We start from the raw sequence: 56,543 nt of genomic DNA, 5'->3' as shown, positions 1-56,543 counted from the left end.
GTCGCGCCGTGCAGGTCACCTGATCGACAATTGTTACAGTTAGCCGGGAAGACGCAGTTAGAATGCGATATTTCCACGCTTACCCGGCTATGTCCCAGAAGAAATCGCCACACTTCGAGCTGCGTAGTGGCAATGTCGACGCCCTCCTTCTTGCGCTCCATACCGCGGATACCTCGGCGCTGCGAGACGATCTGCTGTCGCGCTTCGAAGCCACCCCCGATTTCTTCTCGAACGACGTCATCGCGCTGGACCTGCGCTCGCTGCAAGACGACCAGCGGCCGGAACTGGGCGCGGTGATCGACACGCTGTCCACGCTCAAGGCCCGCGCGATCGGCGTGGTGGCACGCCAGGAGCAGCACGACTGGGCCCAGGCCTGCGGACTGCCGATGCTCGACAGCCAGAGCCGCCGCGGCAACGGGCGCGCCGCAGCCGCCCGCGACGCGGAGCAGGCGGCGGCCAGCGAGTCTGCCGCTGCCGCGCCAGCCGCAGCCCCGGTCGCCACGCCGGAACCGCCGCGGGCCGCCACGACGCTGCTGATCGACAAGCCGCTGCGCTCGGGCCAGCAGATCTACGCGCACGGCGACGTCGTCATCATGGACGTGGTCAGCTTCGGCGCCGAGGTCATCGCCGAAGGCAATATCCATATTTATGCCCCGCTGCGCGGCCGTGCGCTGGCGGGGGTCAAGGGCAATCCGGACGCGCGCATCTTCTGCACCTGCCTGGAACCCGAACTGATTTCGATCGCCGGCATCTACCGGACCGCCGAACAGACCCTGCCGCCCGACGTGCTGGGCAAACCCGCGCAGGTCCGGCTCGCCGACGAAACCCTGATTCTCGAGCCGCTTCGCATGAAGTGAGTCCGGCCGAGTTCCGCAACATCGCAGCGCAAGCTTCAACCCTATTACTGGACCAAGAGCCATGGCAAAAATCATCGTTGTGACCTCCGGCAAGGGAGGCGTCGGCAAGACCACCACCAGCGCGAGCTTCGCCGCCGGGCTGGCCCTGCGCGGCCACAAGACCGCCGTGATCGACTTCGACGTCGGCCTGCGCAACCTCGACCTGATCATGGGTTGCGAGCGCCGGGTGGTCTATGACCTGATCAATGTGGTGCAGGGCGAAGCGAACCTGCATCAGGCGCTGATCAAGGACAAGAAGTGCGAGAACCTGTTCATCCTGCCGGCCTCGCAGACGCGCGACAAGGAAGCGCTGACGCACGAAGGCGTCGAGAAGGTGATCAAGAACCTGATCGACATGGACTTCGAATACATCGTCTGCGATTCGCCGGCGGGCATCGAAACCGGCGCGCTGATGGCGATGTACTTTGCCGACGAAGCACTGATCGTGACCAATCCGGAAGTCTCGTCGGTGCGCGACTCCGACCGGATTCTGGGCATCCTGTCGTCCAAGACCAAGCGCGCCAGCGAAGGCGAGCCGATCAAGGAACACCTGCTGATCACGCGCTACAACCCGAAGCGGGTGCACGGCGGCGAGATGCTGTCGCTGACCGATATCCAGGAAATCCTGCGCATCAAGCTGATCGGCGTGATCCCCGAATCCGAGGCAGTGCTGCACGCCTCGAACCAGGGCACGCCGGCCATCCATCTGGAGGGCACGGACGTGGCCGACGCCTATGGCGACGTCGTGGACCGCTTCCTCGGCAAGGAAAAGCCGATGCGCTTCGTCGATTATCAGAAGCCGGGCCTGCTGTCGCGCCTGTTCGGCAACAAGTAAGGAGGGCTCATCCCCATGTCGATCCTGTCCTTCCTGCTCGGGGAGAAAAAGAAATCCGCGTCGGTCGCCAAGGAGCGGCTGCAGATCATCCTCGCCCATGAACGCACCGGCCATTCCGCGCCGGCCGACTATCTGCCGGCACTGCAGCGCGAGCTGGTTGCCGTGATTTCGAAGTACGTGAAGATCGGCGACCAGGACCTGCGGGTCAGTCTCGAGCGCCAGGACAACCTCGAGGTGCTCGAGGTCAAGATCGAGATCCCGCAGAGCTGACCTTCCGCGGCGGGACCGCCCGGTCCTGCCGCCCCCCCTTTGGCGGGGTGTCCCGACGCGGATGCCCTGCCCTCCCCGCCTCCTTCCTTTCCGCTTCCCCTTCCGTTCGCCGACGCCCCGGCTGGCGCGACTTTGCACGCCGCAATGCACCATTGCGGGCAACTGTCGCGGCCGGACAACGAAATTGCACCAGCCGCGTCCATTCGGCGCCGCCCGAGCACGGATTGGTGTCGGAACGGGTTACGTTTTGATAAATTTTCGCGGCGTCTACCGACAACGTAGAGCTCATAAATGCCGCCGCGATCCGGCGACAGAACCACAAGACAGAAAAGGAGCACCATGAAGAAATCGGCCTTGACTCTCGCACTCGGCACCCTGTTCGCCGGCAGCGCCTACGCGCAAACCTCGGTCACGCTGTATGGGATCGTCGACCAAAGCATTCGTTACACCACCAACTCCAACGCCAACGACGACGGTCTGGTTCAACTGACCAACGGCGCCATCACCAACAGCCGCTGGGGCATCAAGGGCAGCGAAGCCCTGGGCAACAACCTGAAGGCGATCTTCCAGCTGGAAAACGGATTCGACCCGGATACCGGTCGCGCCAACCAAGGCGGCTCGCTGTTCGGTCGCCAAGCCTACGTGGGCCTGAGCGGTGATTTCGGTACCGTGAAGCTGGGCCGTCAGTACACGGAGGGCTTCAACTTCTTCGGCGATTTCGACCCGCTGACCATCGGCAACTACACGGCCAATGCGTGGCCGTTCTTCCTGACCCAGTTCCGCAACAATAACGTCGTCAGCTATGACGGCAAGTTCGGTGGCCTTAACGTCGGCGCGAGCTACGGCTTCGGCGAAACCCCGGGCAGCATGAGCTCCAATCAGTATTGGGGTGCCCGGGCCGCTTACACGTTTGGCCCGTTTGGCGTGGGTGGCGTGTATCAGCAAGTGCGGGACAGCGCCGGCAACAAGCAGCAAATGTGGGGTGCGGCAGGCAAGTACTCCTTCGGCGCAGCCAAGGTGTTCCTCGGCTATCTCGGCGGCAAGGACAGTACTCGTGTGAGCGTCAATGGCGCGCTTCAAGGCTATGGCATGGTGGATAGCCTGATGAACTGGGATACCAGCCAAGGTACGACGCGAAACGCTATCCCGGTCGGCGGCGATCCGACCGCCAATCCGCGGAAAGACACCATTGGCTACGCCGGCCTGACTTACCAACTGACCCCGGCCCTTGCGCTGACCGGCGCGTTCTACTACGACGATATCGAAAACAAGAACGGTATCGCCGGCAACGACGGCAAGCGCTACACCGGCGTGCTGCTGGCCGAATACGCGCTGTCCAAGCGTACCCAGGTCTACGGTACGGTCGACTACAACAAGGTCAAGGACGGTGCCCGCACCGAACTGCCGGGCAAGAGCAACCAGACCGGCGTGGCCGTGGGTATCCGCCACATCTTCTGATCGGCGTCGTTTCTTACCGATCAACAGGCAGGAAAGCACCTTCGGGTGCTTTCTTGCTTTGGGGCAGCACCAGGCGCCAGATCGCCGCGTCCCCCTCCTTGCGCAACGTCAGCTTGCCGCGGTGGCATCGCATCACGCGCCGCACGAACATTCCAGCCGGCGCACTGCGCGACAGCGCCGCGACGACCGGGCCTGCCGAGGCGACGGCTGTCGTCATCTCGACGCAGCAGACGCAGCCCGAGACGCCGACCCGCAGACGCACGGCCGCGTCGGGCGAGGCATCGAGAATCGCACGGGACAGCAGACGGCTCACGGCCATTTCGAGCATGCGGGCATCCCCATCCACCCATGCGGCGGCAGGCAAGCCCTCCCAATGCAGGGCCACGCCGGTCTCGGCGGCCGCGCTCCATGCCGCATCGACGCATCCCCCAACCAGCGCCGCCAGATCGACCGCTTCGCGGCGATACCGATGAACGGCCTCCTCGATCAGGCAGCCCAGTTCGTCGACCCGGGTCAACGCTTCGCGCGCGTGCGCAACGACCTGTGCGGCGAATGCAGGAGCGGTCAGTGCGCCCGCGCGATACAGGCCGGCGAGGGCCAGCATGTCGGTGGGCGGAACACGAAGATCGTGCGCCACCCCATGCGCGATCGCACGCCATACCGGATCGCCGCGACGCGCCGAACTGCGGGCCCAGCGTCGGCGCCATGCGGCCAAGCGAGCAAACCCATCACGCAAGTTCATGGCACGGACACCGCCTCTAGCCGATAGCCGTGGGTATAGACGGGAATCAGCCGAAAACCGCGATCGGCGCGCAGCCCGAGCTTGCTGCGCACACGGGACATATGGGTATCGATGGTGCGCGACAGTGGGGAGATCTCCCTGCCCCAGACCGCGGCGACGATATAGTTGCGCGCGACGATCCGACCCTCGTTGCGAAACAGCAGCAGGGCCAGGTCGAATTCCTTCGGCGTCAACTCGATCGCGCGGCCGTTCAGCGTGACGGTACGCGCGCCGCTGTCGAACACATAGCCGCCGAGGCTGACGCGGGCGTCCGGGCTGCCGCGGCGGCTGTCGGCACGGCGCAGCAGCGACTGAATGCGCGCGGTCAGCTCCCCGGGCCGGATCGGCTTGACCATGTAGTCGTCCGCCCCGGCACACAAGCCGCTGACCACATCCTCCTCGGCGCCGCGGCAGGTCAGGAACATCACGGGGACCCGCCGGTCCAGGTTGGTGCGGGTCCAATGCAGAACCTCCTTGCCGCTCATGTCGGGCATCTGCCAATCGAGCAGCAACAGATCGAAACTCTCGTCGCGCAAGCGCAGCAGCAATTGCCGGCTCAGACCGAAGCTGACGCAGCAGTGGCCGGCCTCGGTCACGATTTGCTGGATCCACGCGGCCTGCGCGGGTTCGTCTTCGAGCGATGCGATCTTCATGCGCAAACTCCGTTCACGGTGGTGAGCGATCGAAATCCGGCCTGCATGCGACCGGTCCCTTTCCATCGGGCATCGAACCACCCCGCATTAAAGACGGCACGCGGCCGTTTACAAATAGGAATTGCCTCAATTTGAGGTTTCAACAAAATCTCACTTTCGGCATTCCGATGTCTGAACGTACGATGCCTGCGCGGATCGACATTGCCGCGCCAATGCCGGCGGCGCCCGACGGCGCAGGCGAATCCATGCGCTCTCGCGATCCGCGCCATCGAACATCGACACGCGAGGAGAGCAGACGCCATGAGAATCGCCGCGCTGCAGGACGATCCCACGCAAGCCGTGGTGCTGGAGCAAACGCTCAGCCTGCAAGGTCATCGATGCATCCGCTTCCGCGAGGGACGGACCCTGATGATGGCATTGCGCCAGGAAGCGTTCGACATGCTGCTGTTGGACTGGGAGGTGCCGGGCATCGCTGCGCAGGACGTGCTGCTGTGGGTGCGGCGCACGCTCGGCAGCCGCCTGCCCGTGATGCTGCTCGGCCATGCCGCCGAAGAGTGCCAGTTGTGTCGCGGTCTGGTCGAGGGCGCCGACGCATTCATCACCAAGCCGGTGCGGCGTGCCGAACTGGCTGCGCGCGTTCAGGCGCTGGCGCGCCGCATGCTCGAAACCGGCGAAGGATGCTTTGATCTGTCGGTCGGCGCCTACCGCTTTTCGACCAGCGACCGGCGAGCCTATCTGGCCGGCACACCGGTCATGCTGTCGCCCAAGGAGTTCGATCTGGCGATCTTGCTGTTCCAGCATCTCGGCCAGCTGGTGTTGCGCCAGACCATGGTCGACGCGGTCTGGCGCCGCCCGCTGCCGGACGGTTCACGCACCCTCGACAGCCATCTGTCGCGCGTCCGAACCAAGCTGGCCCTGTGGCCGCACAACGGCGTGCGGCTGACCACGGTGTATTCGGCCGGCTGCCGCCTCGATGCGGTCGAGCCAGGTTAAGGAGCGAACCATGGCGTCTCTGGCCAGAAGGCTGCTCGCCGAAGCGGTCGGCACCTTCGGACTGATCTTTGCCGGATGCGGTGTGGTGGTGCTGGCGGGCTGCAAACCGGACACCGCCGCGGACCTGCTGTGCATCGCGCTCGCCTTCGGACTGGCGGCCTATGCCATGGCGCGGGCGGTGGGGCCGATCTCCGGCGCGCATCTGAATCCGGCGATCAGCCTCGGACTGGCGGCGGCGCGGCGCTTTCCGTGGCGCGACGTGATTCCCTACGGCATTGCGCAACTGGTTGGTGCGGTGGCCGCGGCGACCTTGCTGATGCTGGCCGCGCAAGGCCGCCCGGACTTCGCCTTGTCGGCCGACCGCTTCGCCGCGAATGGCTACGGCCTGCATTCGCCGGCGGGCTACGACATGCCGAGCGCGCTGGCGATCGAATTCGCCGCGACCGCGATGCTCGCGCTGGTGACCGCCAGCGTCACGCGCCGGCGCCGCCTGATCGCGGCGGGCCCGGTGGTACTGGGGCCAGCACTGGCGATGGCGCATCTGCTCGCCTTGCCGGTTACCCATGCCGCGCTGAATCCGGCCCGCGCCACCGGCCAGGCGCTGTTCGTGCAGGGCTGGGCCACGGCGCAGCTATGGCTGTTCTGGCTGGCGCCTGCGGCGGGCGGCCTGATGGGCGGGCTGATCGCGTTCTGCCTGCTCGACGAGGATGGCATGCTGACCGAACCGGACGAGCTGACGGCGTTGGCGCGCTGGGCCGCGGCGGAGGCGGCCGAGCCTGGCTGCGATCCGCAGCCGCCGGCCTGAACGCGTGAGCCACCGTGGCACGGCCTACGGCCGCGACGGCTCAGTCCGCCTTGATGCCGGCTTCCTTGACGATGCGGCCGTTGTCGTCGTACTCGGCGCGGATCGCCGCGGCAAATTGCGCGGCGCTGCCGCCCGTCGGTACCTCGCCGCCCTTGAGCAGGCGCTCACGGACTTCCGGCGCAGCCAGCGCCTTGTTCAGTTCGGCATTGAGACGGGCGACGATCGCGGCCGGCGTCTTGCCGGGGGCGAACACGCCGAACGTCGAAGTCAGGTTGGCCTTCGGATAGCCCAGTTCGGCGAAGGTCGGCACATCGGCGAGCGCGTCGATGCGCTTGGGCGCGCCGACCGCCAGCGCGCGCAGGCGGCCCGCCTGCATCTGCTGCGTCAGCGCAGGGCTGGCATTGGTGCTCATCACTTCGAACTGGCCACCGAGCGCATCGTTCATCTGCTGGCCGGCACCCTTGTATGGAATCAGCGTCAGATCGGCTTGCGATTTGGCCTTGATCTGCTCGAGCACGACATGGCCGACCGTGCCGAGGCCCGAGGTCGCCCAGCGAACCGAACCCGGCCTGGTCCTGGCCTGCGCGACCAGATCCTGGAAGGTCTTGCCGGTGAAGCTCGAGGTGGCGACCACGATCACCGGGGAATACATCACGCTCATCACCGGCGCGATATCGCGCTGCGGGTCGTAATGGACCTTGCCGACATGCGGATTCAACGTCAGCGGACTGGTCGACGAGAAGCCGATCGTGTATCCGTCGGGCGCCGCCTTCGCGACCGCGTCCATGCCGATGCTGCCGCCAGCGCCTGCCTTGTTCTCCACCACCACCGACGTTCCCATTTGGTCGGACATCCGCTCGGCGAGCGCGCGGGCCACCGTATCGCTGATGCCGCCGGTCGGATAGGCGACGATCAGGCGAATCGGCCGTGACGGGTAATTGTCGGCGGCGAAAGCTGGTGCGCTGCCGATGGCGGCAAACGACGTGACGGCGGCAAGGGCGGCGAGTCCGGGCAGGCGAAAAGCAAAAGGCATGGTGGCAGGCGACAGGGATTGGATAGAGAGGGATCGCCGGTGTTGACGGTCATAGCCGGCACTACGCCGCCATCCCGGTCATCCGGCGAGCCGGCGCAGGCCGGCGTCGGGCGCTATCTTAGCCCAAGGCACCCGGCCGCCACTGTGGCACCCAGGAGACGAACAACTCGTTGGCCCGATCGTACAGGCGCCAGGTGGTGCCGCACTCGCGGCACTCGAACGTCAGCATGCTGAACGGCACACCGGCCGCGCTCGCGCTGACCAGCGGCGCGGTGTGCTTCAGCGCCAGCCGTTCGTGCGGCTCGCGGCGACGCGCGTCGGCTGCCAGAGCGAGGCAATGGGCGCAGGCCATCGGTACGCCCGTGGCAGGCGATGCATCGCGGAAGCGGGAAGGGACTTCGTTGGCGGACACGGCAGCGGGCGGGACGGCAAGGCCCCGCGATGGAATCGGCAACGCCGCCATGATGCCGCAATTCCCTGGAGCGCTGGCGGCCGCCGCTGCTCAAGATATGTGCCGATGGTTGTGTGAACTCGGCACGAGCCTTGTGTCGGTGTGTCGCTTCACGCGGAATCTGGCAGATTACGAAAGTTCTTTTTGACGAGCTCGTCACACTTCCGCCATGCCTTCACTGCATGGCACTGGCACGACGGCCTCCACGGCGGTGCGCAGCCATGCCTCACTGCCAGACACCAGGCTGCAATCGATCATGCGCGCTCCCCTCACCATCCACCGATTCGCCGGCATCCATGACGTCCGGCAGGCCGTGCACCGCCATCCCGGCGAGCTTCTGCAAACCCTTCATCGCGACGCTTCCCACCACATCGTTCAACTTGGCCGCAACCGTTATCGCTTCGAGCTGTGCCGACACAAGACGGCGCGAATGGAAGGCGTCCTTGTCGAAGTGCCGTTCCGGCAGATGACATGGCGGCAGCAGTTGCTCGCCATCGTGCGGACCTTCTGCAGCGTGCTGCCGTGCGGCTCTGTCCGCTCCGCGCGCATCCGTTACTCGCTGGGCCATTTCAGGCAGCCTGAAGGTCAAGACGGGCTGGTTCCCGAACGGGGCTTTTTCCCTGGCGACAGCAGGCTGACCTGGCTGTACGAACTCTGTCGCGGATTCCGCGCGTCTCCCGACCCGAAACTCGACCTGCCAGCCAGCCTCGACTTCCGCGACGCGGTGGTGTGGAGCGGATATCTGAGTCTTCTGAACGAGCAGTTGTGTGCCTTGCCCGAGACGCTGCGGCTTGACCAGCTCGAGCTGATCCTCGAGCCGCTATGCTCGCTCGCGTTGGCACCCGGAACCGAAGAGCGGACGAAGCGGGACGAAATGGTGGCATCGCTCTGCGACCGATTCGCCAGGAGCCATGACTTCGACATGGCCAAAGCCAAGCGAATCGTTCGACTGATCGCCGGATTGCACGCCGGACCCGCATTCCAGCACTGGCTGGAAAACGGCGCAACCCGGCTGGCCGATGGCCTCATTGCCGCGGTCAATCCTGGCGGCATGGGGCGGCCGGTCACGCCGCTTCCGGATGTTGACCCGAAGACGGCCAGTGGTTTCACCCTGATCAGCCGGCACCTGAGCGATCTCGCCGCCGTCCTGCCCGGCCTGCCGCCGGCCGCAGCCGGGAAAATCTTGGGGGCTATGAGGCACATTGCCGTTCTTCCGGACGGTGACAGAGTGAACCAGATCGAGCTGCAAACGATTGTCGCGCGGGCGCAAGCCCGTGCCACGCGTCCGGAACCCGGAGGGCCCGATGCGCCCGCCCCGCCCCATCGCCCGGCACGCGTGTGGGGCAAAAGAAGCGACATGCCGGATAGCGCACATCACTAAGATTCTTCCCCGTCACCCTGTGACGCGTGGCGATCCTTTGCTAATCTGGAATGGCGTACCGCCGACCCAACTGGCGGACCGCCCGTGGCCGCGGATGCCGGCGCGGGCCGCAGTCCTTCCCGACTCGACCAGGAGTGGATGATGAAAACTGCACGACAGGTCCTTGCGTCCAAATCGACGCAAGCCATCTACAGCATCCAGCCGAGCGCGACCGTTTATGCCGCGCTCCAGTTGATGGCGGAAAAGAGCATCGGCGCACTGCTGGTGATGGAGCACGGCAAGATCGTCGGCATCCTCAGCGAACGCGACTATGCACGCAAGGTCATCCTGATGCAGCGGACGTCCCGCGAAACGCTGGTGCGGGACATCATGACCACCGCCGTGGTCTATGTACGCGCCGACCAGACCACGGACGAATGCATGGCCCTGATGACGCAGCACCGCCTGCGCCATCTGCCGGTCATGGAAGGCGACGAGCTGATTGGCATGCTGTCGATCGGGGACCTGGTCAAGGACATCATCTCCGAGCAACGTTTCATCATCGAGCAGCTGGAGCAATATATCGCGGGCAGCCGCTAGCGCCGGGGCCGTACCCGCGGGCGGCATATTTGGTAAACGCATATAATTCTGCGTTTACTGAATAACAGATGAAGCCGGTCCGTCAGGGCCCGCTTCGGCCGCGCCGTGCGGCCGCGTGCAGCGGCCCAGCAAGCGGCCGCCTGCCGCCGCTCCCCGATGTCTCGCCCCGCCGTTTCCGACCGCCCTACCCCCGCTTCCTCCACCCCTCTCTCCTCGATCCCTTCGTCCGGTACCGCGGTACCGGCATCGGCGCAGACCGTCGTCCCCGCCGTGGAACATCGCGCGATCATGCGCGTGATCGGGGGCATCGTGCTGTGCATTCTGCTCGCCGCGCTCGATCAGACCGTGGTGATTCCCGCCGTGCCGGCGATCGCCGAGGATCTCGACGGCTTCGGCCATCTGTCCTGGATCGTCACGGCCTATCTGATTACCTCGACCGTCACCACGCCGCTGTACGGCAAGCTGTCGGATTCGTTCGGCCGGCGCTGGCTGCTGCTGGTGGCGATCGCGCTGTTCGTGCTCGCCTCGCTGGCCTGCGCGATGGCGGGCTCGCTGCAGCAGCTGATCTTGTTTCGGGCGCTGCAGGGCATCGGCGGCGGCGGCCTGATGTCGCTGGCGCAGGCCGCCATCGCCGACGTCGTATCGCCCCGGCAGCGCGGCCGCTATCAGGGCTATCTGGCGGCGGTGTGGGCCGTGGCGTCGGTGGCCGGGCCGCTGGTCGGCGGCTGGGTGTCGGACCATCTGTCGTGGCGCTGGCTGTTCTGGATCAATCTGCCGCTCGGGCTGCTGGCGATGTGGTTGTGCCATCGCGGCTTGCGCGCCCTGCCCGCCCCGGCCGGCAAGGCGCGCGTCGACTGGGGCGGCGCGCTGCTGCTGACGATGGCCATCGTCTCCTTCCTGCTGGCAATGAGCTGGGGCGGCGAACGGTACGACTGGTTGTCCGCGCCGATGGCCGGCTTGGCGGCGCTGACCGGCCTGAGCGTGCTGGCCCTGATCTGGCAGGAACGGCGCGCCAGCGATCCGATGCTGCCGCCTCGCCTGTTCGCCAACCGCAGCTATGTCCTGGGCGTGGGCGCCTCGGCGCTGGCCGCTTCGGCTTTGTTTCTGTGCGTCTTCGCGCTGCCGCTGCATTTCCAGCTGGTGCGCGGCGCCGATGCGGCAATGTCGGGCATGCTGGTGGTGCCGTTCCTGCTGTCCACCGTGGCGGGCAACTTCGTGGTGGCGATGCTGGCGCCTCGGCTCGGCCGGCTGCGCGGGCTGCTGACGGCCGGTTTTGCCGCTGCCGCGCTCGGCCTGGCCGCGCTGACGACCGCGACGCCGGCCAGTTCGCTGACGCTGCTGCTGGCAGCAATGATCGTGACCGGCATTGGCCTCGGCATCTGCATGGTGGGCACCCTGATGAACGTGCAGAACGCGCTCGAGCGCCGCGACACCGGCGCCGGCACCGGCGCGCTGCTGGTGCTCCGTTCGCTGGGCAGCGCGCTCGGCGGCGCGTTGGCCGGCACGCTGCTGACACTGGCCTTCCGCGGCGCATTGCACGCGGCCGGGCACGACAGCATTGCGGCGCCGCTCGACCTGGGCGCGCTGCGTCATGGCAGCGAAGCGTTCGCCCAACTGGCGCCCGAACTCCAGCATCGGCTGGCCGGCGGCGTCGAGGCCGGCTTTCACTGGATCTTCGCCACCGGCGCCGCGGCGGCCCTGCTGGCGCTCGGCCTGGTCCGGCGTACGCCCGATGTCGAGCTGCGTGGTGCCGTGTCCGATCACGTCAAGCCGCTGGCGATGGAATAACCGGCCGTCGGCCAGCGGTGCGCCGTTGCCCTTGGCACCTTGGCACCTTGGCACCTTGGCACCTTGGCGGCATGGCCGGCGTAGACTACGGGTCACCGTTCGATGGAGTTCGACGCCATGACCCGCTTTGCTTCCGCCCCGAGCCACCCGCTGCAGCGGCGCCGCGCCGCCCTGCCCCTGGCCATCGTACTTGCGTTTTCCGCTCCAGTCGCCCATGCCGCCGGCGAACAAGGTGGGAGCCGCCCCGCCACCGCGGCATCGCCGGCCGCCGCAGCCAACTGTCCCGCCACGCTGAACTTCCGCTTCCCCAGGCTGCAGGACGAGGCCGAACAAAACCTGTGCCAGTACGCCGGCAAGGTCGTGCTGGTCGTCAATACCGCCAGCTATTGCGGCTTCACGCCGCAGTACGAGGGCCTGGAGGCGCTCTACGCCAAATACCGCGAGCGCGGGCTCGTGGTGCTGGGCTTTCCTTCCAACGATTTTTCGCAGGAGCCGGGCTCGGAAAAGGAGATCGCCGACTTCTGCTTCAACACCTACGGCGTCAAGTTTCCGATGCTGGCCAAGACGCATGTACGCGGCAACCAGGCCAATCCGATGTATGCGCTGCTGGCCAGGGAAAGCGGCACCGCGCCGAAATGGAATTTCCACAAGTACCTGATCGATCGCGACGGGCGCGTGGTGGCGAACTACCAAAGCTCGGTCAAGCCATCGGACCGCCAACTGGTCTCGCGCATCGAGCAATTGCTGGCCGCGCCGCGCCCGTCCAATCAGGCGGCGGCGAATTGACCGGCCGAAAGCCTGCCGAACATCAACAAGGACAACGAGGAGAACCATGAAGCTGGTAAGAATTGGCAGTGCGGGCGCCGAGCGGCCGGGGCTGATCGATGCGCAGGGTCGCGTGCGCGACTTGTCGGCAGTGATCCGCGATATCGACGCGCGCACCCTTTCGCCGAACATGCTGGCCGAGCTGGGCGCGCTGGACCCTGCGACGCTGCCGCTGGCCGAGGGGCAGCGCTTCGGCGTGCCATGGACCGGGATCGGCAAGATCGTCGCCATCGGCCTGAACTACGCCGACCATGCGGCCGAGGCCGGCATGCCGATTCCGACCGAGCCGATCGTGTTCATGAAGGCCACCAGCGCGCTCAATGGCCCGGACGATCCAGTGATGCTGCCGCGCGATTCGGTCAAGACCGATTGGGAGGTCGAGCTCGGCGTCGTGATCGGCACGCGCGCGCAGGACGTCTCGCCAGCTGCCGCGCTCGATTACGTGGCCGGCTACTGCGTGGTCAACGACGTCTCCGAGCGCGAATTCCAGATCGAGCGCGGCGGCACCTGGGACAAGGGCAAGGGCTGCGACACGTTTTGCCCGGTGGGCCCGTGGCTTGTCACGCGCGACGAGGTGCCCGATCCGCAGGCGTTGACGCTGTGGCTCGACGTCAATGGCGAACGGATGCAAAGCGGCACCACCGCGACGATGGTGTTCGATGTCGCGACGCTGGTCAGCTACGTCAGCCGATTCATGACGCTGCATCCCGGCGATCTGATCTGTACGGGCACGCCGCCGGGTGTCGGCATGGGCTTCAAGCCGCCGCGCTTCCTGCAGGCTGGCGACACGATGCGGCTCGGCATCGAGGGATTGGGCGAGCAGACGCAACGCGTGCTGCCCTACTCGCGCTCGACGTGATGGGGTTCGTCGTAACACAATGAAACATGAGGGGGGCTCTGATCCCGTCGAGGCAATCGAGTTCCCCCGACCCTGCGCGCATCAGGGTGGACCGTACCCCGTTAGCAACAGTTCTTAAAACAAATGCGGCGCAAAGGTCAAATCGCATAGGCACTCGTGATCCTAAGTGGAATACTGTCCTTCATGGACTAGCCAATACGAGTGCCTCATGTCAGAAGTTGATCCCCCCATTCTTGTGTCCCGCCTCGGAGCCGATCTCACCCCGGCTTATTGCGAGTTGTCCGATACCCTGGATAGCCGCTCCGAACTCGAGGCGATTCGCCGCACCATTCACCAACACCCCGAACTCGGATTCGAAGAGCACCGCACCGCCGAACTGGTGGCGCAGCGCCTCGAGCGTTGGGGCTATGCGGTGACGCGCGGTGTCGGCGGCACGGGCGTGGTCGGCACGCTGCGCAACGGCGACAGTGAGCGCAGCGTCGGCATCCGCGCCGACATGGACGCGCTGCCGATTCTGGAATCGACCGGCCTGCCGTATGCCAGCGTCCATTGCGGCAAGATGCACGCGTGCGGCCACGACGGCCATACCGCGATCCTGCTCGGCGCCGCCCGCCAGCTGGCGCGGACGCGCAATTTCGACGGCACCGTCAATCTGATCTTCCAGCCGGCCGAGGAGATCGGCGCCGGCGCCAGCGGCGCGCAGCGGATGCTGGCCGACGGGCTGTTCGAACGCTTTCCCTGCGATGCGATCTTCGGCCTGCACAACCATCCGGGCGTGCCGGTGGGCACCTTCATGTTCCGCGCCGGCCCGATGATGGCCGCCTGCGATACCGTCACGATCACCATTCACGGCAAGGGCGGTCACGCGGCGCGGCCGCACCAGTCGATCGATCCGATCCTGGTCGCCGGCAGCCTGGTGATGGCGCTGCAGACCATCGTGTCGCGCAATATCGATCCGAACGAAACCGCGGTGGTGACGATCGGCTCGCTGCATGCCGGCCATGCGCCCAACGTGATCCCCGAAAGCGCCAAGCTCGAACTGAGCGTCCGTTCGTTCAGCCCCGAGGTACGCGCCACGCTGGAAGCGCGCATCCGCCAGCTGGTGACCTCGCACGTCGAGGGCTATGGCGCCGCGGTCGATCTCGATTACCGGCCGGGCTATCCGGTGGTGGTCAACAGCGAAGCGGAAACGGAATTCGCGCGCCAGGTCGCCGAGGAGCTGGTCGGGCCGGACAAGGTCGTGGGCCAGATCCCGCTGATTTCCGGCAGCGAGGACTTCGCCTATTTCCTGCAACAGCGTCCCGGCTGCTTCGTGCGCCTGGGCAACGGCGCCGGCCGCCCGCTGCTGCATAACCCCGCCTACGATTTCAACGACGACAACCTGACGGTGGGCGCGGCGTACTGGACGCGGCTGGTCGAGCGCTATCTGGCCGCCTGAGCGGCGCCAGCCGGCGGCAATCGGACGACAGGCCCGCTCAGCGAAAGAACGCGCTGGGCGGCACGCCGAACTGGCGCCGGAACATCGTCGCAAACGCGCTGGGGCTCTGGTAGCCCAGTTCGAGCGCCACCTCGACCACCTTGACGCCCGCCGCCAGCCGCTCCAGCGCGGCCAGCAGCCGCGCCTGCTGACGCCACTGGCCGAAGGTCATGCCGGTCTCGCGCGCGAAGCGCCGCTGCACCGTCCTGCCGTCGATGCCGAGCTGCCGCGCCCAGCCGGCCAGCGTCATCGGCGTATCGGGCATTTCCAGAATCGCGGCGCAGATGCGCCGCAGCGCCGGGTCCGCCGGATGCGGCAGATGCAGCGGCAGCGCGGGCAGCAGCACCACCTCGTCGAGCAGCAGCTGCATCACGCGGCCATCACGGGAATCGGCGGAATAGGGCGGGACGATGTCGATCGCGGCGAGGATCAATTCGCGCAGCAGGGGCGAAACGCCCAGCACGGTGCAGCGCGTCGGCAATCCGGGGGCCGCATCCGGGCGGATATATGCGGTGCGCATCCGCACATGGCCGACCATGCGAATCCAGTGATCGGTGCCGCCCGGCACCCAGATCGCCCGCGTTGGCGGCACGATCCATTGGCCCTCGTCGGTACCGACGACCATCACGCCATGCACGGCATGCAGCAGTTGCGCGTGCGGATGCCGGTGGCGCGCGGTCAGATGGCCGGGCTGATAGTCGGCGGCCATCGCGGCCACCGGCATCGGGCCGCGGTCGTAGGCCATGTAGCGCGGCGGCGCGGGCAGGGCGTCCGGTTGGAGAACGGCGTCGGCCATTTCGATCGAGCTCCCGTATGTAGCAAAACGATGTGGCGAAAGGGTGGCGCAATGATCGCGGAATAGGGCGATTATCTGTCCGTTTCGAGATGGTTGTAGTCTCAATCTCGCAGGACAGGCGCCAATGCAAGGAATAGCATCACCGTGTTCGCGCACGCAGCCTTGCTGCCGTGGTGCTCCCGCGGTCTATCCCGGCCGCGCCCGCCCGCTCCGAACGCTCCCAAGAAAAAGTCCAACCAGAGACCTTTGCCATGGCTTCGCGAATCGATTCCCTGTCTGCCGATCTGGCCAATGTGCCCGATGCCGCCGTGACACCGGCCGCGCCCGCCGCTCCCGCGGCGTCGACCACGGCCGCTGCCGAGGCCGGCGAACGCACCGGCTTCCGCGTGCTGTCCGCCATCAGCTTCGCCCACATGCTCAACGACATGATCCAGTCGTTGATCCTGGCGATCTACCCGATGCTCAAGGGCGGCTTCAACCTGTCCTTCGTGCAGATCGGCCTGCTGACGCTGACCTACCAGATCACCGCCTCGCTGCTGCAGCCGCTGGTCGGCCTGTACACCGACAAGCATCCGAAGCCGCATTCGCTGGCGGTAGGCATGGGATTCACGCTGGCCGGCCTGTTGCTGTTGTCGGTGGCGCCCAGCTATGGCGTGCTGCTGGTGGCCGCGGCGCTGGTCGGCACCGGCTCGTCGATCTTCCACCCGGAATCGTCGCGCGTGGCGCGCATGGCCTCGGGCGGACGCCACGGGCTGGCGCAGTCGATCTTCCAGGTCGGTGGCAATGTCGGCAGCGCGGCCGGCCCGCTGCTGGCGGCCGTGGTCGTGCATACGCAGGGCAGCATCGCCTGGCTGTCGCTGGCGGCCCTGCTGGCGATTGCGGTGCTGTGGCGCGTGGGCGGCTGGTATGGCCAGCGGCTGGCCGAACATGCCCGCGCGGCACGCAAGGCGATGGCAAGCGCGCCGCGCCTGCCCGCCCGTACCGTGGCCCGCGCGATGGCGGTGCTGATGGTGCTGCTGTTCTCGAAGTACTTCTATATGGCTTCGCTGGGCACCTATTACACCTTCTATCTGATGGAGCGCTTTGGGGTGCCGCAGCGCTCGGCCCAGCTCTATCTGTTCGCCTTCCTGTTCGCGGTCGCGGTCGGCACCATCCTCGGCGGCCCGATCGGCGACCGCATCGGCCGCAAGCGCGTGATCTGGTTCTCGATCCTGGGCGTCGCGCCGTTCACGCTGATGCTGCCCCATGCCGACCTGTTCGGGACCGCCGCGCTGTCGCTGGTGATCGGCTTCATCCTGGCCTCGGCGTTCTCGGCGATCCTGGTGTTCGCGCAGGAGCTGATTCCGGGCAAGGTCGGCATGGTCTCCGGCCTGTTCTTCGGCCTGGCCTTCGGCATGGGGGGCATCGGCGCCGCGGTGCTCGGCGGAGTCGCCGATGCGCACGGCATCGAGACGGTCTATCGCTGGTGTGCCTACCTGCCGTTGCTCGGCGTGCTGGCGATCTTCCTGCCGGAAACCCGCACGCGCGCCTCGTAGTCCGGATCCAGACGCGACAGCAGCGCGGTCGCGGCGGCCGGCGCGCGCTCCTTCTCGCCATTGATGAAGAACACGAACACGTCGCGGCGGCGCGCCGGCACGTCGTTGTCCTCGACGCGCGGCAGCCCCTGCGGCGCCTCGCCGCGCGCCCACGCCTGCGCATGCTCGGCCCAGGCGTCGAGCGTTTTCGGCGCGTAGCCGTACTTCAGCCTGGCGTTGCTCCGCATCAGCCTGGCGTAGACGAAGTCCCCCGTCACATCGGCGAAAGAGGGGAATTTCTCGACGTCGGTGAACACCGTGGCCGCCTTGTACTGGCGGGCGAGCGCCAGGAATTCGGGGCAGGCAAAGCTGGCATGGCGCACTTCGACCACATGGCGCAGCCGGATGCCATCGGATTCCGGCGGCAGCAGGGCGAGGAAGGCCTCGAAATCCTCGCGGTCGAACGCCTTGGTCGGGGCGAACTGCCAGACGATCGGCCCGAGCTTGGCGCCCAGTTCGGTGATGCCGCTGTCGACGAAGCGCTCGATCGATTCGCCCGCCTCGGCCAGTACCCGGCGGTTGGTCGCATAGCGCGACGCCTTGACCGAGAAAACGAAATCGTCGGGCGTCTGCTCCTTCCACTTGATGAACGACGCGCGTTTCTGCGTGCCGTGGTAGGTGCTGTTGATCTCGATCGCGGTCAGCATGTGGCTGGCGTACTCCAGCTCGCGCGCCTGCGGCAGGCCCGCCGGGTAGAACGTGCCGCGCCACGGGGCATAGGTCCAGCCGCCGATACCGACGCGGATGGCGCCAGCCTGGGTCGATGCATTCGCTGCCATGACGATCCTCCTCCGATTAGCGATTGATTTCCGATGACGTGATCGCGGGGTACTTGGCGGCATTGAGCGCGATCTTGTCGCGCACCGCGGCGTCGAGATCGACCTCCAGCACGCTGGCCAGTTCGACCAGGTAGATCAGGATATCGGCCAGCTCCTGCCGCACATGCTCGCGCTCGTCCGTCGCCATCACGGTGTGGGACTCCTGTTCCGTCTTCCACTGAAAGATCTCCACCAGCTCCGCCACCTCGACGCTCAGCGCCATCGACAGGTTCTTCGGCGAGTGGTACCGCGCCCAGTCCCGGGCGCGGATGAAGTCGTTCAGCACCTGCTGCAAGCGCTCCATTTCGATCAGTTTCATCTGCGCGTCCTTGCCCACCGTAGGTTGTTCGGTTGTTCGGTGGGCTACTTTACCGCGCCTGTCTTCCCGTCGGTTTGATGCGCCGCCGGCTGGTCCGCCGGCCCGGGCGGCTCGTTGGCGAGCAAGTCGGCGGCCCAGCGCGCAAACGCCTCGCCGCGGGTCGAGCCCAGACGCACGCCAACCAGCAGCACCGCGTCGAGCGCGTAGCAGGTCGGGCCGGGCGCGATGCCATCGTCGCGCAACGCCTCCTTGCGGATCGAGGCCGAGCCGAGCCGGCGCCCGCAGAACACGGCCTTCAGTTGCCTCGCGACATCGTGCTCCGAGGTCCGATACAGCGCCGCCATATTGTCCAGCGTCATCCACAGCTTGCCGTCGAGCACGCGGCAGGCGACGCGCGTCAGCGAGTCCTCGGTCTGGTAGTAGCGCCGGTCGGCGCTGTCGGCATTGGCATTCTCTGTCACGGTCGATATCCCATGGTCTGCAACGTGGAAGAACGAAGTCGGACGCAAGGTATCGCTTTCCGAGGCCGGACAAGAACAGCTGGCGCCGATCGGGCGACGCTTTTTAGTGAATTCGGCGCGAAAACTAATGCTGCCGACGGCCGGCAACGAGGCGGACGAAATGGAATCGCAACGGCACGGCAGGGGAAGCGACAAGGAAAGCGGGACGGGGAAAGACGAGGGGAGGGAAGGGACGGCGAGGGATGAGCGGGGAAGAAAAAAAGCCAACTACCAGGAAGGATGACGTGCGACCCAACGAGGAGCTGGGGTTGGTAGCTGGCTCCCGCAAGCGTTGACGGGTGAACCGACAAACGCGATCGTAGGTGCATCGGCGGGCGGGTTCTGTCGAAAACCACCGTGGGCTTTAGCCGTTGGCGAGTCCATCAGGCCACACCTGACCTTTCATCCACGATTGAACTGGCAGCCGGTCCGGCCCTGCCACGACAAACGGCACTACGGTTGGCGAGCGTTATCGCCGGATTTGCCGCACGTATGACGTGGGCACGTCGATCGAAGGCCATCGATGTGCTCGTTCAGGTTCGGTGGAATGCGCTGCCACATGGGGTCGAGAATGAAGTCGATCCCTTCACGCCTCGCCTGCTTTGCCGCAGGCACGAAATCCGCGTCCCCAGCGATCAGCACGATCTGATCAACCTGCTTCTTGAACGCCAAAGAAGACACGTCGACGCCGATCCGCATATCGACACCCTTCTGCCGGATGTCGACCATCACATCGTCTGCCGTCAACTCCGGCATCTGGAGCTTCCCGGCCAACAGCTCCGCCACCTTGGGCGCCTTGATGGTCCATTGGCTGTAGGTGGAAAGGTGTCCGAGCCGGAGTGCGACCTTCCGCATGCCGCGCAAATGCTCATGCAGCTGAAGCCGGAAAGCAGCCTCGGCCGATTTGGCGAAGTCGACGATTCTTTTGCTGATCGGGTTGTGCATCTTCTTCGTCAACGGGGGGCAGTCGTAAAAAAAGATGCGATACAACTCGCGACGATCTTGCCGCCGTCGCTGCCGATCCTGGGGTGCATCGGCTCCGCTGCCGTTTGGACGTGGAGAAAGGTGGGCACAGGCCCATCTGTGCGCGCATTCCGCCGCCCGGCGTGCGTCATGGGCGTTCTGCGGCTCGATTGCCCGGAAGCGCTTGATGAAGAAAGCCCCGTCAATGAGGATGGCTGTCGGCATGCTGACTCCTGTCGCTTCCGTATCTGCGCAAAACGCAAAAAAGCCCAGGGGGTCGGCGCGCTGCAGGATGATTGCAACGGCTTACTGCCAAGGGCTGGATGCAGCGGAATCTAGCACCGCGCCGATACTGGTGCAACAGCAGTTCGGATGCATGTCGAAAAATAAGAAAGCGCCCGAAGGCGCTTCCTTGTGCTGCTGACCGCCGCGCCTTCAGCGCGCGGTGCCGTTCTGCGGCGTCGATGCCGACGCGACCGGTCCTGTCTCGGACAGGCCGCCGCCAAGGGCGCGGTACAGGTCGATCGCGTTGTTCAGCCGCAGCTGCCGCGCCTGGATCAGCGCCTGCTCGGCGGTGAACAGTTGACGCTGCGCGTCCAAGGCCTCGATCTGGCCGGTGATGCCGCTGCGGAAGCGCAGATTGGCCAGTTCGAAGCGGGCCGCCTCGGCGTTGCGCACCTGCTCCTGGCCGGTGACCTGCTCTTCCAGCGTGCCGCGTGCGACCAGCGCGTCAGCCACCTCGCGGAAGGCCACCTGGATGGTCTTCTCGTAGTTGGCCACCTGGATGTTCTTGCGCACGTTGGCCAGATCCAGGTTCGACATGTTGCGGCCGAAGTCGAAGATCGGCAGCACCAGCTGCGGCGCGAACGACCACGCCTTGGTGCCGGCCTCGAACAGGCCCGAGAAGTCGCGGCTCATGCTGCCGAGCTGGCCGGTCAGCGAGATTCGCGGGAAGAACGCGGCGCGGGCCGCGCCGATATTCGCGTTGGCCGACAGCAGCTGCTGTTCGGCCTGGCGGATATCGGGACGCTGCTCGAGCAGATCCGACGGCAGTCCCGGCGGGATGTCCGTGACGAAGCGCTCCTCCGACAGCGTGCGCGCCGGCGGCAGATTCGGGATCGAGGCGAGCGGCGTGCCGACCAGCACCTCGAGCGCGTTGCGCGCCTGCGCGCGCTGGCGCGCCAGTTCGGCGACCGACACGCGGGCCTGCGCGACCAGCGATTCGTTGTCGCGCAGGTCCAGCGCCGAGGTGGCGCCGGCCTCGAAACGCTGCTGCGCCAGGCGGAAGGTTTCCTCGCGGGTCTTCAGCGTGTTCTGCGCAATCGCGTACTGCTCGTCGTAGGCACGCTCGGCCAGGTAGGCCTTGGCCACTTCCGACACCAGCGAGATCTGCGCGGCGCGGCGCGCTTCCTCGGTGGCGAAGTACTGTGCGAGCGCGGCGTTCGACAGGCTGCGCACGCGGCCGAAGAAGTCCAGCTCGTACGAGGTGATCGCGCCGCCGGCCTGCCAGTACTCGGCCAGATAACCCTGGCCCAGCGGCGAAGCGGCGCCGGACACCTGCTGGCGCGTGTAGCCGCCGGTCGCATTGACCGTCGGGAGCAGGTCGGCGCGCTGCACCTGGTACAGCGCGCGCGCTTCCTCGATGCGCAGCGCGGCGGTGCGCAGATCGCGGTTGTTGTCCAGCGCGGTCCCGATCATCGCCTGCAGGCGCGGATCGCGGAAGAACTCGCGCCAGCCGATGTCGGTGGCCCGGCGGGTCTCGCCGGTCTTCACCTCGGACTGGCCAAAGCCTTCGGTAGCGGTCGGGAATTCGCTCGCCACCGGCGCAACCGGCCGTTCATAGCGCGGCGCCAGCGTGCAGCCGGACAGCACGCCGGCCACCAGCAGCAGCGCGGTCAGTGTCTTGGTCATGTCAGATTTCCTCCTTCGGGTCCAGCCACTTCTGGTCCAGCATGCGCTGACGCTCGCTGCCCTTGAAGCGTTTGCGGATCACCACGAAGAACACGGGCACCAGGAAGATCGCCAGCACGGTGGCGGTGATCATCCCGCCCATCACGCCGGTACCGATCGCGCGCTGGCTGCCCGAACCGGCGCCGGTCGAGATCGCCAGCGGCAGCACGCCCAGGATGAACGCGAACGACGTCATCAGAATCGGCCGGAAGCGCAGATGCACCGCCTCCAGCGTCGCGTCGATCAGGCTGCGTCCCTGCGCCTGCAGGTCCTTGGCGAATTCCACGATCAGAATCGCGTTCTTCGCCGACAGGCCGATGGTGGCGATCAGGCCCACCTTGAAGTAGACGTCGTTGGGCATGCCGCGCAGCGTCACGCCGAGCAGCGCGCCGAGCACGCCCAGCGGCACCACCAGCAGCACCGCGGCCGGGATCGACCAGCTTTCGTACAGCGCGGCCAGGCACAGGAACACGATGATCAGCGACAGCGTGTACAGCATCGGTTCCTGCGCGCCCGCCAGGCGCTCTTCGAACGACTGGCCCGACCACTCGAAGCCGAAGCCCGGCGGCAGCTTGGCGAAGATCTCTTCCATCGCCGCCATCGCCTCGCCGGTACTGCGGCCCGGTGCGGCCTGGCCGGCCAGCTTGACCGCCGGCAGGCCGTTGTAGCGCTCCAGACGCGGCGAGCCCATGATCCACTTCGACGTCGCGAACGCCGCGAAGGCCACCATGTCGCCGTTGCTGTTGCGCACGCGCAGCTTGGTCAGATCGTCCGGCAGGCGGCGGTCGGCGCCTTCGGCCTGGGCGATCACGCGGCGCACGCGGCCCTCGTAGATGAAGTCGTTGACGTACGAGGAGCCGAACGCGATCGACAGCGTCGAGTTGATGTCGGCGATCGACACGCCCAGCGCGCGCGCCTTCTCCCGGTCGATATCGATCTGCAGCTGCGGCGCGTCTTCCTGGCCTTCCGGACGCACGCCGGCCAGCACCGGATTCTGCGCGGCCATGCCGAGCATCATGTTGCGCGCTTCCATCAGCTTGGCGTGACCCTGGCCCGAGCGGTCCTGCAGGCGGAAGTCGAAGCCGGACGAGTTGCCCAGTTCCGGAATCGCCGGCGGGTTCAGCGGGAAGATGATCGCGTCCTTGATGAACGAGAGCGCGCCGAATGCCCGGCCCACCAGGGCCTGTGCGGTTTCGTCCGAGCCGGTGCGCTCCTTCCAGTCCTTCAGCCGCACGAACGCGATACCGCCGTTCTGGCCGCGGCCGAAGAACGAGAAGCCCGCCACCGTGATCATCTGGTCGACGATCTTGCTTTCCTTCTGCAGGTAGTAGTCCTCGATCTGCTTGAGCACGCCGAGGGTACGTTCCTGCGTGGCGCCGTTGGGCAGCTGCACCACGGTGATGGTGTAGCCCTGGTCCTCGTCGGGCAGGAACGACGACGGCAGGCGCTGGAACAGCAGCACGACCGCGGCGACGATCAGGCCGTACAGGATCAGATAGCGGCCGGTGCGGCCCAGGATCTTCGCCACCATGCTCTGGTAGCCGGTGGCGGCGCGGGCGAAGGTACGGTTGAACCAGCCGAAGAAGCCCTTCTTCTCGTGGTGATGGCCCGCCTCGACCGGCTTGAGCAGCGTCGCGCACAGTGCCGGGGTCAGCGTCAGCGCCATCAGGGCCGAGAACGCCATCGAGGCGATCAGCGACAGCGAGAACTGGCGATAGATGTTGCCGACCGAACCGGCGAAGAACGCCATCGGGATGAACACCGCGGTCAGCACCAGCGTGATGCCGACGATCGCGCCGGTGATCTGGCCCATCGCCTTGCGGGTCGCCTCGCGCGGGGACAGGCCTTCCTCGCTCATGATCCGCTCGACGTTCTCGACCACCACGATGGCGTCGTCCACCAGAATACCGATGGCCAGCACCATGCCGAACATCGTCAGCACGTTGATCGAGAAGCCGAACGCCAGCAGCATGCCGAACGTACCGAGCAGCGCGACCGGCACCACCAGCGTCGGGATGATGGTGGCGCGGAAGTTCTGCAGGAACAGGTACATCACCAGGAACACCAGCACGATCGCTTCGAGCAGGGTCTTGACCACTTCCTCGATCGAGATCTTGACGAAGGCCGAGGTGTCGTACGGGACGGTGTACTCGTAGTCCGCCGGGAAGAACTTCGACAGCTCCTCCATCTTCGCGCGCACCGCGGTGGCGGTGGCCAGCGCGTTGGCGGTCGGGGCCAGCTTGATGGCGATGGCGGCCGACTGCTTGCCGTTGGTGCGGGCGACCGTCGAATAGTCGGCGCCGCCCAGTTCGACGCGGCCGACGTCGCGGATGCGCACCTGCGAGCCGTCCGGATTCACGCGCAACAGGATGTTGGCGAATTCCTCGGGCGTCGACAGCCGGCTCTGCGTGGTGACGGTCGCGTTCAGCTCGGTGCCGCGCGGCGACGGCGTGCCGCCCAGTTCGCCGACGGCGACCTGGATGTTCTGCTCCGAGATCGCCGCGGTGACGTCCAGCGGAGTCAGGTTGTAGCCGGTCAGCTTGGCCGGATCCAGCCAGACCCGCATCGCGTACTCGGTACCGAACAGGTCGGCCTGGCCGACGCCCGGCACGCGGCGGATCGAGTCGAGCACGCTGGCCGACACGTAGTTGCCCAGCTCGATCGCGCTGGCGCTACCGGACTTGGACGTCACGGTCAGGAACATCATGTAGTTGTTCCCGGCCTTCTCGACGCGCACGCCCTGCTGGCGCACTTCGGCCGGCAGGCGCGCCTCGACGCGCTTGAGCCGGTTCTGCACCTCGACCGAGTTCAGGTCGACGTTGGTACCCGGCTGGAAGGCGATGGTGATCGTCGCCAGACCGGTCGACTCGCTGGTCGACTGGTAGTACATCAGCCCGGGCGCGCCGTTGAGCTCCTGCTCGATCACCGAGGTAACCGAGTCTTCGAGCGTCTTGGCGGAGGCGCCGGGGTAGGTCGCCGTGACCGAGATGGTCGGCGGCGCGATATTGGGATACTGGGCGATCGGTAGCTGCGTGATCGACAATATCCCGCCCAGCACGATGATCAGCGCGATCACCCACGCGAACACCGGCCGGTCGATGAAAAACTTGGCCATGAGGCTGGCTCCCTGTTTATTCCGCTATCTGCTTGCGCTTACCGCTTGGCGCGGTGCTCAGCCCTGCTTGGCCTCGGCCGCCGAGGCGGCCGCCGGTGCCGAGGCGCCGCCCTGGCCGCCGGCCGCGGCCGCGCCGCTGGCGGCACCGGCCGGAGCCTGCGCCTGGAACGGCACGGCCTTGGCCGGCGCACCCGGCTTGACCTTCTGCAGTCCCTCGACGATCACCTTCTCGCCGCCCTTCAGGCCCTCGGTGACGATCCAGCGGTCGCCGATCGCCGCGCCGGCCTTGACGGGCACCGCCGCGACGTTGCCGTCGGCGCCGACCACCATCACCGCGGCGCCCTGGGCGCTACGGATCAGCGCGCGTTGCGGCACGGTCAGCGCGTTCTCGTCCACACCCTGCTCGACCCGCACGCGCACATAGGTGCCCGACAGCAGATCGCGCCGCGGATTCGGGAACTGCGCGCGCAGCGTGATCGCGCCGGTGCTCGGATCGACCGTCATGTCGGAGAACAGCAGCTTGCCGGTCTCGCTGTATTCCGTGCCGTCCTCGAGGAACAGGCGCACCTTGGCCCCGCCGTCGACGCCCTTGATGGCGCCAGACTCGATGCCGCGGCGCAGCCGCATCACCTCGGTGGCGGGCTGGGTGAACGTCACCCAGATGGGATCGACCTGCTCGACCAGCGCCAGACGGGTCGCCTCGCCGTTGCCGACCAGCGCGCCCTCGGTCACCAGCGCACGGCCGGCGCGCCCGGAGATCGGCGCGGTGACGGTGGTATAGCCCAGATTGATCTGCGCCGTGGTGACCGCGGCCTTGGCCGAGGCGATCTCGGCGCTGGCCTGGCCTGCGGCCGCGACGGCCTCGTCATATTCCTGCTTGCTGACCGCGTTGACCGCCACCAGCGGCTTGTAGCGCTCGGCCTTCTGCCGTGCCGCGACCGCATTGGCCTCGGCCCGGGCCAGACTGGCCTTGGCCGACGCCAATTGGGCCTGGTACGGCGCCGGGTCGATCTTGAACATGACCTGGCCGGCCTTGACCTCGCCGCCTTCCCGGTAGTTGCGCGACAGCACGATACCTTCGACACGCGCCCGCACTTCGGCGGTGCGCACGCCTTCGAGACGGCCCGGCAGCTCGTTGACGACCGGCACCGCCGTCGGCGTCACCGTTACCACGCCCACCTCGGGCGGCGGCATCGCGCCGCCCTGCGGGGCGTCGTTGCCGCAGGCGGACAGCGTCAGTACCGTCAGCGCAGCGGTAACGGCAAGCAAACTCGAACGTTGGGACTTCCTCATCGATAACCCCGTGATGGCAATTGAGATCGGCCGGATACGCCAAACGCCGGCCCATGGCTGGGGGCCGGCGTTGACGTCTGTGCGGCAGAACCCCACGACGGACCGTCGTGGAGAAAAAAGAACAATACTAGCCACAAACCGCAATGGTGCCGACTGGATTGCGACAAATGGTCGCGTATGCGTCACAACATGCAGCCCGCAGGACCCGAATGGTCAGGGTCTGTTGATGGAAACATGCGCGGGGCTGGTCCAAATTGTGGCTAGCGCGTAGTATATATACATTCAAGCATGTATGTAAAAGAAATATTGCACCGCAAGGACGCGCTGACTTTGCCTTGTTTCCTTTTGCAATCGGGCAGCGACCGCATAGGCGGCCCGGGCCCGGATCGGTTAGCATGCCGGCCGTCGCACCGCAGCAAAGCAAAGGCAGGAAGTCCAGTGGTACCGCAATTTCGTGACGGATTCGTTTCTTTCGAGGCTGGCTGGCGACATCGGGCAGCCGGCCCGCTCGCTGGCGCCGCCGTCGCGTCCGTTCCCACCGCCCACTGAAGACACCGCTTATGGCCAGACGTACCAAGGAAGAAGCCCTCGAGACGCGACATCGCATCCTCGACGCGGCCGAGGCCGTATTCCATGCGCGTGGGGTGGCGCGGCCGTCGCTTGCCGATATCGCCGAGGCCGCCGGCGTGACCCGCGGCGCCATCTACTGGCATTTCAAGAACAAGAGCGATCTGTTCGCCGCGATGTGCGACCGCGTGCATCTGCCGGTCGAGGCACTGTGCGAACCGGAGCGGATCGCCAGCCAGGAAGACCCGCTCGGCGGCATCCGCGACATCGTCGCGCTGGTGTTCCGCGAGACGGTGGTCAATCCGCAATGGCGGCGCGTGTTCGAGATCGTGTTCCACAAGTGCGAGATGGTCGACGACAACGGCGCCATCCTCGAGCGCCAGCGGCAATCGCACGAGCAGGGGCTGCTGAAGATGCGCGAGCACCTGCGGCTGGCGGTCGAGCGCGGCCAGCTGTCCGCCGACCTCGATCTGGACCTCGCGGTCAATGCGTTCCATGCGGCGATCGGCGGCGTGCTGGCCCACTGGCTGTTCGCGCCGGGCGACTTCGACCTGGATGCGGACGCGGAACGGCTCGCCGACGTCTTCGTCGACACGCTGCGCTTCGCGCCTTCCTTGCGCAAGGGCTATGTGCCGCGGCCGATGGCCAGGCTGGACGAGGAAATGGCCGCCTTGCGGCTCAAGGTCCAGCAGCAGCAATGTCCGGGCGGCTGACGCGTCGCGCGGCCCCCGTCTCGCCAAACGCTCCACCACGCCTCCCGGATTCACGTCATCCGCCGTCTCATCCTTTCATCGCCTCGCGCCAGCGCGCGAGAAACGCCTGCTTGCGCAGCGCATCCTGCGCGGCCAGCAGGCCCGGGCCCACGCTGATCGGCTTGAAGGCGTAGCCGAGCCGCTCCGCCAGCGCCGCCGCGGTATGGCCGCTCCTGGTATCGGTGCGGATCGTATAGAGCCGCGAGGCCGAGCGCGCCAGCAGCGCCTGGCCCTCGCGCGACAGCAGAAAATCGAGCCACAGCCGCGCCGCCCACGGGTGCGGGGCGCGCCGCGCGATGAAGGCCACGCGCGACATCACCAGCGTGTAGTCGCTCGGTGCGACCACGCCGATCGCCGCGCCGCGCTCCATCAGCGACAGCGCATACGAACCGAGCAGGTTGTAGGCGAGCACCAGTTCGCCGCTGGCGACCGATTCGACCATGTCGGCGGTCGAGGCCGACAGCTTTACGCCGGCCCGCCCCAGCGCCTGCGCCAGATACCAGAACTCGCCGCCCATGCGCGCATCCTGCTGCGCCAGCAGATAGCCCACGCCGGAGCGCTCGATATCGTAGGTGACCACGCGTCCGCGCCAGCGCGCGGCGTTGTCCTGCAGCAGCCGCGCCAGCGCGGTGCGGCTGCGCGGCACCGGCATGCCGTCGAAATGGCGGCGGTTGTAGACGATCACCGCCGGCTCGAAGGTGGTGCCCCAGGCTTCCTCGCGCCAGCTGGCCCAGCCGGGCAGGCCGGCGCGCTCGGGCGAGGCGTAGTGCAGCGCGTGGCCGTCGTTGACCAGCTTGATCTGCAGGTCCATCGCGGTGCTCCACAGCACGTCGGCGTGATCGGCACGGACGGGCTGGGCGGACTCGGCGAGAAAGCGCTGGTTCAGCTCGATCGTGTTCAGGTCGCGATAGCTGACCTTGACGCCGGGAAAGCGTGCCTCGAAGGCATTGAGCAGCGGCCGCGCGACATCCTCGTCGGTCGACGCATAGACGGTGACCATGCCTTCGCGCTGCGCGCGCGCGATGATCTGCGGATAGTCGGCCGGATAGCCGGTTGGCGGCGGTGGCGAGCTGCCCGGCGGATTGGCCGCATTGGCGGCATTGGCCGGCGCCGCGAAGGCGCCTTGCCACGCCAGCGCGCCGGCGCCCGCCAGCAGGCGGCGTCGCAGCGCGGAGGGCGGGTCGCCGCGCTCGGCTGACGCGGTCGGATCGGCGGGCATGGAAGGCGGCAGGGCAGGCAAGCGGGCAGGGCGCGGAAGCGAGGCGCGGAACAGGGCGCGGAACGGAGTGCGGAACGGAGCGCCAATGGGGTCGGTGCAGCGCATGCGGCAGCGGCAAACCGGCGCGACGGTGGAGCGGTATTATAGGCGCCCGAATCGGGCCGCGAGTCCACGTCTGCACGGTGACAACAGCTGGCGGCGGGTGACAGCGGGCGGCGAGAGCGCGGCGGCCTTCGTCGCCGTTCCGCGCCGATCTCGCATCCTTTCCGCGTTCCAACTCCGGCAGGAGGCCGGCATGCGCATTCTGCTGGTCGAAGACGAAACCGAACTGGCGCACTGGGTGGCGCGCGCGCTCGAGCAGGGCGGCTTGGTGGTCGAGCACGTGGCCGACGGCCTGCTCGCCGACACGCGCCTGCAGGCCGAGGAATACGACGCCGTGGTGCTGGACCTGCGCCTGCCGGGCAAGGACGGCCTGTCGGTGCTCAAGTCCATGCGCGGCCGCGACGACCGCACCCCGGTGCTGATCCTGACCGCGCAGGACACGCTGGACGAACGCGTGCGCGGCCTGAACCTCGGCGCCGACGACTATCTGCCCAAGCCGTTCGCGCTGGCCGAACTCGAGGCGCGCATCCTGGCGCTGATCCGCCGCAGCCGCGGCCGCGCCCATCCGCGCCTGCAGTGCGGCTCGCTGGTATTCGACGGCGAGACGCGCAGCTTCACGCTGGACGGCGCGCCGCTGGCGCTGACCCCGCGCGAATCGACGCTGCTCGGCGCGCTGCTGGCGCGCAGCGGCCAGCCGCTGACCAAGGCGCAGCTGCTCGACAAGGTGTTCTCGCTCGATGCCGACGTGAATCCCGATGCCATCGAGGTGCTGATCTACCGGCTGCGCAAGAAGCTGTCCGGCCACGGCGTGACCATCGTCACGCTGCGCGGCTTCGGCTATCTGCTCGAACCGGAGGCCGCGGCTTGACCGCGTCGGGCGGTCCCCGGGGGGGTCCACTGCGCCGCTGGCTGCGCGGCAGCCTGCGCCGGCAGTTGCTGGTGCTGCTGTTGCCCGCGCTGGCGGCGATGATGGCGCTCGACAGCTGGATGACCTACGGCACGCTGCGCGACGCCGCCAATACCGCCTACGACCGCTCGCTGTTCGGCTCGGTGCGCGCGATCGACAACGCGATCGGCATGGCCGGCGAGACCGTGCAGCTGACGCTGCCCGACGCCGCCATGGAAATGTTCGAGACGGCGGCGCAGACGCGGGTCTTCTATCGCGTCGCGCTGGAGCGCGACGGCGCCATCGAGACCGTGACCGGCTACGACGATCTGCCACTGCCGCGCGGCACGCTGGCCAACAACGTGCCGCGCTACTACGACGCCGTCTATCGCGATGCCCCGGTGCGCATTGCCGCGATGGCGCGGCCGGTCTACCGGCCCGATGCCCACATGCGCGTGATCATCCAGGTCGCGGAATCGGCCGAGCCGCGCGCGGCGCTGGTCGGCGCCGTGTGGCGCAACACGCTGGCGCGCGACGCGCTGCTGATCGTGGCGAGCGCGCTGATCCTGGTGGGCGGCATCACCTTCGTGCTGCGGCCGCTCAAGCGCGTGCGCGACGACGTCGAGGCGCGCCCGCCCGACGACCTGACGCCCCTCGCGCTCGGCCATGTACCCGCCGAGGTCAGGCCGCTGGTCGACGCGGTCAACCGGCACGTGTCGCGCTCGGCGGCGATGGCGCAGGCCCAGGCGCAGTTCATCGCCGATGCCGCGCATCAGCTGCGCACGCCGCTGGCGATCCTGAAGACGCAGGCCGAGTTTGCGCGACGGCAGCTCGACGGCGGAGCCGAGCGGCATGGCGAAGGGCCGGCCAAACCCGGTCGCGACCTGCGGCCGGCGCGCGAAGCGGTCGACGGCATCGTGACCCAGCTCGAACAGGCTTCCCGCCTGGCCAACCAGTTGCTGGCGCTGGCGCGGGTACGCCAGCACGAGGCGCAGGCCACCGAGGCGGGCGGTGAAGCGGCGGTGGCCGACACCGTGATCGACGCCGCCGCCGTGGCCGGCCAGGTTGCGCTCGACTATCTGCCGCTGGCGCGGGCCAAGCAGCAGGACTTCGGCTGGGAGGACGGCGGCGGCCGGCCGCTGCCGGTACGCGCCGACGCGGCGCTGCTGCGCGAGGCGCTCGCCAATCTGGTCCACAACGCGATCCAGTATTCGCCGCGCGGCAGCCGTATCACGCTGTCGGCCGCGCGCGAGCGCGACAGCGCCTGCCTGGCGGTGGAGGACGATGGGCCGGGCATTCCGGCCGAGGAACGCGAGCAGGTCTTCGCGCGCTTCTATCGCCGCGTCGGCCACGACGAGCCCGGTTCGGGCCTGGGCCTGGCCATCTCGCGCGAGATGGCGGCGCGCTTCGGCGGCAGCGTGACGCTGCACGAGGCGCGCCAGGGGCAAGGACTCAGGGCCGAACTGCGGCTGCCGCTGGCCGGCGACGTGCCGGCGTAAATGATCACTGCGGATGGCCACCGCGGATGACCACGGCGGAACCACTGCGGAACCACTGCACCCGGTCACGACGTCAACCCGATCAGCGTAAACCCCAGTCATAAAGCTGACGATTTGACAGCTTATTGACAGTTTCCGGCTCCTAGAATCGCCGCCATGGCCGTACTTGCGGCCGTCGGATCGTAGAACGACAACATTGCAAGCAGGAGACCCCATGCGCCCCGCCTTCGATCGGCTTCCCCGTCTGTTCCCGCAATTCCTTCGCGTCGCGCTGGTCGGCGCCACCTTCGGCGCCGCCATGGCAGCCGGCCCCGCCTTCGCGGTCGACACCGCCAAATTCATGATCGGCGCCAACCCCGGCGGCGGCTGGGACCAGGCCGGCCGCACGCTCGGCGCCGCCATGGTGTCGGCGGGCGTGGCCAAGTCGGCCTCGTACGACAACCGCGGCGGCGCCGGCGGCACCATCGGCCTGACCCAGTTCGTCAACAGCGACAAGGGCAACCCGAACGCGCTGCTCGTCACCGGTGCCGTGATGGTCGGCGCGATCGAGACCAACAAGCCGCCGGTCACGCTGAAGAACGCCACGCCGATCGCCCGGCTGTTCACCGACACGATGGTGATCACGGTGCCGGCCAGCTCGCCGATCAAGTCGATCAAGGACCTGACCGCGCAGCTGAAGGCCAACCCGGGCAGCGTCAGCTGGGGCGGCGGCTCCAAGGGTTCGATCGACCATATCCTGGCCGGCCTGATCGCCAAGGACATCGGCGTCGATCCGAAGCGCATCAACTACGTGCCGTTCCAGGGCGGCGGCGAGGCGTCCGCTTCGGTGCTGGGCGGCCATGTGACGGCCGGCATCGCGGGCGTGTCCGAATTCCTGCCCTTCATCAAGAGCGGCAAGATGCGCGCGCTGGCGGTGACCTCGAAGGACCGCGTCGCCGATATCCCGACGCTGAAGGAGCAGGGCGTCAACGTCGAGATCTACAACTGGCGCGGCGTCTATGGCGCGCCGGGCATTACCCCCGAGCAGCGCAAGGCGCTGATCGACGCGGTGGTCAAGGCGACCGAATCGCCGTCGTGGAAGCAGGCGCTGACCAAGAACGATTGGACCCCGTTCCTGCTGACCGGCGACGAGTTCGGCAAGTTCGTCGATGCCGAATCGGCGCGCCTGGGCGCGATGCTGCGCGAACTGGGCGTCGCCAAGTAAAGCGCTCCGGCCCACTTTCGGCCCACTTTCGGCCCATCGAGACCTGACAGCTGTACCGGCGCCGCGGCCTCCCGGACCGCGGCCCGTTCGTTTTCGCACTGCCGGACGCCTCGCGTCCGGCCTCCATCCGGAGTCCATCGTGAAACCTTCCCACACTGCCATCGGCATCGTCGTGCTGTTGCTGTCGGCCTGCTTCTTCGCCGGCCTTGGCGGCATCTCGGGCGAGTCCGGCTACGCCGGCCTGTCGCCGCGTTTCGTTCCGACGCTGGTCGGCGTCGGCCTTGCCATCTGCGGCGCGCTGCTGACCTGGCAGGGCGTGCGCGGCGGCTTTCGCGCGATGCCCGAGGAGGACGCCGAGCTGCCCTCGCAGCCGCACAGCCTGCGCGGCCTGCTGTGGGTCGCGGCCGGCCTGCTGCTGAACATGGCGCTGATCGGCACTCTGGGCTTCGTGCTGGCGTCCACGCTGCTGATGGTCTGCGTCGCGCGCGGCTACGGCAGCCGCCGCCTCGTGCGCGACGCGCTGATCGGGCTGGGGATCACAGTGCCGATGTGGCTGCTGTTCGATTTCCTGCTCGGCATCAACCTGCCGCTGCTGCCGATCGCGGGTCTGTGAGGCCGGGAGACAAGCAAGATGGATACGCTCAATCAACTGATGAACGGCTTTGCCGTCGCAATCACGCCGCTGAATCTGATGTGGGCGCTGGTCGGCTGCTTCCTGGGCACCGCGATCGGCGTGCTGCCCGGCATCGGCCCGGCGCTGACGGTGGCGATGCTGCTGCCGCTGACCGCCAAGGTCGAACCGACCGCGGCGCTGATCATGTTCGCCGGCATCTACTACGGGGCGATGTACGGCGGCTCGACCACCTCGATCCTGATGAATACGCCGGGCGAATCGTCGACGATGATCACCGCGATGGAAGGCAACCTGATGGCCAAGCGGGGCCTGGCCGGCCCGGCGCTGGCCACCGCCGCGATCGGCTCGTTCGTCGCCGGCACCATCGCCACCGTGCTGCTGTCGCTGTTCGCGCCGGTCGCGGCCGACGTCGCGCTGCAGTTCGGGCCCGGCGAGTACTTCATGATCATGCTGCTGGCCTTCACCACGGTGTCGGCGGTGCTGGGCTCCTCGCTGCTGCGCGGCATGACGAGCCTGTTCCTGGGCCTGGGCATCGGCCTGATCGGCATGGATTCGCTGTCGGGCCAGACCCGCTACACGCTCGGCATCCAGGAGCTGTACGACGGCATCGACATCGTGGTGGTCGCGGTCGGCCTGTTCGCGGTGGGCGAGGCGCTGTTCAACGCCTTCTTCCCGCAGCGGGAGGGCACCTTCAACAAGGTGGGCCGCGTGATGATGTCGCGCTCGGACTGGAAGCGCTCGATCCCCGCCTGGCTGCGCGGCACCTTCATCGGCTTTCCGTTCGGCCTGATTCCGGCCGGCGGCGCCGAGATTCCGACCTTCCTGTCGTATGCCAGCGAGAAGAAGCTGAGCAAGCATCCCGAGGAATTCGGCAAGGGCGCGATCGAGGGCGTGGCCGGTCCCGAGGCCGCCAACAACGCCGCGGTGACCGCCACGCTTGCGCCGCTGCTGACGCTGGGCATTCCGACCTCGAACACCACGGCAATCATGCTGGCGGCGTTCCAGAACTACAACCTGCAGCCCGGCCCGATGCTGTTCCAGACCTCGGGCGACCTGGTCTGGGGGCTGCTGGCCTCGCTCTATATCGGCAACGTGATGCTGCTGGTGCTGAACCTGCCGGCGATCGGCCTGTGGGTCCGCATGCTGCGCATCCCGACGCCGCTGCTCTACGGCGGCATCCTGATCTTCGCGGGCCTGGGCGCCTATGGCATCCGCCAGTCGGCCTTCGACCTGCTGCTGCTGTTCCTGATCGGCCTGCTCGGCATGGCGATGCGCCGCTTCGATTTTCCGACCGCGCCGGTGATCGTCGGCATGATCCTCGGGCCGATGGCCGAGAAGCAGCTGCGCAACGCGCTGTCGATCAGCCAGGGCGACTGGACGATGTTCCTGCGCCATCCGATCTCGGCCTCGATCCTGGCGCTGACGGTGGCCGTGGTGGTGGTGCCGCGCCTGCTGCGCTGGCTGTCGCGGCGCTCGGCGATGCGGGGCGTGGCCGACGCGGCCAATTGACCGGCGGCGCGGGTCCCGCCGTCCGGCGCGATATCCAGCACGATATCCGCCGCGATATCCGCACCGACATCGATCGCCACAATGCGCGACAATGCGCGTGATGCCACAAGGCCCGGGGCTCCCGGGCCTTGTCGTTTGCTGTCCCTCCTCCGACCACAAGAAAGCGGCGGCGCGCTGCGCCAGCCTGCCACCGTCATGCGATCCGTACTTTCCCGTTGGCGTCCGACACTGCTGACGCTGCTGCTTGGACTGGCCGCCGCCCTGCTGTGCGAGTGGCTGCGCACGCCGCTGCCCTGGATGATCGGCCCGCTGCTGGCCGTGGCCGCGGCCCGCATGATGGGCGCCGATCTGCGCGCGCCATCGCAGGCGCGCAACGCCGGCCAATGGGCGATCGGCACCTCGCTGGGGCTGTACTTCACGCCCGACGTGGTCGCCAAGCTGATCGAGTTCTCCCCTTACGTGATCGCCGGCTCGCTGTTCGCGCTGGTGCTTGGCACTGCAGGCGCGCTGATGCTGCGCCGGACCACCGGCGTCGCCTTCAAGACCGCGTTCTTCTCCACCGCGATCGGCGGGGCCTCCGAGATGGCCAATCTCGCCGAGCGCAACGGCGCGCGTATCGACCAGGTCGCGGCCGCGCATTCGCTGCGGGTGCTATTGGTGGTAGTAATCGTGCCGGCGCTTTTTCAATATGGCGGTATTCATGGGCTCGATACCTATATCCCAGGGCCGCGTACCGTCGATGCGCTGGGGCTGGCGGCGCTGATCGCCATCACGGTTGCCTTCGCGCTGGTGATGAACCGGCTGAACCTGCCCAACCCCTTCGTCATCGGCACGCTGATCGCCGCCGCTGCATTGACTGCCTCCGGCATCGAGCTGTCCGCGATCCCGACCTCGATGAGCCATGCCGGCCAGCTGCTGATCGGCATCTCGCTGGGCGTGCGCTTCTCGCGCGAATTCCTGCATACCGCGCCGCGCTTCCTCGCCGGCGTGGCGCTGTACACGCTGGTGGCGCTGGTGATATCGGCGCTGTTCGGCTGGGCGCTGGCCGCGCTGTCCGGCGCGCATCCGGCCACGGTGATCCTGGGCACCACGCCTGGCGGCATCGCCGAGATGTGCATCACCGCCAAGGTGCTCGAGCTCGGCGTGCCGCTGGTCACCGCCTTCCACGTGATCCGGATGGCCTTCGTGGTGCTGTGTACCGGCCCCCTGTATCATTGGCTGAAACATCGCGCCGCCCCGGAGGAGATCGAGTAGCCGGGCGGCCAGGCACAACCGAGGACCACCGACGGGCCGCCATGCCAGAGACGACGCTTGCCATTGCCGACATCGACGCCATCCTGGAGCGCGTGCTGGCGCCCTGGGTCCGCCAGCTGAATCTGCGCGCCGAGCGCGTCGACGCCGACAGCGTCACGCTGCGCCTGCCCTTCGATCCTTCCCTTCGCCACGCAGGCGGCGTGGTCTGCGGACAGGTGCTGATGTCCGCCGCCGACACCGCGATGATCGTCGCGATCTCCAGCGCGCTGGGCGGTTTCCGCCCGATGACCACCGTCAGCCTGACCACCAACTTCATGCGCCCCGTGATCGAGGGCGACATGCTGGTGCAGGCCACCGTGCTGCGGCTGGGCAAGACCGTGGTGTTCGGCGAGATCGATCTGCGCGGCCCCGACGGCAAGCTGGCCGTGCACGCCACCACCACCTACGCGCTGCTATGACGGGGTTCGCCGCCCGCCCGGAGATGGCCACCGGCACGGCTGCCGGCACGACTGCCGACGCGCGCCCCGCGCCGTCGCGCGCGCCGCAATACGGCGGCCCCTTCGAGCAGGTGGTGTTCGCCGGCGGCGGCAACCGCTGCTGGTGGCAGGCGGGCTGGTGGGATACCGTCGCGCCCGAGCTCGGGCTGCGCCCGCGCGTGATCGCCGGCATCTCTGCCGGTGCTGCCACCGCCTGCATGATTTACACGCACGAGTCGCGGCAGGTGATGGACTACTACCGCGGCGTGCTGGCCAACAACAAGCGCAACGTCTACTGGCGCAATCTGCTCGGCGACCAGCGCGTGTTTCCGCATTACGGCATCTACCGGGCGGCCCTGCTGTCGATCCTCGGTGACGGCCGCATGGATCGGCTGCAGGCCGCGCCCGAAATCCGCGTCGGCGTGGCGCATATCCCGCGCTGGTGCGGACCCCGGCTGGCGGTGATGGCAGGGCTGCTGGCCTACAACATCGACAAGCATCTGCTCAAGACGCTGCACCCGCGGCTGGGCCGCACGCTGGGCTTTCATCCGGAGTTCGTGCGGGCTCAGGACTGCGCCACGGCCGAGCAGCTGGCAGACCTTTTGCTGCAGTCGTCATGCACGCCGCCGTTCACGCCCGTGTTGCGGCGCGATGGGCGTGCGGTGCTCGACGGCGGCCTGGTCGACAACGTGCCGGTCGACGCGCTCGACCCCACGCCAGGCGACGTGCTGGTGCTGATGACCCGGCTGTATCCGCGCCCGCGCCGTTTCGTGGTCGAGTGGAACGGCCAGCGGCGTCTGTATCTGCAACCGTCGCGGCGGGTGCCGGTCTCCAGTTGGGATTACACGCGCCCGGAAGGCATGACGCTGGCCTACGATCTCGGCCGGCGCGATGGCGAGGCCTTCCTGCGCGATTGGACGGCCGAGGCGTCCGCGGACCTGGCCCCGGCCTCGTAGCGCGGGAGCGGCGACAGCGGCTGCTCCCTCCGATTCTTGCGGCATTCTCGCGGCCAGCGCGCCGCGGCAGGAGGCATCGATGACGAAGCGGCAAGCTGGCACCGACAACGAACGCAAGCGCGCAAGCAAGGTATCCGCCGAACCCCGGATGGAGCGCGTACCGCGCGGCAAGAGCACCGGCGGCACCGGCCGCGCGCGCCAGGCCGACTTCGTCGTGATCGGCGGGGGCTCGGCCGGGGTCGCCGCGGCGATGCGGGCCGCCTCGCACGGCGCCAGCGTGATCCTGGTCGAGCGCCAGCAGATCGGCGGCACCTGCGTGAACCGCGGCTGCATTCCCAAGAAGATGCTCAGCTATGGCGCGACCTGGGCCGCGATCCTGTCGGGCTGCCTGGCGCATACCGGCGGACGCGAGGACTGGAGCGATGCCATCGTGCGCGTGAAGGCCGAGATGGCGCGGCTGCATGCCAGCTATACGCAGCGGCTGCAGGAGGCCGGCGTGCAGGTGTTGCGCGGCGAGGCAACCGTCAGTGCGCCGGGCGAGGTGCGCGTCGGCGGCGAAACGCTGCAGGCGCGCCGCATCCTGATCGCGACCGGTTCGCGGCCCACCGCACTGCCGGTGCCGGGCGCCGAACTGGCCAGCACCTCCGACGACGTGTTCGAGTGGAACGGCGTGCCGGCCTCGCTGGTGGTGATCGGCGGCGGCTATATCGCGGTCGAGATGGCGTCGATCCTGTCGCGCTACGGCGTCAAGGTCGACATGCTGGTGCGCGAGTCGCGCTTGCTGGAGAACTTCGACGAGGACATCGCCCATGCACTGGCCGAGGCGCTGACCGCCAAGGGCGTGCGGCTGCATCTGAATACCGACGTGACGCTGCTCGACCAGGCCAATGGCGCCATCGAGGTCTGCTACAGGCAGGTGGCGCAAGGCGAAAACGGCGGCAAGGGCAAGGAACGGACCCACAGCGTGCGCGCCCAGGCGGCGCTCGCGGCGATCGGACGCGAGCCCAATCTCGACGGCCTGGGCCTCGAGGCGCTGGGCGTGGCACGCGGTCAGCGCGGCCTGCGCGTCGACCGCCAGTTCCGCACCAGCGTGCGCGGCATCCATGCGATCGGCGACGTCACCGAAGGACCGCAGCTGACCCCGGTGGCCATCGCTCAGGGACGGTGGCTGGCCGACCGCTTGTTCGGCCGGCGCGGCGAGCGCGCCGACTTCGACGTGATCCCCACCGCGGTGTTCTGCGAGCCCGCGATCGGCAGCGTCGGCCTGACCGAGGCGGCGGCGATCGAGGCGGCCGGCAAGCCCGAGCGCATCGGCACGCGCATCAAGCGCTTCGTCTCGCTGGAGAACCGCTTTGCCGACAATACGATGCCGTCGGTGATGAAGATCGTCTACAACGCGCGCAGCGGCCGCGTGCTGGGCGTGCACATGCTGGACAACGCGGCGCCCGAGATCGCGCAGTCGATCGCGGTGGCACTGCGGCTCGGCGTGCGGCTGTCGCATCTGGAGACCACGATGCAGCTGCACCCGACGGTGGCCGAGGAACTGTTCGGCTGAAGCCGCCGCGCGGTGGTCCTCGCCTAGCGCGACACCACCGCGGTCGCCTCGATCTCGAACAGCATGCCGTCGAGCGCCAGCCGCGGCACCGGAATCAGCGTGCAGGCCGGCGGCGGCAGCGTGCCCCACATGCGGCGCAGCTCCGCGCCGAACTCCTGCAGGCGTTCCTGCGAATGGCCGACGATCAGCACCGTCAGCTTGGCCACGTCGCGCAACTCCGCGCCGCCGGCATGCAGCGCGATCTCCAGATTTTCCAACGCGCGCCGGACCTGGCCGGGGAAGTCGGGAGCGAGCCGGCCGTGCCGATCTTCGCCGCCCTGGCCGCTGGCGAACACGATGCGGGCCGGGGCCGTCGCGACCGCGACATGGGAATAGGCATTGGGGCTGGGATCGTACAAGCCGTGCGGATTGACGAAGTGCAGGCTGCAGGCAGGGCGGCGGGATTCGATCATGGCGGAGGTTCGGAAGAAGATCGCGAAGGACATGTCAGGGCGGAATGCCGAAGAGCCGCGCCAGTATCGAACCTCAAGTTGACTTGAGGTCAACCGTGACCCTGCTAGCATTGGGCCTTTCGCCGCGAAGATCGACGCAATCCCGCCATGCCACGCCTGCCCTCCCCCGACGAACCGAACCAACGGCCACCGCGGCGACGCGGCCCCAGGCCGGCCGACCTGCTGTCGGTCGGCGAGGTCGCAGCGCGCACCGGACTGGCCGTGTCCGCACTGCATTTCTACGAGTCCAAGGGCTTGATCCGCAGTACCCGCAGCGCCGGCAATCAGCGCCGCTATGCGCGCGCGGTGCTGCGCCAGCTCGCGGTGATCCGCGTCGCGCAGCGCATGGGCCTGCCGCTGGCGTCGATTGCGGAGGCGATGGCACGGCTGCCGGAGGGACGTGCGCCGACGGTGGCCGACTGGCGCCGGCTGTCGGCGGCATGGCGCGACGACCTGAACGAACGCATCCGCACGCTGACACAGTTGCGCGATCAGCTCGACGGCTGCATCGGCTGCGGTTGCCTGTCGCTGAAGGCCTGTCCGCTGCGCAATCCGGGCGACACGCTGGCGGGGCAGGGGCCGTGGCCGCAGTTGATCGGCGGCGAGGGCAGGCGTCCGGAATAGATCGAACGGGCGGGCCCGGTGAGGCTCAGCGCGGCGCCGGCCGGGCCCCGTCGCAGGGATCGGCGCGCTTGACCGGCGGCACCAGCACGATCCTGTCGTAGGCGCCGGCCTCGCCTTGCTCGGCCCGTTCCAGGTACGCCACCGTCAGCACCTCGGCCGGCCTGGCACCGAGCCAGCGCGGCACGCCGATGTCCTCGCGCACATGGCCGTTGCCGGCCAGCAGCACCACGCCGGCGGCGGCATGATCCTTCAGCGCGGCGGCCATCACGGCATCGCGCGCAGCCTGCGCCTGCAGCATGCCGGGCAGCATGGCCCGCGGGAATTGGCCGCAATGGCTGTCGTCGAGCACCGTGGTCTGCCTCGCGGCCAGATCGGCCGGCAGCGGCCCGGCGAGGCCCAGCCGTTCCCGTTCCGACGCGCTGAACACCGCGCCGCCGCGCATCACGCGGCGCGCATCGTCGCGCGACAGGTTGGCGGCAACCAGCGGCAGATCGTGGCGCAGCGCCAACGCGATCACCGGCCGATACAGCGGCCAGTCCCATCCCGGGGCGCCTGCCTGCGCGATCAGATAGTCGGCGTCGCCGGGGCGCTCGCGCCGGGCGCGGTCGATATCGGCCTGACGCTCGCGATCGAACTGCTCCATCGCAATGGCGGGACGCCAGCCCGCGTCGATGGCGTCGGTCAGCGACGCCAGCCGGCGGCGATGCCCGTCGGCGTTGTCGTGCACCTCGCCCAGCAGCACATAGCGATACGCCGACAGCCGAAGCGCGGTGCCCTCCGGCTCGGCGGGCGTCGCCGCGCAACCGGCGACCAGCACCAGCGCCGCGGCCAGCGCGGCCGTGGCCGAGCGTCGCGGCGATCCGCGCTCAGCGCCCCGCATCGGCTCCCACAGTCGCCGGCACACGGTTGCCGTCCGCATCGATCTCCAGCGGACCGTTGCCGGAGAAGCGGTCCAGCGCCAGGTAGATCACCGGCGTGATGAACAGCGTGATGACCTGCGAGAACAGCAGCCCGCCGACCACGGCCAGACCCAGCGGCTGACGCAGTTCGGCGCCGGCGCCCAGGCCCAGCGCGATCGGCAGCGCGCCCATGATGGCGGCCAGCGTGGTCATCATGATCGGACGGAAGCGCAGCAGGCAGGCCTGGCGGATCGCCCGGGCCGGCGGCATGCCTTGTTCGCGCTGCGCCGCCAGCGCGAAGTCGATCATCATGATGGCGTTCTTCTTGACGATGCCGATCAGCATCAGCACGCCGATGATCGCGATCAGCGACAGCTCGACGCGGAACAGGAACAGCGTCAGCAGCGCACCCACCGCGGCCGAGGGCAGGCCGGCCAGGATCGTCAGCGGATGGATATAGCTTTCGTACAGCACGCCCAGCAGCACGTAGATCACCGCGATCGCCGCGATCAGCAGGATCACCTGGGTGGACTGCGACGACTGGAACACCGCCGCATCGCCGCCCCAGCTGGTGAAGATCTCCTGCGGCATCGCGGTTTCCTGCTTGAAGCGGTCGATGCGCGCCGACGCGTCGCCCAGCGCCGCGCCCGGGGCCAGGTTGAACGACACCGTGACCGACGGCAGCTGGCCCTGGTGATTGACCGCGATCGGACCGACGCGGCGCTCGGTGGTCGCGAACGCCGACAGCGGCACCAGCGTGCCGCCGGTGCTGCGCACATAGATCTTCGAGAAGGCGGTCTCGTCGACGCGGTCCACGTCCGCGGCCTGCAGGATCACGTAGTAGCTGTCGATCGAGGTATAGATCGTCGACACCTGGCGCTCGCCGAACGCGGTATAGAGCGCGGTGCGCACGTCCTGCATCTGCACGCCGAGCGAATTGGCCTTGTCGCGGTCGATCGACAGCTGCGCCTCGAGGCCCGCCTGCTGCGAATCGCTGGTGACGTCGCGGAACAGCGGATCGGCGCGCATGCGGGCCATCAGCTTGTCGGCGGCGGTCTGCAGATTGCCCGACTGCACGCTCTGCAGCGTGTATTGGTAGCGCGCCTTGCTGACGCGGCCGCCCAGCTGCAGGTTCTGCACCGGGCGGAAATAGACGTTGAGCCCCGGAATGCCGGACACATCGCGGCGCAGCGATTCGACCACCTCTGGCATCTTCGGCCGCTCGCCGCCCGGCTTCAGTTCGATGAACATGCGGCCGGTATTGATCGCCGGCGACGGACCGCCGCCGATTGCCACCACGATGCTCTTGACCGCCGGGTTGGCACGCATCCGTTCGGCCGCATCGCGCATCAGCGTCGACATTGCATCGAACGAGATGTCCTGCGGGCCGTCGGCATTGACCTGGATCTGGCCGATGTCCTCCTCGGGGAAGAAGCCCTTCGGAATCAGCACGAACAGCACCGCGGTCAGCACGAACGTCATGCCGGCCGCGGCCAGGACGGTCTTGCGATGCGCCAGGCACCAGTCCAGACCGCGCGCATAGCGGTGCAGCGTGTATTCGAACAGGTTCTCGAACCACTGGGTCGAACGCAGGCCGAAGCTCTGCCGTTGGGGAGGCGCGGCGGCATGCGCGGCGGCATGCCGGGGGGCATCGCCATACGCATGCTGCGATTCGTCGACCGGCACGTTCTCGGCCGACAGGAAGCGCGCGCACAGCATCGGGATCAGCGTCAGCGACACCAGCGCCGACACCAGGATCGACAGCGACACCACCGCGGCGAACTCGTGAAACAGCAGGCCGATCACGCCCGGCATGAAGAAGATCGGGATGAACACCGCCACCAGCGACACCGAGATCGACACGATGGTGAAGCCCATCTCGCGCGAGCCGACCAGCGCCGCCTTCAGCGGCGCCATGCCTTCCTCGATATGGCGGACGATGTTCTCGAGCATCACGATGGCGTCGTCGACCACCAGGCCGACCGCCAGCGTGATCGCCAGCAGCGACACGTTGTCCAGGCTGTAGCCGAACGCCTTCATCAGCGCCACCGTGCCGATCAGCGAGATCGGCAGCGACACCGTCGGGATCAGCGTGGCGGCGGCCCGGCGCAGGAACAGGAAGATCACCATCACCACCAGAGCCGCGGTCAGCGCCAGCGTGAACTGCACGTCGTGGATCGACTCGCGCACCGAGCGCGAGCGGTCATTGACGACGTTGACATTGACCGAGGCCGGCATCTGCTGCACCAGCCGCGGCAGCGCGGCGCGGATCGCATCGACCACCGCCACCGTGTTGGCGTCGGGCTGGCGCTGCACCGCCAGCACGATCGAGCGCTCGTTGTTCAGCCAGCTGCCGGTCTTCAGCGTCTCGACGCTGTCCTCGACCTCGGCCACATCGGACAGCCGCACCAGCGAGCCGTTGGGCTGGCTGGCGACGATGATGTTGCGGAAGGCGTTGGCGTCGGCCAGCTGCCGGTTGGCCTGGATCGTCAGCATCTGGCGCGCGCCGTCGAGCGTGCCGACCGGCGTGTTGGCATTGGCCCGCGAGATCGCGCTGGCCAGCTCGTCCAGCGTCATGCCCCGCGCGGCCAGCGCATCGGGCCGCGCGCGCACCCGCACCGCGAAGCGCTTCTGCCCGTAGACCAGCACCTGCGCAACGCCGGGCAGCGTCGACAGCGTCGGCGCGATCAGGTTGTCGCCGAAGGCGTTCAGCTCGGCCAGGCTCATCGCCGGCGAATTGATCGCCAGCAGGATCACCGCCGCGTCGGCCGGATTGACCTTGCGGTACGACGGCGGCTCGTTCATCTCGGTCGGCAGCGAGCGCTGCGCGCGGAACAGCGCCGATTGCACGTCGACCGCGGCGGCATCGATGTCGCGGTCGTTGTTGAATTCGATCGTGATGCTGGAATTGCCCAGCGTATTCGCCGAGCTGATCACCGACACGCCGGGGATCGTGGCGAACTGCTTTTCCAGCGGCGTGGCGACCGAGGCCGCCATCGTCTCGGGGCTCGCCCCGGGCAGCCGGGCGGTGACCTGGATCACCGGCGAGTTGAAGCTGGGCAGCGCGGCGATCGGGATGGTCGGGTACAGCACGATGCCGGTGACGACGATCGCGATCGCCAGCAGCACCGTCATCACGGGCCGGCGGATGCAGAGTTCGGACAGCGTCATGGCGTCAATGCTTTCCGGGCGCCGGCGCAGCAGCGGGGGCGCTGGCCTCGCGCACCGCGCTGCCCGGACGCAGGTTCTGCACGCCCTCGACCACCACGCGCGTGCCCGCTGGCACGCCTTCGACCACCGCCGCGGCGGCGGTCGCCGCCAGCATCTTGACGGGCATCGGCCTGACCTTGCCGTCGGCCTGCACCGCATAGACGAAGCGGCCCTCCGGTCCGGTGACCACCGACTGCGGCGGCACCGACACCACGCCCGTCAGCGTCTGCACCACCGCCTCGACCCGCGCGTAGGTGCCGGGCCACAGGCGCTGGGCCTCGTTGTCGAACTGCGCCTTGACGCGGATGGTGCCGTATTGCGGATCGACGGTGTTGTCGACGAAGGTGATGCGGCCCTGCACCGGTTCGGGATTGCCGTCGTTGGGCTGCGCGGTGACCGGCACCGGGCCGCTGCGCAGCGCGTCGCGCAGCGCCGCGAGCTGGCGCTCCGGCAGCGTGAAGGTGACCGCGATCGGCTGGATCTGCGCGATCGTTACCATCGGCTGCGCGGCGGTGGGCAAGACCAGCGAACCGGGGAAGACGTTGATCACGCCGGTGCGGCCGCCGATGGTGGCGCGGATCGCGCCGTAGCTGACCGCGACGCGGCTCGCCTCGATCGCGGCCTGGTCGGCGCGCACCGTGGCCTCCAGCGCATCGACCTTGGCGCGCGCGGTATCGACTGCGCTGCGCGAGATGAAGTTGCGCGCGACCAGCTCCTCGCTGCGCGCCAGCGAGCGGCGGGCATCGGCCAGATCGGCCTGATCGCGCAGCAGCTGGGCACGGGCGCGGGCCAGATTGGCCGCGTCCATGCGGGTATCGAGCGAGAACAGCAGATCGCCGGGCTTGACGGTCTGGCCTTCGCGGATATGGACGGTGCGGACGGTGCTGGAGACCTGCGGGCGGACCTCGACGGTGGACAGCGCGGTCACGTTGCCGTTGACGCTGACTTGCAGCGGCACGTCGCCCTGGCGTGCCAGCGCGGTGGTCACCGCCACCGGCGCCGGGCCCTGCGCCTGCGGCCTGGCGGCAAACCAGGTCTTCCAGACGTACCAGCCGGCGACCGCCAGCAACACCAACAATGCCAGCGCCAGCCAGGGCGACACACGACTTCTGCCGGTACCCATGGCCTGGCTCCAGTTGCTTTCGACGAAGCCTTTGGCCTGGTCGATACCCTTCGATTTCATGCGAGGACCCTCTGCTGCCCCGCGCTGGTGCGCGGGTTCGCTCCCTTTTTTCGTCGTGCCCACCCGGACGGCCACCGCCGGCTTCTGGGAACCGGTGGGCGGCCGGCCGCCCCCAGTGGTACCGCCTTGGCGCCGTATCTGGCAAGCGTTGGCAGACGCGTCTGTATTACAAACGATTACAGGAGAGGGGCCGTCTTTGTATCAGGGATCAAACATTAGCAGAAAACGGGCCCGCCCGGCCGGCGGGCGGGGGTGCGTCCGGGGGTGCGCCCCGGGGGTGCGCCCTATCCCAGGCCGTGCGGAGCGCCACGCAGCGGCTTGCAGCAGCACGGCGCGCTCAGGCCTGCTGCGGCGCCTGCCGGCGCAGCCAGCGGCAACCGAGGGCGCGGGCGCGCGCCGACAGCAGCAGGGCGCCGAGCATCAGCGCGGCCGCGCCCCAGTGCAGTGCGTGCGCGCCGGCGGTGGCGTAGATCGCCGCGCCGACCATCGCGCCGATCGCCTGGCCCAGATAGATCGACGAGGAATTGAGCGAGATCGACACCGCCGCCCGCTCCGGCGCGAGCGCCACCAGCCGTGCCTGCTGCGCGCTGTTGGTGGCGAAGCCGCCGATGCCCCACAGCATGAAGATCAGCACCAGCGCGATCGGGCCGAGACCGGTCAGCGGCCACAGCAGCATCGCCGCCAGCGAGGTGCCCAGCGCGACGTGGACCACGCGGGCCGGCGTGGCGCGGTCCATGCGCGCGGCCGCCACCACGTTGCCGAACACGCCGCAGGCGCCATAGGCCAGGAACATCAGGCTCAGCGCGCCGCCGCTGACGCCATGGACGTCCCGCAGCATCGGCGCGATATAGGTGAACATCGTGAACATGCCGGCGGACGACACCATCGTCACACCGACCACCATCAACAGCGGCGTATGGCGCAGCACCGCGCCCCAGGCCGCGCGGCCCACCGGCGCCACCATCAGAGCGCGCGGCAGCACCCGCCACAGCGCGAGCGCCACGCCCAGCGCCATCACGCCGACCACGCCCATGCTGACGCGCCAGCCCAGCGTCGTGCTGATCCAGGTGCCCATCGGCACGCCGACCACGCTGGCCACGCTCCAGCCGAGAAAGACGAAGCTGATCGCCCGGCCGCGCAGCTTCGCATCGACCAGCAGCGGCAGCGTGGCGGCAGCCTGGGGGGTATAGATGGCGGCGCCGATCGCCGTGACGAAACGCAGCACGACCAGCGCGCCGAAGTTCGGCGCCAGCGCCGAGGCCAGATGCAGCACGCCATAGAGCGCCAGGGCGCCGACCAGCAGCAGGCGGCGGTCGATGCGCGAACCGAGCGTGGCGAACAGCGGCGCGCCGACGCAACAGGCCAGCGCAAAGGCCGAGACCAGCTGGCCGGCGGTGGCGGCGCTCAAATGAAAATCGCCGGCGATGTCGTTCAGCATGCCGGTGACGATCATCGCGCCGGTGCCGATGACGAAATTGCCGACGCAAAGCGTCAGAAGCCTGGGATCCATGATGGGGACGCGAGGGGAATGGCGGCGGGGGGCCGCCCGCGAATCCCGGCAGTGTAGCGGTTTTGCGCCGATCGGGTCGGGCGCCGCCGCAGCCATGGGAACCCGCCGGTCCGCCGCGACGGGGTGCGCGGCGGGTTGCCCCTCAGCGGGTCAGCGCGGGCGTCAGCGCCTTGGGATTGACCACGCTGCCGTGCTCGCCGGCCAGCACGTCGAGGATGTTCTGGAACGCGGTGCGGAAGTACAGCTCGTAGCTGTCGCGCTCGACATAGCCCAGATGCGGCGTGCAGATGCAGTTCTCCATCCGCAGCAGCGCGTGGCCCTGCAGGATCGGCTCGGACTCGAACACGTCGACCGCCGCCATGCCGGGCCGGCCGCGGTTGAGCGCCGCGACCAACGCGTTTTCCTCGACCAGCTCGGCGCGGCTGGTGTTGACGAACAGCGCGGTCGGCTTCATCGAGGTCAGGTCGGCCAGCTTGACGATGTGGCGCGTCTCGTCGTTCAGCCGCAGATGCAGCGACAGCACGTCGCTGTCGGCGAACAGCTGCTCCTTCGACTCGGCCAGCGCGAAGCCGTCCTCGCGTGCGGCCGTCTGCGAGGCCTCGCGGCCCCAGACCAGCACGTTCATGCCGAAGGCGCGGCCATAGCCGGCCACCAGGCGGCCGATCTTGCCGTAGCCCCAGATGCCCAGCGTCTGGCCCTTGAGCACCTGGCCGAGCCCGAAATTGGGCGGCATCGTCGTCGATTTCAGACCCGACTGCTGCCAGGCGCCGTGCTTCAGGCTCGCGACGTATTGCGGAATCCGCCGCTGCGCCGCCATGATCAGCGCCCAGGTCAGCTCGGCCGGCGCGACCGGCGAACCGACCCCTTCGAGCACCACCACGCCGCGGTCGGTGCAGGCATCGACGTCGATATGGCTGCCCGCGCCGCCAACGCGGCCGGTCTGGCTGATGATCTTCAGCTTCGGCAGCTTCTCCAGCAGCTGGCGCGTGATGCGGGTGCGCTCGCGGATCAGCACCACGGCTTCGACATCGGACAGGCGCGCCGCCAGCTGGCCCACGCCCTTGACGGTGTTGTTGAACACCTTGACGTCATGCCCCTGCAGCAGCTGAAAGCAGGCCAGCTTGCGCACGGCATCCTGGTAGTCGTCGAGAACGGCAATTTTCATCGTCGGATTCGGTGAGGCAGTTCGGTGAGGCGGTTCGTAGAGGCGGTTCGTTGAACAGGCGGTTCGTTGAACTTCGGGGAGCGATTCGATCGACGCGGCAATCCGGTTGGTTCGCGTGCCCACAGACCGGCATGCCGGCGACCAGTAAGGTGGGCGACCAAAGTGCTGCGCAATGTGTTGCGACAGGCAAGACCGACACGGCGTTCCGACCGGTTTTCGCGCCGCGCGCTTGCTGCAGAGCAAAAAACGGAGGACGACAGCGGTGGTATCCTTGCCGCCTTCGGTGACATCCCGGATTGTCGGTCGAGCTCCGCTCCCGCACCCGGTTTGTTGCCGGACAAAGCTTGACTGGCACCCGCTGCGACACGTCCGCGGGAAAACCGCCACTGTAGCGCAGCCGCAAGGCCCGCCGCGATCGATTCCCGACTGGATCGCGCCGGACTTGTAACGGGATGTGACGGTCCCGAGCGAGCGTGGTCCACACCGACCACCATGCGGGCGCCATGCGGGCAGAACGCCCGCCCCACATGCGGAACCGCTTTCACAAGAAGTGGTCCCTCAAGCATGCGGCCATGGCAGGCGTTCTCGTCGATTCCGCGTTTCATCCGGTTTTTCAGAGCGCGGCCCCGGGCCAGGCTTTGCCAAAGATTTCTTTTTTGCTTTGGAGTACCACCATGAACCACCCCACCATGCAAGGCACGCCGGCGCTGAACGTTCCGGCCTGGGTCAAGCACCAGAAGCTGGTCGCCTGGGTCGCCGAGATCGCTGCGCTGACCAAGCCCGACAGCATCTACTGGTGCGACGGCTCCCAGGAGGAATACGACCGCCTGTGCGAGCAGATGGTCGCCGCCGGCACGATGAAGCGGCTGAACCCGGCCAAGCGCAAGAACTCCTTCCTCGCCATCTCCGACCCCTCCGATGTCGCGCGCGTCGAGGACCGTACCTTCATCTGCTCGCAGAAGGAGGAAGACGCCGGCCCGACCAACAACTGGATGCCGCCGGCCGAGATGCGCCAGACCCTGAGCGGGCTGTTCGATGGCTGCATGCGCGGCCGCACGCTGTACGTGGTGCCGTTCTCGATGGGGCCGCTCGGTTCGCCGATCGCCCACATCGGCGTGGAGCTGTCCGACAGCCCGTACGTCGCCGTCAACATGCGGATCATGACCCGCATGGGCCGCGCCGTGTACGACGTGCTGGGCGCCGACGGCGAGTTCGTGCCGTGCGTGCACACCGTCGGCAAGCCGCTGGCCGCCGGCGAGAAGGACGTGCCGTGGCCGTGCAACCCGACCAAGTACATCGTGCATTTCCCCGAGACCCGCGAGATCTGGTCGTTCGGTTCGGGCTACGGCGGCAACGCGCTGCTGGGCAAGAAGTGCTTCGCGCTGCGGATCGCCTCGACCATGGGCCGCGACGAGGGCTGGCTGGCCGAACACATGCTGATCCTCGGCGTGACCTCGCCGGAGGGCAAGAAGTACCACGTCGCGGCGGCCTTCCCGTCGGCCTGCGGCAAGACCAACTTCGCGATGCTGATCCCGCCCAAGGGCTTCGAGGGCTGGAAGGTCACCACCATCGGCGACGACATCGCGTGGATCAAGCCGGGCAAGGACGGCCGCCTGTACGCGATCAACCCCGAAGCCGGCTACTTCGGCGTGGCCCCGGGCACCAGCGAGAAGACCAACTTCAACGCGATGGCGACGCTGAAGGAAAACGTCATCTTCACCAACGTCGCGCTGACCGATGACGGCGACGTCTGGTGGGAAGGCATGACGAAGGAAGCGCCGGCCCATCTGATCGACTGGCAGGGCAAGGACTGGACGCCGGAGATCGCCAGGCAGACGGGCGCCAAGGCGGCCCACCCGAACGCGCGCTTCACCGCACCGGCCTCGCAGTGCCCCTCGATCGACGCCAACTGGGACAACCCGGCCGGCGTGCCGATCGACGCCTTCATCTTCGGCGGCCGCCGCTCGACCACGGTGCCGCTGGTGACCGAGGCCCGCAACTGGACCGAAGGCGTCTACATGGCCGCCACCATGGGTTCGGAGACCACCGCCGCGGCCGCCGGCCAGCAAGGCGTGGTGCGCCGCGACCCGTTCGCGATGCTGCCGTTCTGCGGCTACAACATGAGCGACTACTTCGGCCACTGGCTGGAGCTGGGCAACAAGCTCGAGGCCGCCGGCGCCAAGCTGCCGAAGATCTACTGCGTCAACTGGTTCCGCAAGGACGAGGCCGGCAATTTCGTGTGGCCGGGCTTCGGCGAGAACATGCGCGTGCTGTCGTGGATGATCGACCGCGTCGAAGGCCGCGGCCAGGGCACCGAGCACGTGTTCGGCACCTCGCCGCGCTACGAGGACCTGCGCTGGGAAGGCCTGGACTTCTCGCCCGAGCAATTCCAGAAGGTCACCTCGATCGACCGCGCCGCCTGGGAACAGGAACTGGCGCTGCACGAAGAGCTGTTCACCCAGCTCAAGCACCATCTGCCGCAGGCGCTGTCCGAAACCAAGGATGCACTGGCCAGGCGGCTGGCGGCTTGATTCGGTAGTGGCCTGACTTCGCGCTTGCCCCAGGCGAGCGCGTCGGCAAGAAAGAAGCCCTCGCGATCTGGCTCGCGAGGGCTTTTTTTCGTCCGGCGTATTGGGCTACGGCGCGGGCCGGACCGCGATCCGACGGGATCTCACCCGCCGTTTGCTTCACCCCCCAACTGCTCCACCGCATACTTCACCAACCCCGCCCGTCCCTCGATGCCCAGCTTGCGCTTGAGGTTCAGCCGATGCGTCTCCACCGTGCGCACCGACACGCCCAACGACGCGGCGATTTCCTTGTTGGCCAGGCCCCGGCCGATGCCGTTCAGGATGTCGCGTTCGCGTGGGGTCAGCGCATCGAGCGGATGCGGGGCGGGGCCTTCCTCGATCATGCGGCGGGCGATGCGGGCGCTGTAGAAGACGCGGCCGGCCAGCACCGCGTCGATCGCGGCCAGCAGTTCGTCGGCCGGGGCGTCCTTCAGCACGTAGCCGCGCGCGCCAGCGCGCATGGCCTGCCGCACGTATTCGAGGTTGTCGTGCATCGACAGCATCAGCACCGCGATCTCGGGATGGCGCTGGTGCAGCGCGTCGGCCAGCGCGATACCGCCCATGCCGCGCATGCCGATATCGGTGATCAACAGGTCCGGCAGCGCGTCCAGCGCGCAGCGCGCCAGCCAGGCCAGCGCCGCTTCGCCGTCGTCCGCCTCGCCGACCACGGTCAGGCCCGGCTGCAGCGCCAGGTGCATGCGCATGCCGTCGCGTACCAGCGTGTGGTCGTCGACCAGCAGCACGCGCGCGGGACGATACGGTTCGGAGTAGGAGCTCATCGGGACAGCGGGGAAGAGTGGGACGGGGCGGCCGGCGGCGCGTCCACCGTCCTAGCGAGCGCCGGCGTCTCCGGCGTAGCACGCGTTTCCGGCGCGAAGGCCGAGGCCGGCAGGAAGGCGCGGATGCGCGTGCCGCCCGGCGCGGAGTCGATATCGAACTCGCCGCCCAGGCTGGCGATGCGCTCGCGCAGGTTGCGCAGGCCGATGCCGCCGCGCGGGTCGCGCTGCACGCGCTCGAGATCGAAGCCGCTGCCGTCGTCCTGCACCACCAGCGCGACGCCGGACTCGGCATACGACAGCGTCAGCTCGACGCGCCGCGCATTGGCGTGGCGCTCGACATTGGTCAGCGCCTCCTGCGCGATCCGATAGAGCGCGGTGGCGGCTTCGTCGGACAGCGGCCGTGCCACGCCGCGGCAGTCGATCGTGATCCGCAGCCCGCTGGCGCCCTGCATCTCGCGCGCCAAATGCTGCAGCGCGGCTTGCAGGCCCAGGTCGTCGAGCAGCGCCGGGCGCAGATTGCGGGCGACGCGCCGGACCTCGTTGAACACCGTCTCGAGCCGGTTCAGCGCCATGCCGAGCACCGGCGCCACCGCCGCGCCCTCGGTCGGCGCCTGCGCCAGCCGGTTCAGCGCGGTCTCGAGCACCAGCTTGACCGATACCAGCAGCTGGCTGACGCCGTCGTGCAGCTCGCGCGACAGCCGCGCGCGTTCGTCCTCCTGCGAGCGCACCACGCGCTGCGCCAGCTGGCGCAGCTTGGCGTCGGCCTCGCGATGCTCGCTGATGTTCAGCGCCAGCCCGCCCGCGCCCACCAGCAGGATGCTGATCGCGGCGATCGCGCCGATCCACGCCAGCGTCGCGCGGATATCGGTCTCGGCGCGCGTGTCGAGCTCGCGCAGCGTCGCCTCGACATCGTCCAGATAGATGCCGGTACCAAGCATCCAGCCCCATTCGGGCACCGCGACCACATAGCCGAGCTTGGGCGCCATCTGCCGCGTCGACGGCTTCTCCCAGCGATAGCGCACCGCGCCGCCGCCCGCGCGGGCCGCCGCGATCAGCTGCTGGATCGTCAGCGCCCCCTCGGGATCGCGCAGATCCCACAGGTCGCGGCCGACCAGATCGGGCTGGCGCGGGTGCATCAGGTTGCGGCCCTGCAGATCGTACAGGAAGAAGTAGCCGTCGGGACCATAGTCCAGCCCCGCCAGCGCCTGCATCGCGGCCTGGCGCGTGGCCTCGTCGTTGCGGCCGGACTTGACCAGCGGCGCGATCGCGCTCTGCGCCAGCTGTACGTAGTGCCGCAGCTCGGTTTCCTTGCTTTGCAGATAGGCGGCCTCGACCAGCGCGCGCTCGTGGCGGACCAGCGCGGTGGCCTGATAGTGCACGGCCAGCGCGATGCCGAGCATGGCGATCGCCAGCGGCGCGACCGCGAGCAGCAGGATCTTCTGGCGGAGTTTCATCGTGACCAGGGTAAACACGGATGCCTGGGAAGCGGCCTGTGACCGTCCCGTTGCGTAGTACTACGCAGGATCGCTGCGTAGTTACGCGCTTGTGCCTCGATTGGCGGGTGTCAATACTACACGCCGACGCGCGACCGGCTCCGAGGGCCAGCGCCGCGTCATTCGCAACGGGATGCGCCAGTGCCCACACACCGGCGTATCGCCCCGCCTGCCAGACAAGATCCGGACCGGAAGTCGAGGGACCGGGCGCCGCTGACATCAGCGCTGACATCTGCGCTGAAATCTGGAGACAGCTTGCCCCCGATCGCCCGCCATGCGCCGCCCGACGGCGCGCGTGCCGCCGTGCGCGCCCCTCGGTCCACCGGCCCTTGTTCCCCCGCGGGCTTTGTTCCATGTGGTCTGAGGAGACCTTCACTATGAATCGCATCGGGCAACACCTGATGTGGCTGGCCGTCGCCGTGCTCGGCGCGTTTGCCTTCGCCACCGTTGCACTGTCGCGCGGCGAAGCCGTCAGTGCCTTGTGGATCGTGGTCGCCGCGATCTGCATCTATCTGATCGCCTACCGCTACTACAGCCGCTTCATCGCCGACAAGGTGATGCAGCTGGACCCCAAACGGATGACGCCGGCCTGGCGCCATAACGACGGCCTGGACTACGTGCCGACCAACAAGGCGGTGCTGTTCGGCCACCACTTCGCCGCGATCGCCGGCGCCGGACCGCTGGTCGGGCCGGTGCTCGCCGCGCAGATGGGCTACATGCCCGGCATGCTGTGGATCCTGGCCGGCGTGGTGTTCGCCGGCGCGGTGCAGGACTTCATGGTGCTGTTCATCTCGACCCGCCGCGACGGCCGCTCGCTGGGCGATCTGGTCAAGGCCGAGATGGGTACGGTGCCCGGCATGATCGCGCTGTTCGGCTGCTTCATGATCATGATCATCATCCTCGCGGTGCTGGCGCTGATCGTGGTCAAGGCGCTGGCCGATTCGCCGTGGGGCACGTTCACCGTGGCGGTGACGATCCCGATCGCGCTGTTCATGGGCGTCTACACGCGCTACATCCGCCCGGGCCGCATCGGCGAGGTGTCGGTAATCGGCTTCGTGCTGCTGATGCTGGCCATCGTCGGCGGCCAGTACGTGCACGAGAGCGCCACGCTGGCGCCGCTGTTTACCTTCGACGGCAAGGCGCTGACCTGGATGCTGATCGGCTACGGCTTCGTCGCCGCGGTGCTGCCGGTGTGGCTGCTGCTGGCCCCGCGCGACTACCTGTCGACCTTCCTGAAGATCGGCACCATCATCGCGCTGGCGGTCGGCATCCTGATCGTCGCGCCGGAACTGAAGATGCCGGCCTTCACGCAGTTCGCCGAAGGCGGCGGTCCGGTGTGGTCGGGCAACCTGTTCCCGTTCCTGTTCATCACCATCGCCTGCGGCGCGGTATCGGGCTTCCACGCGCTGATCTCGTCGGGCACCACGCCCAAGCTGCTGGAGAACGAGACCCACGCCCGCTTCATCGGCTACGGCGCGATGCTGGCCGAGTCCTTCGTCGCGATCATGGCGCTGGTAGCCGCCTCGGTGATCGAGCCCGGCGTGTACTTCGCGATGAACAGCCCGGCGGCCGTGATCGGCACCACGCCGGAAGCGGTCGCGGCGGCGGTATCGAACTGGGGCTTCGTGATCACGCCCGACGTGCTGGTGCAGACCGCCAAGGACGTCGGCGAAAACACCATCATCTCGCGCGCCGGCGGCGCCCCGACGCTGGCGGTGGGCATCGCCCACATCCTGCATCAGGTGGTCGGCGGCCAGGCCATGATGGCGTTCTGGTACCACTTCGCCATCCTGTTCGAGGCGCTGTTCATCCTGACCGCCGTCGACGCGGGCACCCGCGCCGGCCGCTTCATGCTGCAGGATCTGCTGGGCAGCTTCGTGCCCTCGATGCGCCGGACCGACTCGCTGCCGGCCAACCTGATCGCGACGGCGCTGTGCGTCGGCGCCTGGGGCTACTTCCTGTATCAGGGCGTGGTCGATCCGCTGGGCGGCATCAACACGCTGTGGCCGCTGTTCGGCATCTCGAACCAGATGCTGGCCGCGGTGGCGCTGGTGCTGGGCACCTGCGTGCTGGTCAAGATGAAGCGCGGCCGCTATGCCTGGGTCACGCTGCTGCCGACCGTCTGGCTGCTGATCTGCACGCTGACCGCGGGCTGGCAGAAGCTGTTCCATGCCGACCCGAAGATCGGCTTCCTGTCGCACGCCAGCAAGTTCAGCGACGCGATCGCCCAGGGCACGGTGCTGGCGCCGGCCAAGACGATGGAGCAGATGCACCGGATCGTCTTCAACGACTATCTGGACGCGGGCCTGTGCGCGCTGTTCATGGCGGTGGTGCTGTCGATCGTCTACTACGGTCTGCGCACCGGTCTGCGCGCGGGCGCGCAGGCACGGCCGACGGCCCACGAGACGCCGTTCGAGCCGCTGCCGGCCGCAGCCTCGGCACAGCGCTGAGCGCCGTCTGTCCCGCTCGCCGCAACGTCAACCCCACGCAGAGGAAGGAACGCCATGCTGGATCCGCTGAACAAGATGGGCCAAATGGGCCGCTACCTGGGCCAGTCGCTGCGGCTGATGGTCGGGCTGCCCGACTACCAGACCTATGTGGCCCATATGGAAAGCACGCATCCGGACCGCGAGCCGATGAGCTACGAGGAGTTCTTCCGCGAGCGCCAGGAGGCGCGTTACGGCGGCGGGCAGGGCAAGTGCTGTTGAACCGCCGCCGGGACGGCATCGCCATCGCGTGATGCCGGATTCACCTGTAACATGACAAAGGCTGCCCGCGGGCAGCCTTTGTTGTCTTTCTGCAGCATTAATAAAGGCTTACAGGCGGTTACAGCAATGTCTGTGCCCAAAATCTACACTTGCATCACAGTTTGGCAACCAGAGGAAAAACACTATGTCTCGCCGACTCGTTCGCAATATGACCGTGGCCCTCGCCCTGGCGGCATCGACGACGCTGCCTGCATTCGCGAGCGACATGAATAACGCACTGGGTGGCGCCCTCGGCGGCGTCGCCGGTGCAGCCGTCGGAGGTGCGCTGGGCGGCTCCACCGGCGCCGTGATCGGCGGCGCGGTGGGCGGTGGCGCCGGCGGCGCAATCAGCTCGAATCGCCGCGAGCGTACCGGCGCCATCCTGGGCGGCGCGCTCGGCGGCGGTGCGGGTACCGCGGCGGGCAACGCAATGGGCGGCCGCGGCGGCGGCCTGGTGGGCGCGGCCCTGGGCGGCGGCGCAGGCGCGGCGCTGGGCGGCAACATCTCGCGCAGCAACTCGTACGCCAACGACCGTGACCGCTACTACCGCGACCGCGGCTATCACAAGAGCAAGTACAAGAACAAGCACCGCCACCACCGCCGCGGCCATCGTGATTGGGACGATTGATCGCAGGGGGTAGTGCACCCTGACAGCCAGTTCGACGGGCCGCGCAAGCGGCCCGTTTTTGTTTTGCGGCGGCGAATGACGGGCATCCGGTTGTTCGACTTGCGCGGGCGCGGCGGGTCGGGGCCGGAAACGACGAGGCCCGTGGCGGGGGCCGGGGGTCGGGGTGGCTTCTTTTTACATCTTACCCCGCCCGCCGAGAGGGTAGTGTGTAGCTCCGCGTGG

General features: G+C 68.0%; 50 protein-coding genes. 29 read left to right on the top strand and 21 right to left on the bottom strand.

Annotated features, from left to right (window positions below; translation table 11 throughout):
• Positions 1 to 89 precede the first annotated feature (89 nt).
• The 4 genes from minC (at position 90) to J5T34_RS15630 (ending at position 3,459) form a co-directional block, all read left to right on the top strand.
• Entirely contained in the window at positions 90 to 857 is a 768-nt protein-coding gene (gene minC / locus J5T34_RS15645; protein ID WP_208580526.1) for a septum site-determining protein MinC, read from the top strand.
• 61 nt (positions 858 to 918) lie between these two features.
• The gene (gene minD / locus J5T34_RS15640) at positions 919 to 1,731 is read left to right on the top strand and encodes a septum site-determining protein MinD (protein WP_174106089.1); all 813 of its coding nucleotides are present in this window, start codon (positions 919 to 921) and stop codon (positions 1,729 to 1,731) included.
• Positions 1,732 to 1,746: 15 nt separating this feature from the next.
• Complete coding sequence (gene minE, locus J5T34_RS15635; RefSeq protein ID WP_006578294.1) at positions 1,747 to 2,001, top strand: cell division topological specificity factor MinE; 255 nt, start codon at positions 1,747 to 1,749, stop codon at positions 1,999 to 2,001.
• Between the two features lie 339 nt (positions 2,002 to 2,340).
• The gene (locus tag J5T34_RS15630; protein WP_208580525.1) at positions 2,341 to 3,459 is read left to right on the top strand and encodes a porin; all 1,119 of its coding nucleotides are present in this window, start codon (positions 2,341 to 2,343) and stop codon (positions 3,457 to 3,459) included.
• Between the two features lie 13 nt (positions 3,460 to 3,472).
• Here the strand turns inward: J5T34_RS15630 and J5T34_RS15625 are convergent, their stop codons facing one another.
• Together J5T34_RS15625 and J5T34_RS15620 are read right to left on the bottom strand one after the other, a co-directional pair.
• Positions 3,473 to 4,201 (bottom strand): hypothetical protein, encoded by a 729-nt coding sequence (locus tag J5T34_RS15625; RefSeq protein ID WP_208580524.1) that lies wholly within the window; start codon positions 4,199 to 4,201, stop codon positions 3,473 to 3,475.
• Positions 4,198 to 4,893 carry a response regulator transcription factor gene (locus tag J5T34_RS15620; RefSeq protein ID WP_208580523.1) on the bottom strand — a complete coding sequence of 232 codons (696 nt, stop codon included), beginning with the start codon at positions 4,891 to 4,893 and terminating at the stop codon, positions 4,198 to 4,200. The genes J5T34_RS15625 and J5T34_RS15620 overlap by 4 nt, the downstream gene beginning before the upstream one ends.
• A 300-nt stretch (positions 4,894 to 5,193) precedes the next feature.
• Here J5T34_RS15620 and J5T34_RS15615 point away from each other — a divergent pair, with 300 nt between their 5' ends.
• Positions 5,194 to 5,886: a response regulator transcription factor gene (locus J5T34_RS15615; RefSeq protein ID WP_208580522.1), complete on the top strand. Its 693-nt coding sequence runs from the start codon at positions 5,194 to 5,196 to the stop codon at positions 5,884 to 5,886.
• Positions 5,887 to 5,896: 10 nt separating this feature from the next.
• Positions 5,897 to 6,691, top strand: coding sequence for an aquaporin (locus J5T34_RS15610; protein ID WP_208580521.1), 795 nt, complete (start codon positions 5,897 to 5,899; stop codon positions 6,689 to 6,691).
• A gap of 40 nt (positions 6,692 to 6,731) precedes the next feature.
• On the opposite strand, the gene J5T34_RS15605 is transcribed toward J5T34_RS15610, so the two are convergent.
• Both J5T34_RS15605 and J5T34_RS15600 read right to left on the bottom strand, forming a co-directional pair.
• Positions 6,732 to 7,724, bottom strand: a complete 993-nt coding sequence (locus J5T34_RS15605; protein WP_208580520.1) for a Bug family tripartite tricarboxylate transporter substrate binding protein — start codon at positions 7,722 to 7,724, stop codon at positions 6,732 to 6,734.
• Positions 7,725 to 7,842: 118 nt separating this feature from the next.
• The gene (locus J5T34_RS15600) at positions 7,843 to 8,076 is read right to left on the bottom strand and encodes a hypothetical protein (protein WP_208580665.1); all 234 of its coding nucleotides are present in this window, start codon (positions 8,074 to 8,076) and stop codon (positions 7,843 to 7,845) included.
• 268 nt (positions 8,077 to 8,344) lie between these two features.
• On the opposite strand from J5T34_RS15600, the gene J5T34_RS15595 reads away from it, so the two are divergent.
• From J5T34_RS15595 to J5T34_RS15570, 6 genes are all read left to right on the top strand, one after another.
• On the top strand, positions 8,345 to 9,556 hold the full coding sequence (locus tag J5T34_RS15595; RefSeq protein WP_208580519.1) for a hypothetical protein: 1,212 nt from the start codon (positions 8,345 to 8,347) through the stop codon (positions 9,554 to 9,556).
• A 141-nt stretch (positions 9,557 to 9,697) separates the two neighbouring features.
• Positions 9,698 to 10,135, top strand: a complete 438-nt coding sequence (locus J5T34_RS15590) for a CBS domain-containing protein (protein ID WP_208580518.1) — start codon at positions 9,698 to 9,700, stop codon at positions 10,133 to 10,135.
• A gap of 288 nt (positions 10,136 to 10,423) precedes the next feature.
• Complete coding sequence (locus tag J5T34_RS15585; RefSeq protein WP_208580517.1) at positions 10,424 to 11,923, top strand: MDR family MFS transporter; 1,500 nt, start codon at positions 10,424 to 10,426, stop codon at positions 11,921 to 11,923.
• 117 nt (positions 11,924 to 12,040) lie between these two features.
• A complete protein-coding gene (locus J5T34_RS15580) occupies positions 12,041 to 12,709 on the top strand; it encodes a glutathione peroxidase (protein ID WP_208580516.1) in 669 nt (222 codons plus the stop codon).
• Between the two features lie 46 nt (positions 12,710 to 12,755).
• Complete coding sequence (locus tag J5T34_RS15575; protein WP_208580515.1) at positions 12,756 to 13,607, top strand: fumarylacetoacetate hydrolase family protein; 852 nt, start codon at positions 12,756 to 12,758, stop codon at positions 13,605 to 13,607.
• Between the two features lie 208 nt (positions 13,608 to 13,815).
• Positions 13,816 to 15,045 (top strand): M20 aminoacylase family protein, encoded by a 1,230-nt coding sequence (locus J5T34_RS15570; protein WP_208580514.1) that lies wholly within the window; start codon positions 13,816 to 13,818, stop codon positions 15,043 to 15,045.
• Between the two features lie 37 nt (positions 15,046 to 15,082).
• Here J5T34_RS15570 and J5T34_RS15565 read toward each other — a convergent pair whose 3' ends face one another.
• Positions 15,083 to 15,880 (bottom strand): AraC family transcriptional regulator, encoded by a 798-nt coding sequence (locus J5T34_RS15565; protein WP_244258951.1) that lies wholly within the window; start codon positions 15,878 to 15,880, stop codon positions 15,083 to 15,085.
• Between the two features lie 251 nt (positions 15,881 to 16,131).
• Between J5T34_RS15565 and J5T34_RS15560 the strand changes: the two genes are divergently transcribed.
• Entirely contained in the window at positions 16,132 to 17,415 is a 1,284-nt protein-coding gene (locus J5T34_RS15560; protein ID WP_208580513.1) for an MFS transporter, read from the top strand.
• Here the strand turns inward: J5T34_RS15560 and J5T34_RS15555 are convergent.
• The 3 genes from J5T34_RS15555 to J5T34_RS15545 are packed head-to-tail and all read right to left on the bottom strand — an operon-like array spanning position 17,352 to position 19,052.
• On the bottom strand, positions 17,352 to 18,233 hold the full coding sequence (locus tag J5T34_RS15555; protein ID WP_244258949.1) for a DUF72 domain-containing protein: 882 nt from the start codon (positions 18,231 to 18,233) through the stop codon (positions 17,352 to 17,354). The two genes, J5T34_RS15560 and J5T34_RS15555, sit on opposite strands and share 64 nt — an antisense overlap.
• Before the next feature lie 16 nt (positions 18,234 to 18,249).
• The gene (locus J5T34_RS15550) at positions 18,250 to 18,591 is read right to left on the bottom strand and encodes a nucleotide pyrophosphohydrolase (protein WP_208580511.1); all 342 of its coding nucleotides are present in this window, start codon (positions 18,589 to 18,591) and stop codon (positions 18,250 to 18,252) included.
• Positions 18,592 to 18,635: 44 nt separating this feature from the next.
• Positions 18,636 to 19,052, bottom strand: coding sequence for a hypothetical protein (locus J5T34_RS15545; RefSeq protein ID WP_208580510.1), 417 nt, complete (start codon positions 19,050 to 19,052; stop codon positions 18,636 to 18,638).
• On the opposite strand from J5T34_RS15545, the gene J5T34_RS15540 reads away from it, so the two are divergent.
• Positions 19,036 to 19,335 carry a hypothetical protein gene (locus tag J5T34_RS15540; RefSeq protein WP_208580509.1) on the top strand — a complete coding sequence of 100 codons (300 nt, stop codon included), beginning with the start codon at positions 19,036 to 19,038 and terminating at the stop codon, positions 19,333 to 19,335. The genes J5T34_RS15545 and J5T34_RS15540 overlap by 17 nt on opposite strands.
• Before the next feature lie 209 nt (positions 19,336 to 19,544).
• Here J5T34_RS15540 and J5T34_RS15535 read toward each other — a convergent pair whose 3' ends face one another.
• The 4 genes from J5T34_RS15535 to J5T34_RS15520 form a co-directional block, all read right to left on the bottom strand.
• Entirely contained in the window at positions 19,545 to 20,279 is a 735-nt protein-coding gene (locus J5T34_RS15535) for an NYN domain-containing protein (protein ID WP_208580508.1), read from the bottom strand.
• Between the two features lie 210 nt (positions 20,280 to 20,489).
• The gene (locus J5T34_RS15530) at positions 20,490 to 21,965 is read right to left on the bottom strand and encodes an efflux transporter outer membrane subunit (protein WP_208580507.1); all 1,476 of its coding nucleotides are present in this window, start codon (positions 21,963 to 21,965) and stop codon (positions 20,490 to 20,492) included.
• Between the two features lies 1 nt (position 21,966).
• On the bottom strand, positions 21,967 to 25,119 hold the full coding sequence (locus tag J5T34_RS15525) for an efflux RND transporter permease subunit (RefSeq protein ID WP_174106070.1): 3,153 nt from the start codon (positions 25,117 to 25,119) through the stop codon (positions 21,967 to 21,969).
• 57 nt (positions 25,120 to 25,176) lie between these two features.
• The gene (locus J5T34_RS15520) at positions 25,177 to 26,412 is read right to left on the bottom strand and encodes an efflux RND transporter periplasmic adaptor subunit (RefSeq protein ID WP_208580506.1); all 1,236 of its coding nucleotides are present in this window, start codon (positions 26,410 to 26,412) and stop codon (positions 25,177 to 25,179) included.
• A gap of 560 nt (positions 26,413 to 26,972) precedes the next feature.
• Between J5T34_RS15520 and J5T34_RS15515 the strand changes: the two genes are divergently transcribed.
• Positions 26,973 to 27,692 (top strand): TetR family transcriptional regulator, encoded by a 720-nt coding sequence (locus J5T34_RS15515; RefSeq protein WP_208580505.1) that lies wholly within the window; start codon positions 26,973 to 26,975, stop codon positions 27,690 to 27,692.
• Positions 27,693 to 27,759: 67 nt separating this feature from the next.
• Here J5T34_RS15515 and J5T34_RS15510 read toward each other — a convergent pair whose 3' ends face one another.
• Entirely contained in the window at positions 27,760 to 28,950 is a 1,191-nt protein-coding gene (locus tag J5T34_RS15510) for an ABC transporter substrate-binding protein (protein ID WP_208580504.1), read from the bottom strand.
• Positions 28,951 to 29,245: 295 nt separating this feature from the next.
• Between J5T34_RS15510 and J5T34_RS15505 the strand changes: the two genes are divergently transcribed.
• The 9 genes from J5T34_RS15505 to J5T34_RS15465 all read left to right on the top strand — a co-directional run bounded on the left by J5T34_RS15505 (position 29,246) and on the right by J5T34_RS15465 (position 39,025).
• Positions 29,246 to 29,920 (top strand): response regulator, encoded by a 675-nt coding sequence (locus J5T34_RS15505; RefSeq protein WP_208580503.1) that lies wholly within the window; start codon positions 29,246 to 29,248, stop codon positions 29,918 to 29,920.
• The gene (locus tag J5T34_RS15500) at positions 29,917 to 31,437 is read left to right on the top strand and encodes a sensor histidine kinase (protein WP_208580502.1); all 1,521 of its coding nucleotides are present in this window, start codon (positions 29,917 to 29,919) and stop codon (positions 31,435 to 31,437) included. Before J5T34_RS15505 ends, J5T34_RS15500 begins: the two co-directional genes overlap by 4 nt.
• 298 nt (positions 31,438 to 31,735) lie before the next feature.
• Entirely contained in the window at positions 31,736 to 32,641 is a 906-nt protein-coding gene (locus J5T34_RS15495; RefSeq protein ID WP_244258963.1) for a Bug family tripartite tricarboxylate transporter substrate binding protein, read from the top strand.
• 139 nt (positions 32,642 to 32,780) lie between these two features.
• Positions 32,781 to 33,254, top strand: a complete 474-nt coding sequence (locus J5T34_RS15490) for a tripartite tricarboxylate transporter TctB family protein (RefSeq protein ID WP_208580501.1) — start codon at positions 32,781 to 32,783, stop codon at positions 33,252 to 33,254.
• Between the two features lie 18 nt (positions 33,255 to 33,272).
• Positions 33,273 to 34,784 (top strand): tripartite tricarboxylate transporter permease, encoded by a 1,512-nt coding sequence (locus tag J5T34_RS15485; RefSeq protein ID WP_208580500.1) that lies wholly within the window; start codon positions 33,273 to 33,275, stop codon positions 34,782 to 34,784.
• Positions 34,785 to 34,979: 195 nt separating this feature from the next.
• A complete protein-coding gene (locus J5T34_RS15480) occupies positions 34,980 to 36,038 on the top strand; it encodes an AbrB family transcriptional regulator (protein WP_208580499.1) in 1,059 nt (352 codons plus the stop codon).
• 41 nt (positions 36,039 to 36,079) lie between these two features.
• On the top strand, positions 36,080 to 36,496 hold the full coding sequence (locus J5T34_RS15475) for a PaaI family thioesterase (RefSeq protein ID WP_174106061.1): 417 nt from the start codon (positions 36,080 to 36,082) through the stop codon (positions 36,494 to 36,496).
• Positions 36,497 to 36,519: 23 nt separating this feature from the next.
• Positions 36,520 to 37,470, top strand: coding sequence for a patatin-like phospholipase family protein (locus J5T34_RS15470; protein ID WP_432207672.1), 951 nt, complete (start codon positions 36,520 to 36,522; stop codon positions 37,468 to 37,470).
• Between the two features lie 79 nt (positions 37,471 to 37,549).
• Positions 37,550 to 39,025 (top strand): dihydrolipoyl dehydrogenase family protein, encoded by a 1,476-nt coding sequence (locus J5T34_RS15465; protein ID WP_208580498.1) that lies wholly within the window; start codon positions 37,550 to 37,552, stop codon positions 39,023 to 39,025.
• 23 nt (positions 39,026 to 39,048) lie between these two features.
• On the opposite strand, the gene J5T34_RS15460 is transcribed toward J5T34_RS15465, so the two are convergent.
• Positions 39,049 to 39,477: a RidA family protein gene (locus J5T34_RS15460; protein ID WP_208580497.1), complete on the bottom strand. Its 429-nt coding sequence runs from the start codon at positions 39,475 to 39,477 to the stop codon at positions 39,049 to 39,051.
• 147 nt (positions 39,478 to 39,624) lie between these two features.
• Between J5T34_RS15460 and soxR the strand changes: the two genes are divergently transcribed.
• On the top strand, positions 39,625 to 40,140 hold the full coding sequence (gene soxR, locus J5T34_RS15455) for a redox-sensitive transcriptional activator SoxR (protein ID WP_208580496.1): 516 nt from the start codon (positions 39,625 to 39,627) through the stop codon (positions 40,138 to 40,140).
• 25 nt (positions 40,141 to 40,165) lie between these two features.
• Here the strand turns inward: soxR and J5T34_RS15450 are convergent, their stop codons facing one another.
• The 5 genes from J5T34_RS15450 to J5T34_RS15430 form a co-directional block, all read right to left on the bottom strand.
• Entirely contained in the window at positions 40,166 to 41,020 is an 855-nt protein-coding gene (locus J5T34_RS15450; protein WP_208580495.1) for a ChaN family lipoprotein, read from the bottom strand.
• A complete protein-coding gene (locus tag J5T34_RS15445) occupies positions 41,007 to 44,210 on the bottom strand; it encodes an efflux RND transporter permease subunit (RefSeq protein ID WP_208580494.1) in 3,204 nt (1,067 codons plus the stop codon). Before J5T34_RS15445 ends, J5T34_RS15450 begins: the two co-directional genes overlap by 14 nt.
• Before the next feature lie 4 nt (positions 44,211 to 44,214).
• Positions 44,215 to 45,432, bottom strand: coding sequence for an efflux RND transporter periplasmic adaptor subunit (locus J5T34_RS15440; RefSeq protein ID WP_208580493.1), 1,218 nt, complete (start codon positions 45,430 to 45,432; stop codon positions 44,215 to 44,217).
• A 337-nt stretch (positions 45,433 to 45,769) separates the two neighbouring features.
• Complete coding sequence (locus J5T34_RS15435) at positions 45,770 to 46,942, bottom strand: MFS transporter (RefSeq protein WP_208580492.1); 1,173 nt, start codon at positions 46,940 to 46,942, stop codon at positions 45,770 to 45,772.
• 142 nt (positions 46,943 to 47,084) lie between these two features.
• Positions 47,085 to 48,107, bottom strand: a complete 1,023-nt coding sequence (locus J5T34_RS15430) for a D-2-hydroxyacid dehydrogenase family protein (RefSeq protein ID WP_208580491.1) — start codon at positions 48,105 to 48,107, stop codon at positions 47,085 to 47,087.
• A 674-nt stretch (positions 48,108 to 48,781) separates the two neighbouring features.
• Between J5T34_RS15430 and J5T34_RS15425 the strand changes: the two genes are divergently transcribed.
• Positions 48,782 to 50,638 carry a phosphoenolpyruvate carboxykinase (GTP) gene (locus J5T34_RS15425; RefSeq protein WP_208580490.1) on the top strand — a complete coding sequence of 619 codons (1,857 nt, stop codon included), beginning with the start codon at positions 48,782 to 48,784 and terminating at the stop codon, positions 50,636 to 50,638.
• Positions 50,639 to 50,778: 140 nt separating this feature from the next.
• Here J5T34_RS15425 and J5T34_RS15420 read toward each other — a convergent pair whose 3' ends face one another.
• Positions 50,779 to 51,453, bottom strand: a complete 675-nt coding sequence (locus J5T34_RS15420) for a response regulator (protein ID WP_208580489.1) — start codon at positions 51,451 to 51,453, stop codon at positions 50,779 to 50,781.
• Positions 51,450 to 52,907 (bottom strand): cache domain-containing protein, encoded by a 1,458-nt coding sequence (locus J5T34_RS15415; RefSeq protein WP_208580488.1) that lies wholly within the window; start codon positions 52,905 to 52,907, stop codon positions 51,450 to 51,452. The genes J5T34_RS15420 and J5T34_RS15415 overlap by 4 nt, the downstream gene beginning before the upstream one ends.
• A gap of 416 nt (positions 52,908 to 53,323) precedes the next feature.
• Between J5T34_RS15415 and J5T34_RS15410 the strand changes: the two genes are divergently transcribed.
• The 3 genes from J5T34_RS15410 to J5T34_RS15400 all read left to right on the top strand — a co-directional run bounded on the left by J5T34_RS15410 (position 53,324) and on the right by J5T34_RS15400 (position 56,321).
• Positions 53,324 to 55,396, top strand: a complete 2,073-nt coding sequence (locus J5T34_RS15410) for a carbon starvation CstA family protein (protein ID WP_208580487.1) — start codon at positions 53,324 to 53,326, stop codon at positions 55,394 to 55,396.
• A 54-nt stretch (positions 55,397 to 55,450) separates the two neighbouring features.
• Positions 55,451 to 55,654 carry a YbdD/YjiX family protein gene (locus J5T34_RS15405; protein ID WP_006579436.1) on the top strand — a complete coding sequence of 68 codons (204 nt, stop codon included), beginning with the start codon at positions 55,451 to 55,453 and terminating at the stop codon, positions 55,652 to 55,654.
• 184 nt (positions 55,655 to 55,838) lie between these two features.
• Positions 55,839 to 56,321: a hypothetical protein gene (locus J5T34_RS15400; RefSeq protein WP_208580486.1), complete on the top strand. Its 483-nt coding sequence runs from the start codon at positions 55,839 to 55,841 to the stop codon at positions 56,319 to 56,321.
• Positions 56,322 to 56,543: the final 222 nt, after the last annotated feature.

It is taken from the genome of Cupriavidus gilardii (genome assembly GCF_017598945.1).
In the GTDB taxonomy this organism is placed as follows: Bacteria; Pseudomonadota; Gammaproteobacteria; order Burkholderiales; family Burkholderiaceae; genus Cupriavidus; species Cupriavidus gilardii_E.
The sequence above is the reverse complement of the archived record's forward strand: the minus strand, read 5'-3'. Positions and strand labels throughout refer to the sequence as shown.

Coding starts and splice junctions, on each gene's coding strand:
- J5T34_RS15485 (WP_208580500.1), top strand. CDS start 33,273: ATGGATACGCTCAATCAACTGATGAACGGCTTTGCCGTCGCAATCACG.
- soxR (WP_208580496.1), top strand. CDS start 39,625: ATGCCACGCCTGCCCTCCCCCGACGAACCGAACCAACGGCCACCGCGG.
- J5T34_RS15605 (WP_208580520.1), bottom strand. CDS start 7,724: ATGCCTTTTGCTTTTCGCCTGCCCGGACTCGCCGCCCTTGCCGCCGTC.
- J5T34_RS15475 (WP_174106061.1), top strand. CDS start 36,080: ATGCCAGAGACGACGCTTGCCATTGCCGACATCGACGCCATCCTGGAG.
- J5T34_RS15430 (WP_208580491.1), bottom strand. CDS start 48,107: ATGAAAATTGCCGTTCTCGACGACTACCAGGATGCCGTGCGCAAGCTG.
- J5T34_RS15570 (WP_208580514.1), top strand. CDS start 13,816: ATGTCAGAAGTTGATCCCCCCATTCTTGTGTCCCGCCTCGGAGCCGAT.
- J5T34_RS15590 (WP_208580518.1), top strand. CDS start 9,698: ATGAAAACTGCACGACAGGTCCTTGCGTCCAAATCGACGCAAGCCATC.
- J5T34_RS15595 (WP_208580519.1), top strand. CDS start 8,345: ATGCCTTCACTGCATGGCACTGGCACGACGGCCTCCACGGCGGTGCGC.
- J5T34_RS15440 (WP_208580493.1), bottom strand. CDS start 45,432: ATGAAATCGAAGGGTATCGACCAGGCCAAAGGCTTCGTCGAAAGCAAC.
- minE (WP_006578294.1), top strand. CDS start 1,747: ATGTCGATCCTGTCCTTCCTGCTCGGGGAGAAAAAGAAATCCGCGTCG.
- J5T34_RS15550 (WP_208580511.1), bottom strand. CDS start 18,591: ATGAAACTGATCGAAATGGAGCGCTTGCAGCAGGTGCTGAACGACTTC.
- J5T34_RS15610 (WP_208580521.1), top strand. CDS start 5,897: ATGGCGTCTCTGGCCAGAAGGCTGCTCGCCGAAGCGGTCGGCACCTTC.
- J5T34_RS15465 (WP_208580498.1), top strand. CDS start 37,550: ATGACGAAGCGGCAAGCTGGCACCGACAACGAACGCAAGCGCGCAAGC.
- J5T34_RS15520 (WP_208580506.1), bottom strand. CDS start 26,412: ATGAGGAAGTCCCAACGTTCGAGTTTGCTTGCCGTTACCGCTGCGCTG.
- J5T34_RS15470 (WP_432207672.1), top strand. CDS start 36,520: ATGGCCACCGGCACGGCTGCCGGCACGACTGCCGACGCGCGCCCCGCG.
- J5T34_RS15410 (WP_208580487.1), top strand. CDS start 53,324: ATGAATCGCATCGGGCAACACCTGATGTGGCTGGCCGTCGCCGTGCTC.
- J5T34_RS15575 (WP_208580515.1), top strand. CDS start 12,756: ATGAAGCTGGTAAGAATTGGCAGTGCGGGCGCCGAGCGGCCGGGGCTG.
- J5T34_RS15435 (WP_208580492.1), bottom strand. CDS start 46,942: ATGGATCCCAGGCTTCTGACGCTTTGCGTCGGCAATTTCGTCATCGGC.
- J5T34_RS15535 (WP_208580508.1), bottom strand. CDS start 20,279: ATGCCGACAGCCATCCTCATTGACGGGGCTTTCTTCATCAAGCGCTTC.
- J5T34_RS15510 (WP_208580504.1), bottom strand. CDS start 28,950: ATGCCCGCCGATCCGACCGCGTCAGCCGAGCGCGGCGACCCGCCCTCC.
- J5T34_RS15495 (WP_244258963.1), top strand. CDS start 31,736: ATGGCAGCCGGCCCCGCCTTCGCGGTCGACACCGCCAAATTCATGATC.
- J5T34_RS15585 (WP_208580517.1), top strand. CDS start 10,424: ATGCGCGTGATCGGGGGCATCGTGCTGTGCATTCTGCTCGCCGCGCTC.
- J5T34_RS15615 (WP_208580522.1), top strand. CDS start 5,194: ATGAGAATCGCCGCGCTGCAGGACGATCCCACGCAAGCCGTGGTGCTG.
- J5T34_RS15555 (WP_244258949.1), bottom strand. CDS start 18,233: ATGGCAGCGAATGCATCGACCCAGGCTGGCGCCATCCGCGTCGGTATC.
- J5T34_RS15415 (WP_208580488.1), bottom strand. CDS start 52,907: ATGAAACTCCGCCAGAAGATCCTGCTGCTCGCGGTCGCGCCGCTGGCG.
- J5T34_RS15515 (WP_208580505.1), top strand. CDS start 26,973: ATGGCCAGACGTACCAAGGAAGAAGCCCTCGAGACGCGACATCGCATC.
- J5T34_RS15480 (WP_208580499.1), top strand. CDS start 34,980: ATGCGATCCGTACTTTCCCGTTGGCGTCCGACACTGCTGACGCTGCTG.
- J5T34_RS15420 (WP_208580489.1), bottom strand. CDS start 51,453: ATGAGCTCCTACTCCGAACCGTATCGTCCCGCGCGCGTGCTGCTGGTC.
- J5T34_RS15400 (WP_208580486.1), top strand. CDS start 55,839: ATGTCTCGCCGACTCGTTCGCAATATGACCGTGGCCCTCGCCCTGGCG.
- J5T34_RS15580 (WP_208580516.1), top strand. CDS start 12,041: ATGACCCGCTTTGCTTCCGCCCCGAGCCACCCGCTGCAGCGGCGCCGC.
- J5T34_RS15530 (WP_208580507.1), bottom strand. CDS start 21,965: ATGACCAAGACACTGACCGCGCTGCTGCTGGTGGCCGGCGTGCTGTCC.
- J5T34_RS15600 (WP_208580665.1), bottom strand. CDS start 8,076: ATGGCCTGCGCCCATTGCCTCGCTCTGGCAGCCGACGCGCGTCGCCGC.
- J5T34_RS15630 (WP_208580525.1), top strand. CDS start 2,341: ATGAAGAAATCGGCCTTGACTCTCGCACTCGGCACCCTGTTCGCCGGC.
- J5T34_RS15560 (WP_208580513.1), top strand. CDS start 16,132: ATGGCTTCGCGAATCGATTCCCTGTCTGCCGATCTGGCCAATGTGCCC.
- minD (WP_174106089.1), top strand. CDS start 919: ATGGCAAAAATCATCGTTGTGACCTCCGGCAAGGGAGGCGTCGGCAAG.
- J5T34_RS15405 (WP_006579436.1), top strand. CDS start 55,451: ATGCTGGATCCGCTGAACAAGATGGGCCAAATGGGCCGCTACCTGGGC.
- J5T34_RS15505 (WP_208580503.1), top strand. CDS start 29,246: ATGCGCATTCTGCTGGTCGAAGACGAAACCGAACTGGCGCACTGGGTG.
- J5T34_RS15620 (WP_208580523.1), bottom strand. CDS start 4,893: ATGAAGATCGCATCGCTCGAAGACGAACCCGCGCAGGCCGCGTGGATC.
- J5T34_RS15525 (WP_174106070.1), bottom strand. CDS start 25,119: ATGGCCAAGTTTTTCATCGACCGGCCGGTGTTCGCGTGGGTGATCGCG.
- J5T34_RS15565 (WP_244258951.1), bottom strand. CDS start 15,880: ATGGCCGACGCCGTTCTCCAACCGGACGCCCTGCCCGCGCCGCCGCGC.
- J5T34_RS15425 (WP_208580490.1), top strand. CDS start 48,782: ATGAACCACCCCACCATGCAAGGCACGCCGGCGCTGAACGTTCCGGCC.
- J5T34_RS15625 (WP_208580524.1), bottom strand. CDS start 4,201: ATGAACTTGCGTGATGGGTTTGCTCGCTTGGCCGCATGGCGCCGACGC.
- minC (WP_208580526.1), top strand. CDS start 90: ATGTCCCAGAAGAAATCGCCACACTTCGAGCTGCGTAGTGGCAATGTC.
- J5T34_RS15450 (WP_208580495.1), bottom strand. CDS start 41,020: ATGCGGGGCGCTGAGCGCGGATCGCCGCGACGCTCGGCCACGGCCGCG.
- J5T34_RS15445 (WP_208580494.1), bottom strand. CDS start 44,210: ATGACGCTGTCCGAACTCTGCATCCGCCGGCCCGTGATGACGGTGCTG.
- J5T34_RS15460 (WP_208580497.1), bottom strand. CDS start 39,477: ATGATCGAATCCCGCCGCCCTGCCTGCAGCCTGCACTTCGTCAATCCG.